Source organism: Sphingobium lignivorans (assembly GCF_014203955.1).
In the GTDB taxonomy this organism is placed as follows: Bacteria; Pseudomonadota; Alphaproteobacteria; order Sphingomonadales; family Sphingomonadaceae; genus Sphingobium; species Sphingobium lignivorans.
In genome coordinates, this window is sequence record NZ_JACHKA010000001.1 from 4,106,210 (window position 1) to 4,160,615 (window position 54,406).

Annotated in this window: 59 protein-coding genes and 1 pseudogene (1 of these 60 only partly in view); 26 read left to right on the forward strand and 34 right to left on the reverse strand. The window is 66.7% G+C overall.

Features of this window, described 5'->3' with window-relative positions; translation table 11 throughout:
* Positions 1–65: 65 nt before the first annotated feature.
* Genes ccoP through ccoN form a run of 4 tightly spaced genes read right to left on the reverse strand, consistent with a single transcriptional unit; the run spans position 66 to position 3,620 of the window.
* Entirely contained in the window at positions 66–1,013 is a 948-nt protein-coding gene (gene ccoP, locus HNP60_RS19180; protein WP_184052039.1) for a cytochrome-c oxidase, cbb3-type subunit III, read from the reverse strand.
* Positions 1,006–1,197: a cbb3-type cytochrome oxidase subunit 3 gene (locus tag HNP60_RS19185; protein WP_014078150.1), complete on the reverse strand. Its 192-nt coding sequence runs from the start codon at positions 1,195–1,197 to the stop codon at positions 1,006–1,008. The genes ccoP and HNP60_RS19185 overlap by 8 nt, the downstream gene beginning before the upstream one ends.
* Complete coding sequence (gene ccoO / locus HNP60_RS19190; RefSeq protein WP_184156617.1) at positions 1,194–1,928, reverse strand: cytochrome-c oxidase, cbb3-type subunit II; 735 nt, start codon at positions 1,926–1,928, stop codon at positions 1,194–1,196. The genes HNP60_RS19185 and ccoO overlap by 4 nt, the downstream gene beginning before the upstream one ends.
* 12 nt (positions 1,929–1,940) lie before the next feature.
* Positions 1,941–3,620 (reverse strand): cytochrome-c oxidase, cbb3-type subunit I, encoded by a 1,680-nt coding sequence (gene ccoN / locus HNP60_RS19195; RefSeq protein WP_184156619.1) that lies wholly within the window; start codon positions 3,618–3,620, stop codon positions 1,941–1,943.
* Positions 3,621–3,794: 174 nt separating this feature from the next.
* On the opposite strand from ccoN, the gene HNP60_RS19200 reads away from it, so the two are divergent.
* Positions 3,795–5,315, forward strand: coding sequence for a PAS domain-containing sensor histidine kinase (locus HNP60_RS19200; RefSeq protein WP_184156621.1), 1,521 nt, complete (start codon positions 3,795–3,797; stop codon positions 5,313–5,315).
* On the forward strand, positions 5,308–5,928 hold the full coding sequence (locus HNP60_RS19205) for a response regulator transcription factor (protein ID WP_184156623.1): 621 nt from the start codon (positions 5,308–5,310) through the stop codon (positions 5,926–5,928). Before HNP60_RS19200 ends, HNP60_RS19205 begins: the two co-directional genes overlap by 8 nt.
* Before the next feature lie 79 nt (positions 5,929–6,007).
* Here the strand turns inward: HNP60_RS19205 and HNP60_RS19210 are convergent, their stop codons facing one another.
* Positions 6,008–6,736 (reverse strand): PEPxxWA-CTERM sorting domain-containing protein, encoded by a 729-nt coding sequence (locus tag HNP60_RS19210; RefSeq protein ID WP_184156625.1) that lies wholly within the window; start codon positions 6,734–6,736, stop codon positions 6,008–6,010.
* A gap of 339 nt (positions 6,737–7,075) precedes the next feature.
* On the opposite strand from HNP60_RS19210, the gene HNP60_RS19215 reads away from it, so the two are divergent.
* Positions 7,076–7,450, forward strand: a complete 375-nt coding sequence (locus HNP60_RS19215; RefSeq protein WP_260394983.1) for a response regulator — start codon at positions 7,076–7,078, stop codon at positions 7,448–7,450.
* A 54-nt stretch (positions 7,451–7,504) separates the two neighbouring features.
* Here the strand turns inward: HNP60_RS19215 and HNP60_RS20255 are convergent, their stop codons facing one another.
* The 3 genes from HNP60_RS20255 to tldD form a co-directional block, all read right to left on the reverse strand.
* Positions 7,505–8,620 carry a DUF924 family protein gene (locus HNP60_RS20255; protein WP_338056746.1) on the reverse strand — a complete coding sequence of 372 codons (1,116 nt, stop codon included), beginning with the start codon at positions 8,618–8,620 and terminating at the stop codon, positions 7,505–7,507.
* Positions 8,621–8,774: 154 nt separating this feature from the next.
* Entirely contained in the window at positions 8,775–9,011 is a 237-nt protein-coding gene (locus HNP60_RS19230) for a putative signal transducing protein (protein WP_184156629.1), read from the reverse strand.
* 10 nt (positions 9,012–9,021) lie between these two features.
* Entirely contained in the window at positions 9,022–10,464 is a 1,443-nt protein-coding gene (gene tldD / locus HNP60_RS19235; protein ID WP_184052030.1) for a metalloprotease TldD, read from the reverse strand.
* 172 nt (positions 10,465–10,636) lie between these two features.
* Here tldD and HNP60_RS19240 point away from each other — a divergent pair, with 172 nt between their 5' ends.
* Positions 10,637–11,254, forward strand: a complete 618-nt coding sequence (locus HNP60_RS19240) for a murein L,D-transpeptidase catalytic domain family protein (protein WP_184156631.1) — start codon at positions 10,637–10,639, stop codon at positions 11,252–11,254.
* Positions 11,255–11,280: 26 nt separating this feature from the next.
* Here the strand turns inward: HNP60_RS19240 and HNP60_RS19245 are convergent, their stop codons facing one another.
* Both HNP60_RS19245 and HNP60_RS19250 read right to left on the reverse strand, forming a co-directional pair.
* Positions 11,281–12,480, reverse strand: coding sequence for a L,D-transpeptidase family protein (locus tag HNP60_RS19245; protein WP_184156633.1), 1,200 nt, complete (start codon positions 12,478–12,480; stop codon positions 11,281–11,283).
* 142 nt (positions 12,481–12,622) lie between these two features.
* Positions 12,623–12,853, reverse strand: a complete 231-nt coding sequence (locus HNP60_RS19250) for a zinc-finger domain-containing protein (RefSeq protein ID WP_184156635.1) — start codon at positions 12,851–12,853, stop codon at positions 12,623–12,625.
* A 142-nt stretch (positions 12,854–12,995) separates the two neighbouring features.
* Here HNP60_RS19250 and HNP60_RS19255 point away from each other — a divergent pair, with 142 nt between their 5' ends.
* Positions 12,996–13,655, forward strand: a complete 660-nt coding sequence (locus HNP60_RS19255; RefSeq protein ID WP_260394984.1) for a hypothetical protein — start codon at positions 12,996–12,998, stop codon at positions 13,653–13,655.
* A gap of 116 nt (positions 13,656–13,771) precedes the next feature.
* Complete coding sequence (locus tag HNP60_RS19260) at positions 13,772–15,376, forward strand: ABC-F family ATP-binding cassette domain-containing protein (RefSeq protein WP_184156639.1); 1,605 nt, start codon at positions 13,772–13,774, stop codon at positions 15,374–15,376.
* A gap of 85 nt (positions 15,377–15,461) precedes the next feature.
* On the opposite strand, the gene rpsI is transcribed toward HNP60_RS19260, so the two are convergent.
* From rpsI to HNP60_RS19280, 4 genes are all read right to left on the reverse strand, one after another.
* Positions 15,462–15,980, reverse strand: coding sequence for a 30S ribosomal protein S9 (gene rpsI / locus HNP60_RS19265; RefSeq protein ID WP_184156640.1), 519 nt, complete (start codon positions 15,978–15,980; stop codon positions 15,462–15,464).
* Positions 15,980–16,459 carry a 50S ribosomal protein L13 gene (rplM, locus tag HNP60_RS19270; RefSeq protein WP_014078166.1) on the reverse strand — a complete coding sequence of 160 codons (480 nt, stop codon included), beginning with the start codon at positions 16,457–16,459 and terminating at the stop codon, positions 15,980–15,982. The genes rpsI and rplM overlap by 1 nt, the downstream gene beginning before the upstream one ends.
* A 141-nt stretch (positions 16,460–16,600) precedes the next feature.
* On the reverse strand, positions 16,601–16,924 hold the full coding sequence (gene cutA / locus HNP60_RS19275) for a divalent-cation tolerance protein CutA (protein WP_184156642.1): 324 nt from the start codon (positions 16,922–16,924) through the stop codon (positions 16,601–16,603).
* A complete protein-coding gene (locus HNP60_RS19280; RefSeq protein ID WP_184156644.1) occupies positions 16,921–17,988 on the reverse strand; it encodes a COX15/CtaA family protein in 1,068 nt (355 codons plus the stop codon). Before HNP60_RS19280 ends, cutA begins: the two co-directional genes overlap by 4 nt.
* A gap of 166 nt (positions 17,989–18,154) precedes the next feature.
* On the opposite strand from HNP60_RS19280, the gene HNP60_RS19285 reads away from it, so the two are divergent.
* The 3 genes from HNP60_RS19285 to HNP60_RS19295 all read left to right on the forward strand — a co-directional run bounded on the left by HNP60_RS19285 (position 18,155) and on the right by HNP60_RS19295 (position 19,650).
* Positions 18,155–18,529: a MerC domain-containing protein gene (locus HNP60_RS19285; protein ID WP_014078169.1), complete on the forward strand. Its 375-nt coding sequence runs from the start codon at positions 18,155–18,157 to the stop codon at positions 18,527–18,529.
* Between the two features lie 157 nt (positions 18,530–18,686).
* The gene (locus tag HNP60_RS19290; protein WP_184052011.1) at positions 18,687–18,851 is read left to right on the forward strand and encodes a DUF1674 domain-containing protein; all 165 of its coding nucleotides are present in this window, start codon (positions 18,687–18,689) and stop codon (positions 18,849–18,851) included.
* 232 nt (positions 18,852–19,083) lie between these two features.
* On the forward strand, positions 19,084–19,650 hold the full coding sequence (locus tag HNP60_RS19295; RefSeq protein WP_184156646.1) for a hypothetical protein: 567 nt from the start codon (positions 19,084–19,086) through the stop codon (positions 19,648–19,650).
* 129 nt (positions 19,651–19,779) lie between these two features.
* Here the strand turns inward: HNP60_RS19295 and HNP60_RS19300 are convergent, their stop codons facing one another.
* From HNP60_RS19300 to HNP60_RS19350, 11 genes are all read right to left on the reverse strand, one after another.
* Positions 19,780–20,142, reverse strand: coding sequence for a HesB/IscA family protein (locus HNP60_RS19300; RefSeq protein WP_184052009.1), 363 nt, complete (start codon positions 20,140–20,142; stop codon positions 19,780–19,782).
* Between the two features lie 51 nt (positions 20,143–20,193).
* Entirely contained in the window at positions 20,194–20,679 is a 486-nt protein-coding gene (locus HNP60_RS19305; RefSeq protein ID WP_184156648.1) for an SUF system Fe-S cluster assembly protein, read from the reverse strand.
* Entirely contained in the window at positions 20,676–21,932 is a 1,257-nt protein-coding gene (locus HNP60_RS19310; RefSeq protein ID WP_184157198.1) for a cysteine desulfurase, read from the reverse strand. The genes HNP60_RS19305 and HNP60_RS19310 overlap by 4 nt, the downstream gene beginning before the upstream one ends.
* Positions 21,933–21,973: 41 nt before the next feature.
* A complete protein-coding gene (locus HNP60_RS19315) occupies positions 21,974–22,726 on the reverse strand; it encodes a SufD family Fe-S cluster assembly protein (protein WP_184156650.1) in 753 nt (250 codons plus the stop codon).
* On the reverse strand, positions 22,723–23,079 hold the full coding sequence (locus HNP60_RS19320; protein ID WP_184156652.1) for a hypothetical protein: 357 nt from the start codon (positions 23,077–23,079) through the stop codon (positions 22,723–22,725). The genes HNP60_RS19315 and HNP60_RS19320 overlap by 4 nt, the downstream gene beginning before the upstream one ends.
* A complete protein-coding gene (gene sufC, locus HNP60_RS19325; protein WP_184156654.1) occupies positions 23,076–23,822 on the reverse strand; it encodes a Fe-S cluster assembly ATPase SufC in 747 nt (248 codons plus the stop codon). Before sufC ends, HNP60_RS19320 begins: the two co-directional genes overlap by 4 nt.
* Positions 23,822–24,289, reverse strand: coding sequence for a hypothetical protein (locus tag HNP60_RS19330; protein WP_014078177.1), 468 nt, complete (start codon positions 24,287–24,289; stop codon positions 23,822–23,824). The genes sufC and HNP60_RS19330 overlap by 1 nt, the downstream gene beginning before the upstream one ends.
* Positions 24,290–24,470: 181 nt before the next feature.
* A complete protein-coding gene (gene sufB / locus HNP60_RS19335; protein ID WP_184051999.1) occupies positions 24,471–25,946 on the reverse strand; it encodes a Fe-S cluster assembly protein SufB in 1,476 nt (491 codons plus the stop codon).
* Complete coding sequence (locus tag HNP60_RS19340) at positions 25,943–26,398, reverse strand: RrF2 family transcriptional regulator (protein WP_184156656.1); 456 nt, start codon at positions 26,396–26,398, stop codon at positions 25,943–25,945. Before HNP60_RS19340 ends, sufB begins: the two co-directional genes overlap by 4 nt.
* Positions 26,399–26,619: 221 nt before the next feature.
* A complete protein-coding gene (locus HNP60_RS19345; RefSeq protein WP_184156658.1) occupies positions 26,620–27,150 on the reverse strand; it encodes a GNAT family N-acetyltransferase in 531 nt (176 codons plus the stop codon).
* Between the two features lie 24 nt (positions 27,151–27,174).
* Entirely contained in the window at positions 27,175–28,053 is an 879-nt protein-coding gene (locus HNP60_RS19350) for a helix-turn-helix domain-containing protein (protein ID WP_184156660.1), read from the reverse strand.
* A gap of 380 nt (positions 28,054–28,433) precedes the next feature.
* Between HNP60_RS19350 and HNP60_RS19355 the strand changes: the two genes are divergently transcribed.
* Both HNP60_RS19355 and HNP60_RS19360 read left to right on the forward strand, forming a co-directional pair.
* Positions 28,434–29,468, forward strand: a complete 1,035-nt coding sequence (locus HNP60_RS19355) for a quinone-dependent dihydroorotate dehydrogenase (RefSeq protein WP_184156662.1) — start codon at positions 28,434–28,436, stop codon at positions 29,466–29,468.
* Positions 29,469–29,579: 111 nt separating this feature from the next.
* A complete protein-coding gene (locus HNP60_RS19360; RefSeq protein WP_184156665.1) occupies positions 29,580–30,575 on the forward strand; it encodes an adenosine kinase in 996 nt (331 codons plus the stop codon).
* On the opposite strand, the gene HNP60_RS19365 is transcribed toward HNP60_RS19360, so the two are convergent.
* Genes HNP60_RS19365 through HNP60_RS19385 form a run of 5 tightly spaced genes read right to left on the reverse strand, consistent with a single transcriptional unit; the run spans position 30,544 to position 35,835 of the window.
* Positions 30,544–30,810, reverse strand: a complete 267-nt coding sequence (locus HNP60_RS19365) for a ribbon-helix-helix domain-containing protein (RefSeq protein WP_014078184.1) — start codon at positions 30,808–30,810, stop codon at positions 30,544–30,546. The genes HNP60_RS19360 and HNP60_RS19365 overlap by 32 nt on opposite strands.
* A gap of 17 nt (positions 30,811–30,827) precedes the next feature.
* Positions 30,828–31,550, reverse strand: coding sequence for an acetoacetyl-CoA reductase (gene phbB, locus HNP60_RS19370; RefSeq protein ID WP_014078185.1), 723 nt, complete (start codon positions 31,548–31,550; stop codon positions 30,828–30,830).
* A 31-nt stretch (positions 31,551–31,581) separates the two neighbouring features.
* A complete protein-coding gene (gene hemH / locus HNP60_RS19375; RefSeq protein ID WP_184156667.1) occupies positions 31,582–32,610 on the reverse strand; it encodes a ferrochelatase in 1,029 nt (342 codons plus the stop codon).
* On the reverse strand, positions 32,607–34,886 hold the full coding sequence (locus HNP60_RS19380) for a xanthine dehydrogenase family protein molybdopterin-binding subunit (RefSeq protein WP_184156669.1): 2,280 nt from the start codon (positions 34,884–34,886) through the stop codon (positions 32,607–32,609). Before HNP60_RS19380 ends, hemH begins: the two co-directional genes overlap by 4 nt.
* Complete coding sequence (locus HNP60_RS19385) at positions 34,879–35,835, reverse strand: Mrp/NBP35 family ATP-binding protein (RefSeq protein ID WP_184157200.1); 957 nt, start codon at positions 35,833–35,835, stop codon at positions 34,879–34,881. The genes HNP60_RS19380 and HNP60_RS19385 overlap by 8 nt, the downstream gene beginning before the upstream one ends.
* Before the next feature lie 182 nt (positions 35,836–36,017).
* Here HNP60_RS19385 and hflK point away from each other — a divergent pair, with 182 nt between their 5' ends.
* The 4 genes from hflK to HNP60_RS19405 all read left to right on the forward strand — a co-directional run bounded on the left by hflK (position 36,018) and on the right by HNP60_RS19405 (position 41,368).
* Positions 36,018–37,127, forward strand: a complete 1,110-nt coding sequence (hflK, locus tag HNP60_RS19390; protein ID WP_184156671.1) for an FtsH protease activity modulator HflK — start codon at positions 36,018–36,020, stop codon at positions 37,125–37,127.
* Complete coding sequence (gene hflC / locus HNP60_RS19395; RefSeq protein ID WP_184156673.1) at positions 37,124–37,969, forward strand: SPFH domain-containing protein; 846 nt, start codon at positions 37,124–37,126, stop codon at positions 37,967–37,969. Before hflK ends, hflC begins: the two co-directional genes overlap by 4 nt.
* A gap of 158 nt (positions 37,970–38,127) precedes the next feature.
* The gene (locus HNP60_RS19400) at positions 38,128–39,630 is read left to right on the forward strand and encodes a Do family serine endopeptidase (RefSeq protein WP_184156675.1); all 1,503 of its coding nucleotides are present in this window, start codon (positions 38,128–38,130) and stop codon (positions 39,628–39,630) included.
* A 139-nt stretch (positions 39,631–39,769) separates the two neighbouring features.
* Positions 39,770–41,368 (forward strand): helicase HerA-like domain-containing protein, encoded by a 1,599-nt coding sequence (locus tag HNP60_RS19405; protein ID WP_184156677.1) that lies wholly within the window; start codon positions 39,770–39,772, stop codon positions 41,366–41,368.
* A gap of 164 nt (positions 41,369–41,532) precedes the next feature.
* Here the strand turns inward: HNP60_RS19405 and queF are convergent, their stop codons facing one another.
* A complete protein-coding gene (gene queF / locus HNP60_RS19410; RefSeq protein ID WP_184156679.1) occupies positions 41,533–41,979 on the reverse strand; it encodes a preQ(1) synthase in 447 nt (148 codons plus the stop codon).
* 77 nt (positions 41,980–42,056) lie between these two features.
* Between queF and sseA the strand changes: the two genes are divergently transcribed.
* The 3 genes from sseA (at position 42,057) to HNP60_RS19425 (ending at position 45,172) form a co-directional block, all read left to right on the forward strand.
* Positions 42,057–42,902: a 3-mercaptopyruvate sulfurtransferase gene (gene sseA, locus HNP60_RS19415; protein WP_184156681.1), complete on the forward strand. Its 846-nt coding sequence runs from the start codon at positions 42,057–42,059 to the stop codon at positions 42,900–42,902.
* Positions 42,899–44,125 (forward strand): cystathionine beta-lyase, encoded by a 1,227-nt coding sequence (gene metC, locus HNP60_RS19420; protein ID WP_184156683.1) that lies wholly within the window; start codon positions 42,899–42,901, stop codon positions 44,123–44,125. Before sseA ends, metC begins: the two co-directional genes overlap by 4 nt.
* Before the next feature lie 282 nt (positions 44,126–44,407).
* Positions 44,408–45,172, forward strand: coding sequence for a TorF family putative porin (locus HNP60_RS19425; protein ID WP_184156686.1), 765 nt, complete (start codon positions 44,408–44,410; stop codon positions 45,170–45,172).
* A gap of 152 nt (positions 45,173–45,324) precedes the next feature.
* Here the strand turns inward: HNP60_RS19425 and HNP60_RS19430 are convergent.
* A pseudogene (locus HNP60_RS19430) lies at positions 45,325–45,963 on the reverse strand (peptidylprolyl isomerase); the annotation flags it as partial.
* Between the two features lie 116 nt (positions 45,964–46,079).
* On the opposite strand from HNP60_RS19430, the gene HNP60_RS19435 reads away from it, so the two are divergent.
* The 4 genes from HNP60_RS19435 (at position 46,080) to pgeF (ending at position 49,368) form a co-directional block, all read left to right on the forward strand.
* Complete coding sequence (locus HNP60_RS19435) at positions 46,080–46,604, forward strand: sterol desaturase family protein (RefSeq protein ID WP_184156688.1); 525 nt, start codon at positions 46,080–46,082, stop codon at positions 46,602–46,604.
* A gap of 124 nt (positions 46,605–46,728) precedes the next feature.
* Positions 46,729–47,601: a prolipoprotein diacylglyceryl transferase gene (gene lgt, locus HNP60_RS19440; protein WP_184051963.1), complete on the forward strand. Its 873-nt coding sequence runs from the start codon at positions 46,729–46,731 to the stop codon at positions 47,599–47,601.
* Positions 47,591–48,604: a class I SAM-dependent methyltransferase gene (locus HNP60_RS19445; protein WP_338056747.1), complete on the forward strand. Its 1,014-nt coding sequence runs from the start codon at positions 47,591–47,593 to the stop codon at positions 48,602–48,604. The genes lgt and HNP60_RS19445 overlap by 11 nt, the downstream gene beginning before the upstream one ends.
* On the forward strand, positions 48,601–49,368 hold the full coding sequence (gene pgeF / locus HNP60_RS19450; protein ID WP_184156690.1) for a peptidoglycan editing factor PgeF: 768 nt from the start codon (positions 48,601–48,603) through the stop codon (positions 49,366–49,368). The genes HNP60_RS19445 and pgeF overlap by 4 nt, the downstream gene beginning before the upstream one ends.
* Before the next feature lie 29 nt (positions 49,369–49,397).
* Here pgeF and HNP60_RS19455 read toward each other — a convergent pair whose 3' ends face one another.
* Entirely contained in the window at positions 49,398–50,078 is a 681-nt protein-coding gene (locus HNP60_RS19455) for an HAD family hydrolase (RefSeq protein ID WP_260394985.1), read from the reverse strand.
* Positions 50,079–50,154: 76 nt separating this feature from the next.
* Here HNP60_RS19455 and HNP60_RS19460 point away from each other — a divergent pair, with 76 nt between their 5' ends.
* From HNP60_RS19460 to HNP60_RS19475, 4 genes are all read left to right on the forward strand, one after another.
* Positions 50,155–51,264 carry an ABC transporter permease gene (locus HNP60_RS19460; RefSeq protein ID WP_184156692.1) on the forward strand — a complete coding sequence of 370 codons (1,110 nt, stop codon included), beginning with the start codon at positions 50,155–50,157 and terminating at the stop codon, positions 51,262–51,264.
* Complete coding sequence (locus HNP60_RS19465; RefSeq protein WP_184156694.1) at positions 51,261–52,085, forward strand: ABC transporter ATP-binding protein; 825 nt, start codon at positions 51,261–51,263, stop codon at positions 52,083–52,085. Before HNP60_RS19460 ends, HNP60_RS19465 begins: the two co-directional genes overlap by 4 nt.
* Positions 52,086–52,159: 74 nt before the next feature.
* Positions 52,160–53,122: an MlaD family protein gene (locus tag HNP60_RS19470; RefSeq protein ID WP_014078205.1), complete on the forward strand. Its 963-nt coding sequence runs from the start codon at positions 52,160–52,162 to the stop codon at positions 53,120–53,122.
* Positions 53,123–53,136: 14 nt separating this feature from the next.
* Entirely contained in the window at positions 53,137–53,760 is a 624-nt protein-coding gene (locus HNP60_RS19475) for an ABC-type transport auxiliary lipoprotein family protein (protein WP_184156696.1), read from the forward strand.
* A gap of 27 nt (positions 53,761–53,787) precedes the next feature.
* Here HNP60_RS19475 and pepN read toward each other — a convergent pair whose 3' ends face one another.
* On the reverse strand, positions 53,788–54,406 hold the 3' portion of the coding sequence (pepN, locus tag HNP60_RS19480) for an aminopeptidase N (RefSeq protein ID WP_184156698.1). 1,985 nt of this gene lie beyond the right edge of the window; only the last 619 of its 2,604 coding nucleotides appear in the window; the start codon falls outside the window, past its right edge; its stop codon occupies positions 53,788–53,790.

A 54,406-nucleotide genomic window follows, 5' to 3' on the forward strand; every position in this document is an offset into this window, starting at 1 on the left:
CCCGCGTGGGGACGGAGCGACACGACAGGCACCGGGCTCGGGGACGCGGGCCCGGTTGCCGGAGCCTAGTTGGCCGGGGCGGCCGCCGGAGCCGCGCCGCCTTCGGCCTGCGCCGTCTCGACCGGTGCGGGCGGCGGGGTCGCCTCGCCGCCGCCACGCGAGTGGACATAAGCCGCCAGCATCTTGATCGTGGTCGGGCTCAGATGGCCGCGCCACGCCGGCATGACACCACGGCGACTGTTGTTGATGGTCTGGGTCAGCGTCTCGCGATCGCCGCCATAGAGCCAGATGCCGTCCGTGAGGTTCGGCGCGCCGAACTCGCGCATGCCCTTGCCCTGCGGGCCGTGACACACGGCGCAGTTCGCCTCGAAAAGCGCGGCACCGCGCCGCGAGGATGCGCTCTGCTTCTCCTGCCCGCTGATGACGCGCACGAAGGAGACGGTGTCCTGAACCTGCGGCGCCGTGAGAATGCCGTCATGGCCAAAGGCCGGCATCAGGCTGTTGCGCGTCTCCGCTTCGTCCGGATTACGGATGCCGTGGGTGATGGTATATTCCAGCGTCTTGAGGTCGCCGCCCCACAGCCAGTCGTCATCGTTGAGATTGGGATAGCCCTTCGAGCCGCTGGCGCCCGAGCCATGGCACTGCACGCAGTGCGTGCGGAAAGCAGCGGCGCCGCCCTGCACGGCCGCGTTCATCAGCTCCGGCTTGGCAGGCAGCTGCTCGATGGGAGTCACGGCGATCGCGGAGAGGATCGGCGCCTTGCGAGCACCCTCGGCCTCCATCGTCTCGGCAAGCGCGCCGCGACTGGACCAGCCGAACACGCCTTTTGTTGCGCCGGTCAGGCCCGGCAATGCCGGGTAGACCACGACATAGCCGATGGCGAAGACGATCGTCGCGTAGAAGGTCCACAGCCACCAGCGCGGCAGCGGCGTGTTCAGCTCCTCGATGCCGTCCCATTCGTGGCCGACGGTCTCGGTGCCGGTCGGCTGATCGATGCGTTTTTGCTCAGCCATGGTTCTTTTCCCTGTTCCTGGCCGCGCGCTCTTCCTCGTCCTCGACGAAGATCATCGTGGCGGCGGCATCGTTTCTGCGGCGCGAGCCGGGCAGGAACACCCAAATCACGAGCAGGAGATAGGCTGCCAGCATGACCGCAAGGCCATAGCTGTCGGCGAAGTGGCGCAGATCGTTGTAGCTCACCGCTCCACCTCCTGCGGCGCGGCGCTCTCGAAATCGACGAGGGTGCCGAGCATCTGGAGATAGGCGACCAGCGCGTCCATCTCGGTGAGGCGCGTGGGGTTGCCATCGAAATCGCGGGCCTGCGCCTTGGGATAGCGCTGCATGAGATCGGTGGTATCCGCATCGGGATCGGCCTGCGCGACGAGGTCCGCATTGGCCTGCGCGATGTCGGTCTCCGTATACGGCACGCCCACCCGGCTCAGGGCCGTCAGGTGCCCGGTCATGTCACCGGCCTTCAGGTCCCGATCCGCCAGGAAGGCATAGCCCGGCATGATGGACTCCGGGACCACACTGCGCGGATCCTTGAGGTGCTGGACATGCCACTCGTCCGAATAGCGCTTGCCCACGCGGGCAAGATCCGGCCCGGTCCGCTTGGAACCCCATTGGAACGGGTGGTCGAACATGCTCTCGGCCGCCAGGCTGTAGTGACCGTAGCGCTCGACCTCGTCCCGAAAGGGGCGGATCATCTGGCTGTGGCAGTTGTAGCAGCCTTCGCGCATGTAGATGTTGCGGCCGGCCAGTTCGAGCGGCGTGTAGGGCCGCACGCCTTCCACCTTCTCCACGGTATTGTCGATCCAGAAGAGCGGTGCGATCTCCACGATGCCGCCGACAGTGACCACCGCGAAGGCGGCTATGGCGAGCAGCGTGACGTTGCGCTCCAGTTTCTTGTGCTTTTCAGCGAAGCTGGTCATGGCTTTGCGTCCTTATTCGGCGGGCTGGGCGTGAGGTGCGGAAGCTGGCGGGGCGATGGCCGGGCGATCCTTGGCGGGATCGAAGGCCGCGTCCGTCATCGGGGCTTCCTCGCGGAGATCGCCGCGGATCGTGCGCCACACGTTGATGGCCATCAGGATCGCGCCGGTCAGGTAGAGGGCGCCGCCGAAGGCCCGCATCAGATACATGGGCAGCATGGCGGCCACGGTGTCCGAGAAGGCATAGACGAGGTAGCCGTCCGCCCCATATTCCCGCCACATCAGGCCCTGCATGATGCCCGAGACCCACATCGCGGAGGCGTAGAAGACGATGCCCACGGTCGCGAGCCAGAAGTGCCAGTTGACCATGCGCAGCGAATAGAGCCGCTCGCGGCCCCACAGGCGCGGGGTCAGATAATAGATGGCGGCAAAGGTGATCATGCCGTTCCAGCCCAGCGCGCCCGAGTGAACATGGCCGATGGTCCAGTCCGTATAGTGCGACAGGCTGTTGACGCTCTTGATGGAGAGCATCGGCCCCTCGAAGGTGCTCATGCCGTAGAAGGCGAGCGCCATGACCATCATGCGGATGATCGGATCGGTACGGACCTTGTCCCAGGCCCCGTTGAGGGTCATGAGGCCGTTGATCATGCCGCCCCAGCTCGGCATCCACAGCATGACCGAGAAGACCATGCCCAGCGTCTGCGCCCAGTCGGGCAGCGCGGTGTAGTGGAGATGGTGCGGGCCGGCCCAGATGTAGAGGAAGATCAGCGACCAGAAGTGGATGATCGACAGGCGATAGCTGTAGATCGGCCGCTCGGCCTGCTTGGGCACGAAATAATACATCATGGCCAGGAAGCCGGCGGTGAGGAAGAAGCCGACCGCGTTATGGCCGTACCACCATTGCGTCAGGGCATCCTGCACGCCCGCAAAGGCACTGTAGCTCTTCGAGCCCAGCAGGCTGACGGGCATCGACAGGTTGTTGACGATGTGGAGCATCGCGATGGTGAGGATGAAGCTCAGGTAGAACCAGTTCGCCACATAGATGTGCGGTTCGCTGCGCTTGATGATCGTGCCGACGAAGACGGCGAGATAAGCGACCCAGACGATAGTGAGCCACAGGTCCACATACCATTCGGGTTCGGCATATTCGCGCGCCTCGGTGATGCCGAGGAGATAGCCGGTCGCCGCCAGGACGATGAAGAGCTGGTAGCCCCAGAAGACGAAGCGGGCGAGGCCGGGAAAGGCGAGCCGCGCCCGGCAGGTGCGCTGCACCACATAGAAGCTCGTCGCGATCAGCGCGTTGCCGCCGAAGGCGAAGATGACTGCGGAGGTGTGCAGCGGCCGCAGGCGCCCGAAGCTCGTATATTCAAGGCCCAGGTTCAGCGCCGGAAAGGCGAGCTGGAGGGCGATATAGAGTCCCGCGAGGAACCCGGCGAGCCCCCAGAAGACCGTCGCGATGACGCCCCAGCGAATGGGGTCATCGTCGTAGCGGCTTTCGTCGGGCACGCGCAGGATACCCCGCGCGATCGCCGTATAGTCGGCGCCGCTGATCGTGGCCCAGCACGCAATGAGCGCAGCGGCGCACACAATGGTCATGTGCACCGCGAAGCCGCCGTCCGCGGCCAGCGCCGCGGCCAGCATGGCGAACAAGGCGATGAAGAGGAATATCCCCGCGCGTATCGTCAATCCGGTCATGTGCAGTTCCCCAGTCGGCCCCTCCGGGCCTGATTCGAGGCGGCACGAATAAGCCCGCGGCCGCACGCCATCCTTGACCTCGGTCAAGACGCCCGGCAGTGAGGGGCTGTCGCGCCGGCCCGGGTGGGGGGTCCCGGTCGCGAGAACGCTGCGATCGCAGATTGGGCTGCCGGTATGAAGACGCAGGACACCACCTATTTCGCCGAGGAGCTCAATCTCCTCATCGATGCCGCGCAGGGTCTCGCCATCTACATGCTCGATCCGGCCGGGCGGGTGACGATCTGGAATCGCGGTGCCGAGCGGCTCAAGGGCTGGACCGAGGCGGAGATCATCGGCCAGCATGCCTCGATCTTCTATCCTCCCGATGCCCTTGCGGAAGGCCGGCCGGAAAGCGACCTCCTGCGCGCCCGGACGGAAGGGCGGCTGGAAATGGAAGACTGGCGGCTGCGCAAGGACGGCTCCGAATTTCTGGCGGCTATCTCGATCACTGCCTTGCACGAACCTGACGGCAGCCTGCGCGGTTTCGCCGAGATCGTCTCGGACGTGACCCAGCGGCGCGGCGCGGAGGACCTGCTGCGCTCGCAGGAAAGCCATTTGCGCTCCATTCTCTCCACCGTGCCGGACGCGATGGTGGTGATTGACGAGGAAGGGACTGTCCGGTCGTTCAGCACCGCCGCCGAAGCGCTGTTCGGCTATAGCGAGGCGGAGGTGCGCGGGCGCAATGTGAACATGCTGATGCCCTCCCCCGACCGCGAGCGGCATGACGGCTATCTCAAGCGCTATCTGGAGACCGGCGAGAAAAGGATCATCGGCATCGGCCGCGTGGTGTTCGCGCGACGGAAGGACGGCACTACCTTTCCGGTGGAGCTGGCGGTGGGCGAGGCCATGGGGAGCCACGAGCGGCTGTTCACCGGCTTCATCCGCGATCTTACCGAGCGCCGCCGTACGCAGGAACAACTCGAGACGTTGCAGTCCGAGCTGATCCACGTCGCGCGCGTCAGTGCCATGGGCACCATGGCCTCGACTCTGGCGCACGAGCTCAACCAGCCGATCACTGCCATCGCCAATTATGTCGAGGCCGTGCGCCAGCAGTTCGGCCGCAACGACCCCGACGACCGCGCGCTGATCGACGAAGTGCTGGAGGAGACGGCGAAGGAAGCCCTGCGAGCCGGCCATATCGTCCGCCGCCTGCGGGACTTCATCGCGCGCGGCGAGGTCGAGAAGACCATCGAGAAACTGCCTGCCCTCATCAACGAAGCCTCCGTGCTGGGCCTCATGGGCACGCGCGAGATGAGCATCGAGCCGGTGTTCGACCTCGATCCCTATGCATCGCCCGTGCTGGTAGACAAGGTGCAGATCCAGCAGGTGCTCATCAACCTCATCCGCAACGCCTGCGAAGCGATGCGCGAGAGCGAAGAACGCCAGCTGATCGTTACCAGTCGCGCCGACGAACAGCCCGGCTTCGTCCGCGTGATCGTGGCGGACAGCGGCCCCGGCGTGGCGCCGGACGTCGCGCGACAACTGTTCCGGGCGTTCGTGAGCACCAAGGAAGACGGCATGGGACTGGGGCTTTCCATCAGCCGGACGATCGTGGAGGCCAATGGCGGCCGCATCTGGATGCAACCGCGCGAGGGCGGCGGCACCGAGTTTCACTTCACGCTGATGCGTGCCGACGACGAGGAGGACCATGGCTGATCGCAAGCTCATCCATATAGTCGACGATGAAGAGTCCATCCGGAAGTCCACCGGCTTCCTGCTGCGAACCTCCGGCTATTCCGTGGAAACCTGGGCCTCCGGCACCGCTTTCATCAAGGAAGTGCGGCAAGCGGAGCATGGCTGCGTGCTGCTCGACATCCGCATGCCCGGGATGGATGGGCTGGAGGTGCAGCAGGCCCTCGCCGACATGGGCGTGACCATGCCTGTGGTCATCATGACCGGCCATGGCGATATCCCGATTGCCGTCCGCGCCATGAAGGCCGGCGCCGTCGATCTGCTGGAAAAGCCCTTCGAGAAATCAGCACTGCTTCGCGCCATCGAGGAAGGGTTCGCACGCATGGCGGCGGCAGACAGCGCCAGCAGCAGCGCGCGCGATGCCGAGGTGCGGCTCGCCGCCCTCACGCCCCGGGAACAGGACGTCCTGACCGGCCTTGCGAAGGGACTGCCCAACAAGACGATAGCCTATGACCTCGGCATTTCGCCCCGCACGGTCGAAGTGCATCGCGCCAACCTGATGGTGAAGCTCGAGGTGCGCAGTCTCTCGGACGCCTTGCGCATCGCCTTCGCCGCCGGCCTTGGCCTGGACAGCTAGACAGCGCGGAACGCCGGACGACGAGGACTGTGCGGAGAGGCAATGAGCCTCCCGTTTCAAAACGGAGCGGCGCGATGCTTTACGGAAAGCGGTGATCTAAAAAGACCCGCCGATAAGAATGTTGCCGCAGACTTCCTCCAAGCAGGCCGAAGCCGACAATCATCATTGTCCAGGTGGAAGATTCGGGAACAACACTTACCTTCACCAGTGAAGCTTGAATGTTCGTCAGGCCATAAGAGCCCTGCAAATAGGTGGTCGAGTTGATGAAACCGAATGATCCCCACTGCCCGTCGAACAGATCCAGTGGCGGCAGTTTATCAATCAGATCATTGTCACGAGCTGTCCCGGTAAAATCAAACTTCCCGAGAGAAAACGCAAGATTGATCGGGCCGAAACCTAGCTCGACAGGAATGGGCTCTCCGGTCACTCCATGGGTGCCTGAGATGCTGAAGCTGTCTACGTGCGGAAGAGAGGGCGACACATAGTGGTCGTTCCAAATCTGAATATTGCTGTAGTCACTGAACAGATTTTCCGCGCTGAACGAGAACGCACCAGCCTGATAATGAGCGCTAACGAGATAGCCGCCGTAGATGTTCACCGAAGGGTCTGCATCAAAGGTTGGTGACACAGAATAGCGATCAGTATCGAACTTGGCGATCATTGAGAAGGAATCGCCCACACCGATTGCCGAAGGTATATCCACCGGCTCGAAATAGCGATCCACACTCGAATAGGAACTGATCGTACCGGAAAATGTCAGCTTATAGATGTCAGCCGAGGCGGGCTTGGCGACGAGCAGTCCAACCAACAGAAGTCCTGACCCAATCCGCATCTCATCTCCCCCACGGCGTGTTGCAGAATCCTAACCGTAGGATAATTGGCGGTCAACCAAGCGGGATCGACCGCTTAATGCTTATAAGTGCTTCCGAAGTCCTAAAACAGGCCATGCGAGATCATCTTGGACAGACGGATCGTGTAAACCGGGCTGGGCCAGGAGCAACATGTACGCGCTGCCCGGCCGGCACTGCTGCCGCGCTAAGGAGCATTACGTAGCGACGGGAGGCATCCCGCCTGCCATGGAACGGGAAATGATAATTCTCGGGACATGATAATGGAGTCCGCTTCGGTCTCCGCCGCAAGACATCAGATGCTGCTTCTCGAAGACGATCCCGGCGTTCGCCGGTCGATGCAACTCGTCTTCCAGGGGCAGGGCTATGATGTACGTGCCTTTGCGAGTGGCGAGGCGCTGCTTGGCGACGCGAGAGCCGTGCAGGCCGCCTGCCTGATTGCGGATTATGCCCTTGCCGGCAAGGACGGCATCTCCGTGCTTTCCAGTCTGCGCAGCGCCGGCTGGCAAGGCCCTGCCCTGCTGGTGAGCGCCTTCGCCACGCCGGACCTCGAGCGGCGCGCGCGACAGGCCGGCTTCGCCGAAATATTCGAAAAGCCCGTGAAGCTGCACCTGCTGGTGGATGCGCTCGAACGGGCGAGAGTTGGCCAGCAGGCTCCGGACATCCCCTGCTAGCGGTTCGCGCGGGCTTGAACGGCGCCGTCCCTGCCCGGCTTGATCTTTCTCCCGCTACCAGTGGCTTCCGGCGGCCACCGCTTCCTCTTCCTGCGGCAGCGTCGGGCGCCCCAGAGCGGCATTGCGGTGAGGGAAGCGGCCAAAGCGCGCGATGATGTCCCGATGCGCCTTGGCGAACTCCAGATTGAGTTCGAAGCCGGGCCGGCTGAACAATTCGACCGACCGGTCCTGATCCGCCAGATCCTCGCTGTGCATGAACGGCATGTAGAAGAAGGGTCGCGCCGCCTCCACGAAGGCCTCGTCGAAACCGCGCTGCAGGGCCGCACGCGCGATCTCGCGCGCGAGCGGGTCGGTCGCGAAGGCCCGCGCCTCGCCGCGGAACATGTTGCGCGGGAACTGGTCGAAGAGCACCAGCGCGGCGAGTGCCGTATCCGCATCGGCGAGGAAGTCTGCCGCCGGCCTGTCCCGCTGGGCTTCCCAGAGCGCGCGGAAGAGATGCAGGCAGCGGGCATCCTCTTCCTCGGTCGCGTTGAACCAGCCGTCCGGGCCGATCTCGTTCAGCCAGTAATTGAGGACCGCCGCCACCCAGCCGGGATCGACCGGGACCCTCTCTGTCCCGCGCTCGGGGAACCGGTCCTGCACACGCAGCGGCAGTCCATCGATGCTGCGCGTGCGGGTGGAAATGCGTTCGAGCCGCTCCGGCGTCTCATTCTGCTCGTGATAGCGGGCAAGCGTGGTGCGCTCCTTCTCGAAGCGCATGAACGGCACGCCCCAGCCGCAACTCTCCTGCACGCTCTCGACGGAAATGAGGAAGATCTGCCGGGTGCCCGGCAGGATCGCGAACCTCCGCGAGACCATGTCCCACTCATCGTCCTGCGGCAAGATGGCGCGCCCGCGCCCGTAGAGCCGCAGGATGAGCGGCGGCTGGTCGAACGCGCAGAACATGACGGTGATGCGCCCGTCCGCCGCAAGATGCGCCTGCGTCTCGTTGCCCGATCCGCCCACGTCGAGATAGCCGACGAGGTTCGGCCCCAGCACGCGAAAGCTGTCCATCCCCTTGGGGCTGAGATTGATCCGCGCATCCGCCGCCGCAGTCGCCACAAAGAAGACCGGCTGCTTCTCGATGAAAGCGCGCTGTTCGTCGGTGATGGCGGTGAAGAAGTCGGACATAAGCTCTCGGTCTTTGCATCTCGGGCTGCGCACCCTGGCGCGCATGGAGCACACGCGCCGCTTGTGCACATCGCTTCAGATTCTATCGCGCCCGGCCGGCGCTAGCCAGTCAATCTCACGGACCACACAGCCTCTGGCGGCAATCATGCGTCCGTCATGTCGCCGCGTCCCGATCGCTCCCGGGCCCCTCATCCTCGGCCAGCAGAGCCCGGGCGTCCTCTAGATCCTCCGCCAGCACCATCAGCCGCGCCTGGACGGCAAGCGGCGCGCCTTCGGCAATGTTCATGCCGGTGTCGAAGCAGAAAGCCGGGATGCCCGCCGCTTCCAGCCGGCCACGCACGATCTGGGCAAGCATCGGATCGGCGTAGCGCTGCAATTCGACAAGGCTCACCGTCGGCGCCTCACGCGGCCGTGCCGCCCACCGTCAGCCCTTCGAGCAGCAGGGTCGGCTGGCCCACGCCGGCCGGCACGCCCTGCCCGTTCTTGCCGCACATGCCGATGCCTTCGTCGAGGGCCAGATCGTTGCCGATGCCGATGATGCGATTGAGCGCGGTCGGGCCGTCGCCGATCAGCGTCGCGCCCTTGATGGGATCACCGAGCTTGCCGTTCTCGACCTTGTAGGCCTCCGTGCAGGAGAAGACGAACTTGCCCGAGACGATGTCCACCTGCCCGCCACCGAAGCTCTTGGCGAAGATGCCGCTCTTCACACGCGAGAGCAGCTCTTCGGGATCGTCGTTTCCGGCCCGGGCGAAGGTGTTGGTCATGCGGGGCATGGGTGCATGGGCATAGCTTTCGCGCCGGCCATTGCCGGTGGGCGCGACGCCCATCAGCCGCGCGTTGAGCCTGTCCTGCATATAGCCGCGCAGGATGCCGTCCTCGATGAGCACGGTTTCCTGTGTCGGCGTTCCCTCGTCATCGATGCTGAGCGAGCCGCGACGGGCCTGGATGGAACCATCGTCCACCACTGTCACGCCCGGCGCGGCGACGCGCTGGCCGATCCGGCCGGAGAAGGCCGACGTGCCCTTGCGATTGAAATCGCCCTCAAGGCCATGGCCCACCGCCTCATGCAGCATGACACCGGGCCAGCCGGGCCCGAGCAGCACGGTCATCTCGCCCACCGGCGCATTCACCGAGCGCAGATTAACCTGCGCCTGGGCCAGCGCCTCGTCGATCGCGCGCTGCCAGGTCGCTTCCTCGAACAGGTCGTCATAGAGATAGCGCCCGCCAAGGCCGAAATAGCCGGTTTCCCGCCGGCCATTCTCTTCCATGATGATCGAGACGTTGAGACGCACCAGCGGGCGCACATCGGTCGCGACGAAGCCGTCAGCCCGGACGATCTCGACGACGGACCAGCTGCCCGCGAGCGCGGCGGAAACCTGCACGACGCGCGGATCGCGCGCGCGCGCCGCCGCGTCGATCTTCGCCATGAGGTCCACCTTCTTCGCGAAAGGCACGAGGTCGAGCGGATTGGCGTCCGTGTAGAGATGGCGGTTGGTCCGCTGGGGCGGCGGCGCCATGCCCTGCCGCGCGGGATCGAGCAGCTTCAGCGTCTCGGCCGCGCGACGAATGGCGGGCTCACTGATGTCGTTGGCATGGGCAAAGCCGGTCATCTCGCCGGTCACGCCGCGCAGGCCGAAGCCCGCGTCCGTGGAATAATCCGCCGTCTTCAGCCGCCCATCGTCGAAGCCGAAGCTCTCGCTGGCCATATATTGGAGGTAGAGCTCGCCATCCTCGCAGCCCTTGAGTGCCTCGGCGGTGAGGCGGCGGGCGCCTTCCGGGTCCAGCGCGCCATCGCGATAGAGGAAGGCGCGCACATCGGTGATCTGGGAAGCAGAGTCTGTCATGCGCCTGATATAGGCGCGCGAACCATGATGGCCAATGACAAAGCCGGCAAAAGGAACCGGGGAGAGGCCGCATCTTGGAGAATGGCTCCGCATCCCTTATGTTGAAGGCGGGGGAATTGTTCGTGCTGCCATAGTCGCAACGTCCGAAGGGACATGGATCAAGACCGCTCCCATGAGCTCATATTCTCGTTTTCACAGACGTCATTTCCTGAAATTCGCCGGCGGGGCTGCCGCCTCGTCCCTGCTGATGCCTTCCGCGGCGCTCGCCGCCGGGGCGGGCGACGGCTGGACGAAGCTGCTCGACCGTGCCCGGCAGGCCCTCGATCAACATGGGGACGTCATCAAGCACCGCGACCGGCTCGTCCTGGTCGATTTCTCGCTGCCCTCGGCAACCCCGCGCATGATGCTGGTCGACCTGGCGCGCGGACGCAGGCAGTTGTTGCGGGTGTCGCACGGGCGGGGATCGGATCCCGCGCATAGCGGCTGGCTGCGCAGCTTCAGCAACGTCTCCGGATCGAACGCCAGTTCCCGGGGTGCCTACATCACGGCGGCGACCTATCAGGGCAAGCATGGGCGCTCGCAGCGCCTCGTCGGACTGGAAGAGAGCAACAACAATGCCGAGGCGCGCGCGATCGTGATCCACGGCGCCTGGTACAGCAATGACGACGTCGCGGCGCGCCTGGGCAAGCTCGGCCGCAGCGAAGGCTGCTTCGCCGTCAGCGAGGCGCAGATCGACCCTCTGCTCGACTGGCTGGGACCGGAACGGCTGCTCTACGCTGACCGGGTATAGGGCCGACCGGGAATCGCGGCGCGGCTTCAGCCGGCCGCGCAGGTGCGATCGGAGAGCTGGCGCACTGCCGCCAGGCCGGCCGCGCCCAGATCGCGGCTGATGCCGGCATCGAGACCATAGATGTCGTCGAAGCTGTGCAGGCGCCCGTCGGCGTCGGCACGCGCGGTCATATAGACGACATAGACGGGAACCGGCCGGGGCAGTTTCGCCGTGATTGTCTCACGCGCCGCCACGGCTTCCTCGATGCGGGCCGGCGTCCACTCCGTGCCGGCCAGCATTCTGGCTGCGAGGTCGAACGGCCGGTCGGTGCGCACGCAGCCATGACTGAACATGCGCGTCTCCTGCCCGAACAACGTCTTGCTCGGCGTGTCGTGCAGGAAGATGGACAGCGGGTTGGGCATGTCGATCTTCATCTGACCGAGCGAATTGGTGGGCCCGGGCTGCTGGACGACATGGAGGTTCGCCCCGCTCCCCGTCCAGGTGTAGCCCCGCGCGCGCGCTGTGTCGGGCCGGTTGCGCACCAGGGCACCGACGCTTTCCCGGATGATCGATTGGGGCACTGTCCAGGTCGGATTGAAGATGATGCCCGTGGCGGTGGTGGCGAACTGCGGCGTCGGCGTCGCGCGCTTGCCGACGATGACGCGATGCTCCGCCCCGGACTTCCCCCCGTCCATGAGGCGAACGACATATTCCGGCACATTGACGAGGAGATAGCGCTCACCCAGATCGCGCGGCAGCCAGCGCCAGCGCTCCAGATTGGCGCGGACGCGGGCACGGTCGGACCGCGCGTCAGCCGGCAGGCTCGCCAATGCCGCGCGCAGCATGCGATAATCGGCATTGGCCGGGGCCAGCCGGTCCAGCGTGCCCGGCACGTCGCCCGCGGCCAGCGCACGGTCGAGCAGTTCCAGCACGGCGTCAGGCGTCAGATTGGCGGTTCGAAAATAAGAGAGGCGGCGCTGGGCCGCCGGCACGCGACCATTGGCGAGATCGCGGGCCAGCAGCGCGAAGCTGCGCGTCGCGGCGGTATCGAGCCCCGCCTGATCGCGCCCGGCGAGCGCGGTCCGCAATCGATCCAGCTCATAGTCGGACGGGTCAAGACCGTGCGTGCCGATCTTCTCGCCATAATCCAGCAGCCGGGCGGCTGCCTGCGCGCTCCAAGGCATGGCGGCATGGGCCGGCGGCGCAACGCACAGGAGGAAGGAAAGGGCCAGGATGAGGATGCGCACGGAGAATCTCCAGTCGTCGGGCAGCGGTTGCGCGCTGCCCTGCAGCAAGACGGACAGCGCGCGTGAACCCTGTTTCAGCCCGGACGCGCCGCGCCTGCCATGACCTGCATCAATTGGCCGCCTTTGAGACGACCCGCATTTCTCAGAGGCTGGCGCCCGAGGAAATGTCCGGCTTGTTCACGATGTCCGGCGTATCGGCCGGCCCGCCCTCGAGCACGAAGCGGCGATCGCAATAGCCGCAATCGACATAGCCATGCTCGTCGATTTCCAGAAAGATGCGCGGATGCCCAAGCGCGGCCGGAATGCCATCGCCGGACCCATCGCAGGCGACTCGGCGGGAATGGATGCGGATGATCTCGGGCGGGGCGTGCATGCCCTTGCGGTTAGCATCGGCATGCGCAGGGAGCAATATGGACCGAACCAAAATGACCGCCTCGGTCCGATGCCCTTGATCGAGCACAAGGCGCAGGGCCCGCATGCCGTGCCATCTGGCGGCAAGGCCGGGAGTGGAACAGATGAACGGGACGTCTCATTCGGGCGCAGCAACGCGAATCGCCATGATCTCGGCCATCGCCAGCGCGGCGCTGGCCATCGCTTATGCCGTGGGCCAGATTCTTGAATGGACCGGCGCGCTGGGCTCGGCGGGAGGGCCGAACAGCAGCAGCACGCCGCTTGGCCTCGCCCTGCTGCTCACGCCGTCGCTGCTGCTCGGCTCGGCCTTCCTCATCCTCACGGCAGCCCTCCACGAGCTGGCGCCGCCCGGTCGGCGGGTCTGGAGCCGGATCGCGCTGGCCTTCGCCACCGTTTACGCGACGCTCATCAGCCTCGTCTATTTCGTCCAGCTCACCTGGGTCGCACCACGAATCGCGGCGGGCGATCTTGCGGGCATGGAGCCGTTCCTGTTTGTGCCCTATCGCAGCTTTCTCTTCGCGGTCGATCTGCTGGGCTACAGCATGATGAGCCTCGCCACGCTGTTCGGTGCCTTCGCGCTGCCGGGCGGTCGCGCCAATGGCCCGGCCAGGAGCGCGATGATCGCGAACGGCCTTCTGGTCCCTGCCCTCGCGCTCCAGATGTTCTGGCCCTGGCTGATATGGGTCGGCGCGCTCTGGGGCTTCACCTTTCCCGCCGCGATGATCCTCATCGCATGCCTGCTGCGCAGGCCTTCCCCCTCCTGATCCTTTGATTCACGACGCCCCTGCGTCTATATGGTCACTTCACCCCGCTCAGGAGCGCATCATCATGGACAAGGCACTGGACCGTCATTCGTTCGTCCTCTTGCCGCAGGTTCTCCATGTCCGCTTCCGCTTTTCTCACCCTCGATCGCATTGCCGCCGCCCGGCCTGACGGCACACTGCTCTTCCAGGATCTGACGCTCGCCATAGGGCGCGAGCGAGTCGGCCTTGTCGGTCGCAACGGCGCGGGCAAGTCGACGCTGCTCGCCATCATCGCGGGGGAAGTGCAGCCGCAGGCGGGCAGTCTGCATCGCGCCGGGCGCATCGGCATGCTTGCGCAGACGCTTCCGGGGCATGGCAGCGTGGCGCAGGCGCTGGGCATCGCGCCGGCACTGGCGCGGCTGGACCGGCTCGATGCCGGCCAGGGCTCGCCGGAAGACGCCGCGGAAGCCGACTGGACGCTGCGCGAGCGCCTCGACATTGCGCTGGCGGACGCCGGTCTTGCCGGCCTCCCGCCCCACCGGGACGTCGCTTCCCTGAGCGGGGGCGAGCGCACACGCCTCGCACTGGCCGCCATGCTCCTCCCCGGCCCCGATCTGCTGCTGCTCGATGAACCGACGAACAATCTCGACGAGGAAGGGCGGCAGGCCGTCGCGACGCTGCTCGCCCGCTGGCCGGGCGGCGCGCTGGTGGCGAGCCATGATCGCGACCTGCTCGAAGGGATGGACCGGATCGTGCAACTCGCCCCCTCCGGCATCGTCACCGTAACCGGCGGCTGGAGCGATTTCGTCGCTGCGCGCGACGCCCTGAAGGAACAGGCGGACAGCGATCTGACGCGCGCCCGCCAGACGCTGGATCGACAGGCGCGCGTGGCGCAACAGCAGGCCGAGAGGCAGGCGCGCCGTGACAAGGCCGGCCGGGCAGTGAAGGCCCGTGGCGACTTGCCCCGCATCCTGCTCGGCAAGCGGGCGGAGCAGGCCGAGCAAAGCGGCGGACGCGGGCGGCGCGCGGCGCAGGCGCGGATCGACGAAGCCCGACAGGCACTGCAGAGCGCCCGGCAGCAGGTTGACGTGCTGACGCCCTTGCAGATCGACCTGCCATCCAGTGGCTTGCCGGCCAACCGGACGCTGTTGCGCATGGAGGACGTGGTCCTTTCGCGCGGGGACCGGCGCCTGTTCGGCCCGCTGTCCCTCACCATCACCGGCCCGTGCTGCATCGCCGTGGAAGGGCGCAACGGCAGCGGCAAGAGCAGCCTGCTGGCGCTGGCGACCGGCGCGCTGGAACCGGATGCCGGGCGCATCCACCGGCTCGCCCCTGCCATGGCGATGCTCGATCAACATGCCGCGCTCCTGGCGCCGCAGCTCGATCTTCTCGACAATCTGCGCGCGCATCACCCCGGTCTCACCGTGGGGGAAGCCCATGCCGTGCTGGCCCGGTTCGCCTTCCGCAATCGCGATGCGCGAAAGCCGGCGGGCGTGCTGAGCGGCGGCGAGCGGCTCCGCGCCGCGCTTGCCATCGTCATGGCTGGCCCGACGCCCCCGCAGCTCCTCATCCTGGACGAGCCGACCAATCATCTCGACGTCGAGAGCATCGAGGTCCTCGAGGATGCGCTGCGGCGCTGGGACGGCGCGCTCATGCTCGTCAGCCATGATGCAGCCTTTCTCGACCGGATCGGCATCGACGAGCGGGTGCGCCTCGGCGGCATGGAGACGCAGCGGGATTGAAGCGCGCGGTCCCAAAAAGAAAAGGGCCGCCCCGAAAGGCGGCCCCATCCCTTGCTTGACGGGATATGGAACCCCGGCGTGCCGGTCAGCGCTTCGAGAACTGGAAGCTGCGGCGTGCCTTGGCACGGCCGTACTTCTTGCGCTCCACGGTGCGGCTGTCGCGGGTCAGGAAGCCCTCGGCCTTCACGGCGGACCGCAGGGTCGGCTCGTATTTGGTGAGCGCCTGCGCGATGCCATGCTTCACAGCGCCGGCCTGGCCGGAGAGGCCGCCGCCCTTGACCGTGCAGATCACGTCATACTGGCCCGTGCGGTCCGTAACCGTGAAGGGCTGGTTGATGACGAGACGCAGCGTCGGACGCGCGAAATAGGTTTCCTGATCGCGGCCGTTGACCGTGATCTTGCCGGTGCCGGGCTTCACCCACACGCGGGCCACGGCGTCCTTGCGGCGACCGGTGGCATAAGCGCGGCCATACTGGTCCAGCTCCTGCTGGCGCAGCGGCGCATTCGACACCTTCACGGGTGCCACCGCTTCCGCGGCCGGCGCGTCGACGTTGCCCTGGGTGAGGTCCTGCAGATCGGACAGCGAGTTGACGGTATCAGACATCAGGCACCAACCTTGTTCTTGCGGTTCATCGCCGCAACATCGAGCACTTCGGGGTTCTGGGCTTCATGCGGATGTTCGCTGCCCGCGAAGACGCGCAGGTTGCGCATCTGCTGGCGGCCGAGCGGACCGCGCGGGATCATGCGCTCCACGGCCTTCTCCAGAACGCGCTCGGGGAAGCGACCCTCGAGCACCTTCTGCGGCGAGGTTTCCTTGATGCCGCCGGCATAGCCGGTGTGCTTGTAATAGCGCTTGTCGGTCAGCTTGTTGCCGGTGAACCGCACCTTGTCCGCATTGATGACGATGACATTGTCACCGCAATCGACATGCGGGGTGAAGCTCGGCTTGTGCTTGCCGCGCAGGTGATTGGCGATGATCGTGGCAACGCGGCCGACGACGAGACCGTCCGCGTCGATCAGCAGCCACTTCTTCTCGACGGTCGCCGGCGTGGCCGACTTCGTCGTCTTCATGAGCGCCTTCATGGCCTCTTGCCTCCAGATGGATGAACCGGAAAAACAGCAAGGCGGCACCACGCAGGGCACCGCCAACGGCAGGGCTAATGGCGGTGAGGGCGGAAGAAGTCAAGCAAAACCGCCGTCCTGCTGACGGGTATCATGATACCGTCAGACTTTCGAGCTGGTTTCGCGCGTCACCCAGTCGGCATAAGCGGTGGTGGTGACGGCCGGCCAGTTCAGGATCGCGGGCAAGTCATAATCGTGCAGATCCCCCAGCGCTGCCATGAGTGCCTCGAGGCGCCCCGGCGCTGTCTTGAACAGCACCGGGATCTCGTCCGCCTCGGCGACTTTCCCCTCCCAGGGATAGATGGACGTGCAGGGTGCCAGCAGATTGGCGCACGCGGCCAGCCGCTGCTCGATCATCGCGCGGGCGGCCGACTGTGCCGACTCGCGGTCGCCGAACAGGGCATAGACCAGAGCGATTTCGCTCATGCCGCGCGCGGCGTGCCCAGCCGATGCGCGCCCATGACCGCCACCCCCAGCAGCAGCGCGCCGACAAGCTGGTGCGCCACTGCCAGCACCAAGGCGACACCGGTGATCACGGTGGCGATGCCGAGCATGATCTGCGCCAATGTGATGGCGAGTAGCGCATAAGCGAGGCCTGTCGAGCCAGTGCGATGCAGCCAGCCCGCCATCCAGATGATGGCGCCGGCCGCGACCCAGGCCCACCAGCGATGCAGGAAGTGGACGAGGAAGGGATCGCTCGTGAGCGTCATCCAGAAGGAGCCCCACCATGTGATGCCCTCGGGCACCAGATGATCGTTCATCAGCGGCCAGGTATTGGCGACATAGCCCGCGCGCAGCCCGGCGGTGAGCGCGCCCAGCAGGATCTGGAGAAACAGCAGCAATGCCGGGATGGCGCCCGCCAGCTTCAGCCGCGCGCTGCCGCCATGCGGCGTGCGGGCCAACCGGGCGAAATCGCAGGCGGTCCACACCACGGCCGCGAGCAGGATGAGCGCCATGCCGAGATGCGCCGCCAGCATGGCGGGCTCGACATTGACCCGGTCGGTGAGGCCACTACGCACCATGAACCAGCCGACAGCGCCCTGCGCCCCGCCGAGCAGGAGCAGCACGATGAGCCGCGGCCCATAGCCGCGCGGCACGGCCCTGCGCGCGGCGAACCAGACCAACGGCACTGCATAAGCGAGGCCGATCAGGCGGCCGAGCAGCCGGTGAAAATATTCCCAGAAGTAGATCTGCTTGAAGGCGGCGAGCGTCATGCCCTGATTCATCAACGCATATTGCGAGCTTTGCTTGTAGGCCGCGAACTCGGCCTGCCAGTCCGCCTCGGTCAACGGGGGAATGGCGCCGGTCACCGGTTTCCACTCGGTGATCGAAAGCCCCGACTCGGTCAGGCGGGTCACGCCGCCGACGGCGACCATGAAGAGGATCAGCCCCGCGATCACGAACAGCCAGCGCGCGAGCAGCGCGGGACGCGCCGGCCCACCGGGGGCGATGCTGGCGCGGGAGGGGGTCATCTGTGCGAACTCAGCCATGGCCGTTTCCCCATGCGCCGATGCGCCGGGGGAAGCAAGCCGGAGCCCCCTTTCCGCCCCGGGCGATCAGGGACCGCTGTCCGCCGGGACAGCACGGCGCAGCCCCACAAGTATACGAAATGTTATGTTGTATCTTAGCCTTGGCGGGAGTAGGGACCATTCTTCCATGACGAGCTTCGCAGCCTCTCGCTTCCCCCGCCTCGACGGCTGGGCCATTGGCCTTTCCGGCCTTTGCGCGATTCATTGCATTGCGACCGCGGTGGCCTTTGGCCTTCTCTCATCCGTCGCCGGCCTGCTCGAGGCACCGATCATCCATGAGGCCGGCCTGGCCATGGCCATGGTGCTCGGCGCCATCGCGCTCGGCAAAGGCGCTCGCGAACATGGCATGCTGCTGCCGGTAGCGGTCGGTGCGCTCGGCCTCGGCGTGATGGCCGGTGCGCTCAGCCTGCCCCACGGCTTCGCTGGCGAGATCGTCTATACGCTGGTGGGCGTGCTGCTCCTCGCTTTCGGCCACGAACTGAACCGCCGCGCCTTCTGGTGACGAGGTAAGCCGAGCGCGACTCGGATGGGCGTGCGGACACGCTGCTGGCTCTTCGTCCGATAGGGCGTCATAAAAAAGCTTCAGCGCTCTTTTCTCAAGAACAAGTCACCCGATATCGGCCGTTTCGACGCACAGCGCGCAAGCGAGGGAAATCATCATGGGACGACGCCCCGATCACGTGAAGCCACCGGCCTATCTCTCCAAGAGTCCGCCCTGTCCCCAGCCTGCCGAATCAGAGGCGCAGCCGCGTCCCGATGAAGAACGGCCCGAGCCGACGCGTTATGGCGACTGGGAGATCAAGGGAATCGCTGTGGATTTCTGATCCACAGAGCGCGTCTCATCCGGTTTTTTGCACCTATCTTGCGGAATGTCCCTTTTTGGATCAGTTTTCGCATGCATTACCGTCACTATTGCGTCATATACTGTCGTCACTGCCCCGTCAGAGGGCAGAGAACGAGAATCGGGACGCTGGTCTTAGGACTTGATGCGGGTTTGAACGGCTTGGTGTTCCCACCATTGAGCCATCATGCCCTCATGTTTTCCGGACTGTTCAAGTGACCGATTCAAATCGAACTTCTGCTTCGACTGGCTTTCCCACACCGGTCGACGACGGAACGCCGGTCGGTCATCCCACGCCGGCCGGCGGACCGGCATCTTCCGATCAGCTCGAATTCTTCCCCGATGCCTCCCCCTGCCTGGCGCCGAGCGCTGCGGGGGCCGCGGTCACCGGAGCGATCGGCGATTTCGTGCTGGCCTGGGGGCGGCTTGAGCAAACCACCGCCGCCAAGCTCACGGAGATGCGCCAGTCCTTCGGCGATGTTCGCGCGATCGGCGGGCGCATCCGTCCGAACATGCAGAAGCTGCTGGCCGAATTGCGCGCCCTGGTCGCGATGCGCGACCGGCTCGACACGCAGGCGCTCGATCTGATCACGGACATCGACGGCAGCCTGCAGCGCGCCGCCCAGTTCCGGCTGATCGCCATCGATGGTGCTCAGGATGCGGAGGAGGACCGGCTGATCTGCCGGGACATCAAGAACGGCGCGGTGGAGATTCCCTGCGAGGAGATCGCGCGCGAGACCCGCCAGCTCGAACGCATTCGGGAGCAGATTGCCGCACTTTGAATGTGTCGGGGGTGGAAGAGGCCAGCCCGCACGAACCATTCGTCGCCCGCTCCTGTTGAGCCGGCTCAGGACCACGCTCCTGCCCACAGCCTGCCATTCCGGCGCGTGTGAGCGCCTTTCCCAAGTCGCTCAGACCGTGAAGCTCTCGCCGCAGCCGCAGCTTCCCTTCGCGTTCGGATTGTTGAACACGAAGCCGGCGGTGAAATCGTCCTCCACCCAGTCCATGGTCGAGCCGATCAGGTAGAGCACCGAGGCGGCATCGATGAAGAAGACGCCGCCGGGCGTCTCGATGCGCTCGTCGAACTGGCCGGCCTGCGTCACATAATCGACCGAATAAGCGAGGCCCGAGCAGCCCCGGCGCGGAGTCGAGAGCTTGACGCCGATCGCGCCTTCCGGTGCTTTCGCCATGAGATCGGCAACGCGCTGCTGCGCGGCAGGCGTCAGCATGACGGCGGCCGGGCGCGCGCGGGTGGTGGTCGTGGTTGCGTTCATCGTCTCGTCACTCCGTCGGCGGCCCTGTCCTGCGACACGGGCCAACCTTGCTCACAGCATGCCCAGTTCCAGCTTTGCCTCGTCGCTCATTTTCTGCGGGTCCCATGGCGGGTCCCACACCAGATTGACGTCCACCGTGCCCACACCGGGCACCGAGCCAACGCGCAGTTCGACTTCGCCCGGCATGGATTCGGCCACCGGGCAATGCGGCGTCGTCAGCGTCATGGTAACCGCGACATGGCTGCCCTCGCTGACTTCCACGCCATAGATAAGGCCCAGATCGTAGATATTCACGGGTATCTCGGGATCGTAGATTTCCTTGAGCGCCTCGATCACCGCGTCATACGTCGCGCCGCCTGGCTCGCTGGCCGGAGTCTCCGCCGGTTTCTGCTGGAGGAAGCCCTCGAGATAGTCCCGCTGACGAGCGCCGCCCGGTGCCGGACCCTGCGCGCCGCCGTCCGCGTCGCTCACCCGGGCCCGCGGCGGCGTCTCGGCCGCGTCCACTTCCTCGATCCTGATCCTGCTTTCCTCGTTCATCCGAATATCGCCCTTACGCGGTCGAGGCCTTTGAGCAGTGCCTCGATGTCGCTTTCGTCGCTGTAGAGTCCGAAACTGGCGCGCGCTGTCGCCTCGACGCCCAGATGCGCCATGAGCGGCTGTGCGCAATGATGGCCCGCGCGAATGGCCACGCCGCTCTCGTCCAATATGGTGCCGATGTCGTGCGGATGAACCCCCTCCATCACGAAGGAGACGATCCCCGCCGCGTCATCCGGCCCGAGCAGGCGGATCGCGTTGATCTCGCGCAGCGCCGCACGCGTCCGCGCCACCAGGGCATCTTCATGCGCGGCGATGACGTCGAGCCCGATCGCCTCGACATAATCGATCGCGGCCGCCAGCCCGATCGTCTCGATGATCGCTGGCGTGCCCGCCTCGAACCGCGCCGGGGGCGGCGCGTAAGTCGTGCCGGCGAACGTCACCTTGTCGATCATCGCGCCACCGCCATGATAAGGCGGCATGGCGGCCAGGATGTCGCCACGCGCCCAGAGCACGCCGATGCCGGTCGGGCCATAAAGCTTGTGGCCGGAGAAGAGATAGAAATCGCAGCCCAGCGCCTGCACGTCGATGGCCAGCCGCGGCGCGGCCTGGCATCCGTCGACCAGCAGCAGCGCGCCGGCACCATGAGCGATGTCTGCCGCGCGGCGCACGTCCAGCACGCTGCCCAGCACATTGGACACATGGGCCAGCGCGACGATCCTGTGCTCGGGTCGGATCATCGCTGCCATGGCGTCGAGATCGATCCGGCCATCCTGCGTGAGCGGCACGACATCGATCCGCGCGCCGGTCCGCTCGGCAATGAGCTGCCAGGGCACGATGTTGCTGTGATGCTCCAGCGTCGAGAGCAGGATGCGATCGCCCGCCTTGAGATTGGCCCCGCCCCAGCTCTGCGCGACGAGGTTGATCCCCTCGGTCGCGCCGCGCACGAAGACGATCTCGTTCTCCGAAGGCGCGTTGATGAACTGCGCCACGCGGCGGCGCGCCGCCTCGAAGGCCAGCGTCATGTCCGCCGAGCGCGCATAGACACCGCGATGCACCGTCGCATAGTCCGTGCCCATCGCGCGCACGGTCGCGTCGATCACGGCCTGCGGCTTCTGCGCCGTCGCGGCCGTGTCCAGATAATGCCAGGGAGCCCCGTCCGCGGTGACGAGACCGGGGAAATCGGTCCGCAGGGCAGCGCCGTCTCTCGTCTGGAGAGTCGCGCCGGAGAAACCGCGCCGCGATGCCCCAGCCATTTGCTGGACATTTCCGGACAGGAGATTCGCGCTCGCGCCGCTCATGTCAGCGCCTCCAGCCGGGCCCGCGCCACGGCCGCGAAGCGCGCCTGCTCGGCCTCGTCCGCGATGTCGTCGAACAGGCCCGCGATGAACGCTTCCAACAGCAGGGCCTTCGCTCCCGCCGGATCGAGCCCGCGCGACGCCATGTAGAACAGCGCGGCCTCATCGAGCTGGCCGATGCTCGCGCCATGCGCGCATTTCACATCGTCGGCGAAGATTTCGAGTTCCGGCCGGGCATGGGCACTGGCGCCACGATCCAGCAGCATCGCCTTGAAGCTCTGCGACGCATCCGTCTTCTGCGCGTCGCGCGCGACGCGGATCTGCCCGAGATAATTGGTCGTCGCCCGGCCGGCCGCGATGGCGCGCACGGTCTGCGCGCTGGTCGCCTCCGGCTCGGCATGGTTGAGCGTCGTCACCAGCTCGATGGTCTGCGTGCCGCCGCCGATGAGCGCGGCCTTGAGTTCGAAATGGGCATGGCGGGCGAGCGTCACGTCGAATGTGACGCGGCCCAGCGCGCCGCCGCTGTTCAGCAAGTGCACGGCCAGCGTGCCGCCCGCGCCGATCTCGACGACATGGTCAAGGATCACGCTCTCGCCCTCGGCGGCGTCCTGCAGCAGCGCGAGCGTGCGCATTTCCCCTGGGGCGACGACGATCCGCTCCGGCGCGGCGCCCGGCCAAGCCCGCGCGGCCGCATCGATGTCGCTGTAGCGCCAGGCTTCGTCGCGGCGGGTGGGGAGGGACAGGGCGGTCATGCGACGCCTTTCCGCTTCTGCTTGCGAACGGCGGCCTGATAGCGCTTCAGCAGCTTGGGCCGTTCCGCCGCCACGCAGTCGGCCAACGCGGCCTGATTGGTCGCGCCCTTGCGCACGCATGTTCTCGTCACCTTGCACACCGCCGCATCGACGTTCGGAAAGCCGGTCGTATCGCTCAGCACGCAATGATCGCGTCCCTTCGCATCCCGCGTGACAGCAACCGTGATGCTGTTGAGCCTGCGCCCCAGCACGAGGATGTCCTCCCCGGTCTGCGGCTCGGCGGTAGCGGCCGGCTGGGCCGTTGCCGCCCAGGGCAGGGCCAGGCCGACAAGGAAGACGAGTGCCCGGCTCACGCTGCGATCACCTCCGCATAGCCTTCCTTCTCCAGCGCCAGCGCCAGTTCCGGCCCGCCGGACTTCACGATCCGGCCGGCAGCGAGGACATGCACGAAGTCCGGCTTCACATAATCGAGCAGCCGCTGATAATGGGTGATGAGCAGCACGGCCTTGCCCGGCGCGCGCATGATCGCGTTGATGCCCGCGCCGACGGTCTTGAGCGCATCGATGTCGAGGCCGCTGTCCGTCTCGTCGAGGATCGCGAGCTTCGGGTCGAGAATGCCCATCTGCACCATTTCCGCGCGCTTCTTCTCACCGCCGGAAAAACCGACATTCACGGGCCGCTTGAGCATCTCCATGTCCATGCCGAGGAGCGCCGCCTTCTCGCGCGCCAGCCGCAGGAAGTCGGCGGCGGAGAGCGGTGCCTCGCCCCGTGCCGTGCGCTGGCTGTTCAGCGCCTCGCGCAGGAACTGGACATTGGAAACGCCGGGAATTTCGACCGGATACTGGAAGCCGAGGAACAGCCCCGCAGCGGCGCGCTCGTGCGGCGCCATCTCCAGCAGGTCCGCACCCTCGAAGTGCACTGCGCCTTGCGTCGCCTCATAGCCGGGGCGGCCGCCGAGCGTGTAGGCCAGCGTGGACTTGCCAGCCCCGTTGGGACCCATGATGGCATGGATCTCCCCGGCATTGATAGCGAGCGACAGGCCCTTGAGGATCGGCTTGCCGTCGATTTCGGTGTGGAGATCGTCGATCCGGAGCATCAGGCCGCCCCTTCCTTCTCATGCGCGCGAATGAGCGTGCGCGCGGTCCAGAAAGCCATGTCGCGCACGTCGCCCGGCGCGGGGAACAGCGTGTCGATATGCCGCTTGATCGGCATATAGGGCCACCAGTCGGCGTCCGGCTCCGGCGCGCCCTTCTCCAGAAGGCTCACGACAAATTCGCTCACCGGCCCCATCCGGGCGAGGTTGGGCGCCTTCGCCTTATGAAAGGCCTTGTCGGTGCGAAGCCGCTCGGTGAAAGCCGCGTCACCCTTGGCCAGCGCGTCCCGGCACTCGGCCTGATAGGCATCGAGGTCGCCGAAGTCCTTGACGGCGCGCGGCTGAAGCTCGCCCTCCTCCAGCTCATAATCCTCGGTCAGGATGCGGATCGCGGCCGTCCATGACTGGCCATTGCCGACATCCTCCGCGAAATCGGCGAGGGCATCCTGGATATCGTCTTCGTCGCTCAATTTTCAGTCCTTCAAACGTCTTTGCCCGGGCACGCCTTCGCTGGCGTGAGGCCCTCTTCTCGATTGAAACATCCTGCGTCACCCCGGACTTGATCCGGGGTCCAGCTGCCCGCGCCGCCGCGCCAGAACAAGCGGGATGCCGGATCCAGTCCGGCATGACGTTGGGAGAAACCGCAGGAAATCACCCCACCGATCCTTCGAGGCTGATCCCCAAAAGCTTCTGCGCTTCCACCGCGAACTCCATCGGCAGCTGCTGGAGCACTTCCTTGGCGAAGCCGTTGACGATGAGGCTCACCGCCGCTTCCTGGTCGAGCCCGCGCTGCATGGCGTAGAAAAGCTGGTCGTCGCTGATCTTGCTCGTCGTCGCTTCATGCTCGACCACGGCGCTGGGGTTCTTCACCTCGATATAGGGCACGGTGTGGGCGCCGCACCGGTCGCCCAGCAGCAGCGAATCGCACTGGGTGAAGTTGCGCGCGCCATCGGCATTGGCGGCCATGCGGACGAGACCACGATAGGTGCCGTTGGAGCGGCCGGCGCTGATCCCCTTCGACACAATCGTCGAGCGGGTATTTTTACCGTTATGGATCATTTTCGTGCCCGTATCCGCCTGCTGGCGATTGTTGGTCACGGCCACGGAATAGAACTCGCCGACGCTGTTCTCGCCGTTCAGCACGCAGCTGGGATATTTCCAGGTGATGGCGCTGCCGGTTTCCACCTGCGTCCAGCTCACCTTGCTGTTGCGCCCCTGGCAAAGCGCGCGCTTGGTGACGAAATTGTAGATGCCGCCGCGCCCTTCCGCATCGCCCGGATACCAGTTCTGCACGGTGCTGTACTTGATCTCGGCATCGTCCAGCGCGACCAGCTCGACCACAGCGGCATGGAGCTGGTTCTCGTCGCGCTGGGGCGCGGTGCAGCCTTCCAGATAGGAGACGTAGCTGCCCTTGTCCGCGACGATCAGCGTGCGCTCGAACTGGCCGGTATTCTCCGCATTGATGCGGAAATAGGTGGAGAGCTCCATCGGGCAGCGCACGCCCTCGGGAATGTAGACGAACGTCCCGTCCGAGAAGACGGCGCAGTTCAGCGCGGCGAAGTAATTGTCCTGCATGGGCACGACCTTGCCGAGCCACTTGCGAACCAGATCGGGAAATTCGCGGATCGCCTCGCTGATCGAGCGGAAGATCACGCCCGCCTCTTCCAGCTCCTTGCGGAAAGTGGTGGCGACGGAGACGCTGTCGAACACCGCATCGACCGCGACCCTGCGCGAGCCCGCCACATTGGCGAGCACTTTCTGCTCCTCAAGAGGAATGCCGAGCTTCTCGTAGGTACGACGAATCTCGGGATCCAGCTCATCCAGGCTCGCCAGCTCCGCCTTCTTGCGGGGCGCGGCATAATAATAGGCGTCCTGATAGTCGATCGGCGGGACATTGAGCTTGGCCCAGTCCGGCGGAACCATCGTCAGCCAATGGCGATAGGCCTTGAGCCGCCAGTCCAGCATCCATTCCGGTTCATTCTTCTTGTCCGAAATGAACCGGACCGTATCTTCAGACAGCCCCTTTGGCGCGAAGTCCTGTTCGATGTCGGATACGAAGCCCCACTCATAGTCGCTCACCTTGCGGGCGGCGGCGAGAGCCTCGGCATTCTTGACCTGCGCACTCATTGAACCGTCTCCATCGCGGGATCTTCGGCGATCGGCTGCTGCGCGGGAATCGCGATCAGCTGAGCCAGAGTCACCTGGGTGAGCGCCCCGCGCACCAGCGCGTTGACGCCTTGCCAATGCGGGCGAATCGCGCAGGGGCGATCCAGCGCGCAGCAGTCCGAGCCCTCGGCATCCAGGCAGGCGGTGAGCGCGATCGGGCCGTCCACCGCCTCTATGATGTCCGCCAGCGTGATCGCCGCGGCCGGCCGGGCGAGCTTGATGCCGCCACCGCTGCCGCGCGTTGCACGGATCAGCCCAGCGCGGCCGAGCAGGCTCGCAAGCTTCTGCCCCGTCGGCACGGGAATGCCCGCCTCCTGCGCAAGGCTCGCGGCATTGGCCCGCGCGCCACCGCAATGGGTGGCGGCCGCGCGCATCATCAACACGGCATAATCGGCGAGGCTGGACAGGCGCATTTGCGAACGTTTCTCAAATCGGACTAATTCACTCTGATTGGCACATGGGACTGTCGCGGCGCTAAATCAACCCGAAATTGCGCGCCCCGCCTCGCCTTCGCCCCGGCGTGACCGCAGGGACACGGCGAGCGAGGCGCGGAAGGGCCTGCCCCGTTGTTTGCTCCTGCCGGCCCCGTCAGCTTTTCGATTTGCCGGCGCCTGGCGATCAGTCCCGCAGCGAACTATCCGGGGATTGCCCGCGTCATCCAGCGAGCACGATCGCCATAGGTCGCAACCTTGGCCGCGAGGCCGGGTGAAACCGCGTCTTCGACGAAGCCAAGCGCGCGCCAGTAATCCGCTGCCCCTTCAACCGCGATCAGTTCCGCGCTGCGGATGCCGTCCCGCGCGGCCAGTTCGAATACCCGCATGACGAGGCTCCGGCCCACGCCGAGGCCGCGCCCCGATGACGACACTGCAAGATCGTGAATGAACAGCACCTCGCGCGGCCCACCATCGGCAAGAACCGCGCCCACTGGCGGCGGCGACTCGCCGCGCCAGCCATGCGCAAGGAGATAGCCGAGGATAGCCTGTTCGCGCGGGCCTTCGCGCAGGGCAGCGAGGCAATATGAATCTGCGAGGGTGAGCCGGCTGAGGAAAGGCGCCGCCTCCTCGATCAGGAAAGCGGGATAAGATTCGGACTGGATCGCGAGCGCGGAAGGCAGGTCCCGAGGCCTGAGCGTTTCGATCGAGAAGGCGGGTGTCTCACGGGACATGACGACTTATCGCAGGGGCCTGCCCTAGCTGATCCGACTCAACCGGGCGATCTCGCCCTTGATATCCGCGCGGTTCATCGAGAGGCGGATGACGATGCTGGCGCGCTCCCGCAGCTCGGTCGGCGTCAGGCCAGTGAAATGCTTGATCTCGCGGATGAAATGAGACTGGTCGTAAAAGACATCGCCACCCACTTCGCTCCAGTCCAGCTCTTCGCGCGCCAACGCCTGAGCGCAGCGCAGCGCGCGATATTTGCGCGCCAGATATTTGGGCGGCGCGCCGTAAAGCCGGTTGCACCAGCGCGCGATCTGCCGCGCGGAGAGGCCCGTGGCATCCTGCAGGGCGTCCACCCGTGGGGACTGCTCCGCGGCGAGCCAGCGATCGGTCTCCTCGATGAACCGCCGCTCGCCACTTGAAACCGGATGGAGCTGGCCGCGGATGAAGGTCCAGAAGGCCTCCGCCGCCTTGTTCGGATCCTCGATGGACCGCAGGACCAGCAGCATGTCGCGCCAGACCGGGCCGAATCGCACCGTGAGATCGGAGGCATCGTCGGCCGCCCCGTCCGCATCGCCGGCGCGCAGGGCCGCCCAGCCGAGCGGCAGGACCGTGACGCCGACGACCTGCATGGGCCCCATCACATCGAAATGCGTTGCCATGCTGGTCGGCCCGAGCAGGCAGCATTCCGGCGTCTCCACCGTGCGGCCATCACTGAACAGATAATTGCCGGTTCCGGCGAGCATGAAGCGAATCTGCGCGAAGTCCGCCCGCGTATGGTCGGCCACGCGCGGCTGGTCCGCCGTGAACAGATACATGGCACCGAAATGGCTCGCCAGATCGGCCGGAGGAACGAAGTAGCTGAGCGCGACCATGTTGGCCGCATCCGCGACGGAGAATCTGTGACGCATGCGCGACCCTGACCACTCCTAGAGAAAGATGACGGTCGAACCCTCAGCGCGGCAGGTTCGGAACTCCGGAAAGGCGGCAGGAGTATGGCTAACGCATGCCCCCCAATCAGGAAATGCGACTTTCGCATGAATCCGAGGTCAAGAAAACGAAAAAAGCGGTTCAGCCGGCAAAAGCCGGCCGAACCGCCGAAGTGCAAGGTCTCTAAGCCGGACGACTGAGAGCCCTTCGGGTCGCAAGATTTGCTTAACCTGATTCGCGGACGCAGGATTGGACGGAATCGTCATGCGCACGCTCGGTGCGACGACCGGCGGAAAAACCCCCTCCTGGACGACATCCGCACGCCTTTGACGACGGCAGCAGCCACTGGCATAGCCACGCGATGTATCGACTGCTCCGCCCCCTGCTTTTCTCCTTCGAAGCGGAAAAGGCGCATCGCCTCGCGATCGCCGCGCTCAAACTGCCGCTGCCGGCCGCACCGCCGCCCGATCCGATCCTGCGCCAGCGGCTGTTCGGTCTCGATTTCGCGAGCCCCGTGGGCCTCGCCGCCGGCTTCGACAAGGATGGCGAGATCGCGCATCGCATGGATCGGCTGGGCTTCGGCTTTGCGGAGCTGGGAACGCTCACGCCGCTGCCGCAGCCCGGCAATCCGCGCCCGCGCCTGTTCCGGCTGGAAGCGGACCGGGCCGTCATCAATCGCATGGGCTTCAACAATGGCGGTCAGGCCGCCGCCTGCGCGCGCCTCGCAGGGCACCGGGTACCCGCCGGCTTCGTGCTTGGCGTCAACATCGGCGCCAACAAGGATTCGGCGGACCGGATCGCCGACTATGAAGCCGGCGTGCGCGCCATGGCGCCGCATGCCGCCTATCTGACGGTCAACATCTCCTCGCCGAACACGCCGGGCCTGCGCGCGCTGCAGGACCGCGGTGCGCTGGACGCGCTGCTTGGCCGCGTGATGGCCGCGCGCGCCGGCGATGGGCCACCCATCCTCCTCAAGGTCGCGCCCGATCTCGAGCCGGCGGATATCGACGACATTGCCGAACTGAGCCTTCATCACCGGATCGACGGGCTCATCATCAGCAACACGACCATCAGCCGGCCGCCGCTGCGCTCCCGTCATGCCGGCGAAGCGGGCGGCCTCTCGGGGGCGCCGCTGCACGATCTCGCGCTCCAGCGGCTGCGCGATTTCCGCCGGCGGCTGGGCGACCGCCTGCCGCTGGTCGGCGCGGGCGGCATCGGCGACGCGGATCAGGCCTATGCCCGCATCCGCGCCGGGGCGAGCCTCGTCCAGCTCTACTCGGCGCTGCTCTATGAGGGCCCCTGGCTTCCCGCACGCATCGGCCGCGGGCTCGCTGCGCGTCTCCGGCGGGACGGCTTTGCGTCCGTCGCGGACGCGGTAGGCGTCGACGCCGACTGACGGCGGCACGGTACGGAGCCCCCATCGCCCGGTTGATCCCGCTCGGCCCCGCCGATAAGGAGAGGCGCGCGTCCCCGCGCTCCAGCTCCCCTGCCAGGAAGGGATTCCCGTTTGTCCGAACCCATTCTCGATGTCGTCGCGATCGGCAATGCCATCGTCGACGTGATTGCCGCCGCCGATGACGCCTTCATTGCCGAACATGCGCTCACCAAGGGCGGCATGCAGCTCATCGACGCGGAAACCGCCGACAGCCTTTACAGCGACATGGGCGCGGGACGGGAGATTTCGGGCGGTTCGGCAGCGAACACGCTGGCCGGTCTGGCAGCGCTTGGCGCCAAGTGCGGCTTCATCGGCCAGGTGTTCGACGACCAGCTCGGCACGATCTTCGCGCATGACATCCGTACGCTCGGCATCCGGTTCGAGACGGCCATGGCCAAGGACGGCCCGCCCACGGCGCGCTGCCTCATCCTGGTGACGCCGGACGCGCAGCGCACCATGAACACCTTCCTTGGCGCTTCCCAGTTCCTGCCCGCCGCGGCACTGGACCTCGACATGATCCGTTCCGCGCGGATCCTCTATCTCGAGGGCTATCTCTGGGACCCCGAGCAGCCTCGCGCCGCGATGCGCAGCGCCATCGCCGCGGCCCGCGAGGCGAGGCGGGAAGTCGCCTTCACCCTGTCGGATGCCTTCGTGATCGAGCGCCATCGCGACGACTTCCTTGCCCTCATCGATGAAGGGATGATCGACATTCTCTTCGCCAACGAGACGGAGATCCGCTCGCTCGCGCAGACCGAGGATTTCGAGGCGGCGGTCGCGCGCTTTGCCGACAAGCTGCCCACGCTGGTGGTTACCCGCAGCGAGAAGGGCGCCATCGCGATCCGCGACGGCGTGCGCCATCAGGTCGCGGCGTCACCCGTCGAGCGGGTGATCGACACCACCGGCGCGGGCGATCTCTTCGCTGCCGGTTTCCTCGCCGGCCATGTGCACGGGAAGGCGCCGGCGGACTGCCTCGCGCTCGGCGCCCTCGCCGCGGCCGAGGTCATCTCGCATTACGGCGCCCGGCCGGAAGCGAACCTTAAGGAACTGGCGGGCAGTCTGCTCGCCTGAACGCCTGCGCGAGCAGCCAGCAACGGATCGCGCTCGCCAGATTGGGGGGCTCGGTCCGCGCGATGCGCTCGGCATCGATCCGTGCGACGAGCGCGCTCAGCGGCAGGGCTTCCGCCCGGGCGCGCTCTTCCAGTGCATGCCAGAAGAGCGGCTCCAGGCTGATCGACGTGGTATGGCCGGCGATGGTCATGCTGCGCTTGACCGGGCCTGCGAAGACCGGCGGCGCCTCATCCATCGTCGCCTCCGCGCCCGTCAATACATGTGCTGGCCGCCGTTGATCGACATGGTCGATCCGGTGACGAAGCCCGCATCCTCGCTGCACAGGAACGCGACGCCCCGCGCGATCTCCTCGGCATGGCCGAGACGGCCGACCGGGATGCGCGCGACGATCTTCTCCAGCACCGCCTGCGGCACGGCCGCCACCATGTCGGTATCGATATAGCCGGGCGCGATCGCGTTCACGGTCACGCCGGCGCGCGCGCCTTCCTGCGCCAGTGCCTTGGTGAAGCCGTGGATGCCCGACTTCGCCGCGGCATAGTTCACCTGGCCATATTGGCCGGCCTGGCCATTGATGGAGCCGATGTTGACGATCCGGCCCCAGCCGCGCTCGCGCATGCCGGGGAAGACCGCCTTGGCCATGTTGAAGCAGCCGCCCAGATTGATGCGGATGACTTCGTTCCACTCCTCGAAGCTCATCTTGAGCATCACATTGTCGCGCGTGATGCCGGCATTGTTGACCAGCACGTCGATGGGGCCGAGATCCTCCGCCACCTGCGCGCAACCCTCGAGACAGGCCTCATGATCGCCGACGTCCCATTTGTAGGATGCGATTCCCGTGGCGTCGGTGAAGGCCTTCGCCCGCTCCTCATTGCCGGCATAGTTGGCCGCCACCTTGTAGCCCATGTCCCGCAGGGCGAGGCTGATCGCCTCCCCGATGCCGCGCGTGCCGCCGGTCACGATTGCCACTCTGCTCATACGCATCCTCTCCTGATCTCAATCCGACATGTCAGCCATCCTGGCGCGGCAACCCCTCCGTCCAGCCCGCCAGTTCACGACCCAGCAGCGCCTGGTAGAATCGAATAGCGTCCGCGTCCGCGTTTAGACAGGGCAAAAAGGCGAAATTCCGGCCGCCCGAACCCAGAAAGCTCTCCTTTCCGCGCAGCGCGACTTCTTCCAGCGTCTCCACGCAGTCTGCCGAGAAGCCCGGCGTGAGCACCGCGAGCGACGTCACGCCTTTTCCCGGTAGTGCTTCCAGCACTTTGTCGGTGGCGGGCTCCAGCCATTTCGCGCGCCCGAACCGCGATTGAAACGACACCAGCACTTCCCGGCCCAGCGCCTCGCCCAGCAGCCTCGCGGTCTTCAGGCACTGGCAATGATAGGGATCGCCCAGCTCCAGCGTGCGCTGCGGCATGCCGTGGAAGCTTGCGAGGATGCGATCGGGCACGAAGGGCAGCGCGGCGATCTGCCGCTCCGTGCGCGCCCGCAGGACCTCGATATAGCCGGGATCGTCATGATAGGCGGGGAGCATGCGGATCGCGGGCTGCCAGCGCATGCCGGCCAGCGCGCGGCCGACCTCGTCCATCACCGTCGCCGTCGTCGCCGCGCAATATTGCGGATAGAGCGGCGCGACGAGGATGCGATCGTGGCCGCTGTCCTTGAGCGCCGCGAGCCGTGCCGCGATGCCGGGGGAGCCATAGCGCATCGCCCAGTCGACGGTCACGGCATCGCCCCAGGCCGCCTGCAGCCGGTGCGCGGCATCCCGGCTATGGACGGCGAGCGGGGACCCATCCGCCATCCAGACCTGGCGATAGGCGTGGGATGATTTTTTCGGCCGGGTGTTGAGGATGATGCCGCGCAGGATCGGCTGCCACAGCAATTGCGGGATCTCGACCACCCGGGGATCGGACAGGAATTCGCGCAGATAGCGCTTCACCGCGCCCGGCCCCGGATCGTCCGGCGTGCCGAGATTGACGAGCAGCACGGCGATCTTGCCGAACGCGACCGGCGCATGGCCGGCGGGCATCGCGCCGCTCATGCCGCCCGCTCCACAAGCGGCAGCCGGCGGTAGCGCTTGCCGGTGAGCGTCGAGAGCGCGCTCGCGAGCGCAGGCGCGAGCGCCGGCACGCCGATTTCGCCGACGCCGGTCGGTGCGGCGGCACTGTCCAGAAATTCCACGGTGATTTCCCCCACATCCGTCAGGCGCGGCAAGCCATAGTCGCCGAGCCGCATGCCCTCCGGGAGCGAGCGGCGATAGCGCGGCGCGGCGCCGAGCGCCATGGCCAGGCCGAAGATCAGCCCGCCTTCGATCTGCTGCCGCGCGATGTCCGGATTGACCAGCCGGCCGCAGTCCGCGACGGCCACGATGCGCTTCATCGCCACCCTGCCTTGCTCCAGCGCGGTCTCGACGAGCACGGCGATGGCGCCCCCGCGCATCATGTGGCAGGCGATGCCCTGTCCGCTGCCGGCGACCCCGCCCTGCCAGCCGCCCAGCGTTGCCACCGTGGTGAGGCATTGCGCGAGGCGGGGCTGCCCGCCCAGCATCTGGATCCGGAAGGACAGGGGTTCGACTCCCGCAATGACCGCGAGTTCGTCGATGAAGCTCTCGGTGAAGAAGGCACCATAGCTGTCCGCATTGCCCCGCCAGCGCCCGGTCGGCAGGCCGATGTCGGCGGGATAATGGTCCACGGCGAAATGGGGGATGCCATAAGGCACGTCCATGCCCGAGACAGCCAGCGCGTCCGCCTCGCCGGCCGTCGCGGCCAGCGCTTGCCCGCGCGCCTCGCCATGGCCGATGCGGCGCCAGAGCTGGGCCAGCGTGGCGGGCGCGGCGACCTTGGCCGACCAGCCTTCCACCAGCCCGCCAGGGCCGAGCTTCGCGGCCATGCGCGCCCGCGCCGGCGGCCGGGGGCAATCGCGGATGATGTCCTCCGAGCGGGACCACATGAGCTGCACCGGCACTTTCGCCGCGCGCGCGATCAGCGCGGCCTGCACGCCCGCCTCCACTTCCATCTTGATGCCGAACGAGCCACCCGCGAACAGGGGATAGACCGTGACGGTGCTTTCCTTCACGTCCAGCGCGCGCGCCACGGCCCGCCGCGCGGGGACAGGCGCCTGCGTCGGCATCCAGATCTCGACATCGTCCGGCCGCACGCGCGCCGTCGCGGCCATCGGTTCCAGCGCGAGGTGGAGGGCGGGCGCGACGTCATAATCAGCGCGCACGATGCGCGCGCCCTCGAACACGGGGCCAAGCTCGCCCCGGCGGAAATAACGGGCGCCGTCGCTGCCGTCGAAGGCCGCGTCCAGCGCCGCGCTGATCGACGCCTCGTCCACCTCCGGCCCATCGAGCACGAAGACGGGGTCCAGCCGGTCCAGCGCCTGGTTGGCCGCCCACCAGTTACGCGCCGTCACCGCGACCCAGCCCTGCTCGCGCACGATGCCGATCATGCCCGGCACCTTACGCGCGGCCGCTTCATTGATCGAGTCGAGCCGCGCGGCATTGACCGGCCCCTGGCGGATCGCGGCATAGATCATGTCCGGCAACCGGATGTCGGCCGCATAGTTGGCCGAGCCGTCGATCTTGGACGGCACGTCGAGCCTTGGCAGCGGCGCGCCGAGCAGCGCTTCGTCGCGTCGCTCGGGGCGATAGGGCAGCACGGCCGGCAGATCGAAGGCGGCGGCTTCCCTCGCCAGCTCGCCGATGCGGGCTCGGCGCGTGCCGTCCGTCACGATCCCGCCCTGGATGTCACAGCTTTCCCAGCCGACGGCCCAGCGCTCGGCGGCGGCCATGCAGAGCAGCACGCGCGCCGCTGCGCCAGCCTGCCGCAGATCGTCCGCGAAAGCGGGGACCGAGGTCGATCCGCCTGTCAGCATCAGCGTCGACCGCAGGGCATATTCGTCGATGGCCTTTTCGCCCCATTGCCCGAAGGCCTGCCGCACGGGCCCGTCGAACCATTCGCGCGCGAGCAGCCGGTTGGCATAAAGCGGCCCGGGCGGCGCCGGCTGGACGGCAACCGTGCGCCAGTCCGCTCCCAGCTCGTCGGCGACCATTTGTGCGAAGAGCGTGAACACGCCCTGCCCCAGCTCGGCCTGGGGGACCATCACGATGACTTGCCCGTTGCCGTCGATCTTGAGGAACGCGCCGAAGGCGGTCTCGCCCTCCACGACATCGGCCTGCTGCTCGTAACGGCGCGGCCAGATTGCCCATGCCAGCGCCAGGCCGCCGCCGGCCGCGGCCCCGGTCAGCAAGGCGCGGCGGCTGAGGCGCGGGAGCCTCGCCGCCTTGCCCGCCCGCCGATCGCCGGTCTCAGCCAATCGGTGCCCCCGTGCGCTGCGCGTCCAGCCAGTGCGCCACGCGCTCGGCAATGGCGCGGAACGGCGCGCCGACCGGATCGTCGCCGGCCGCTGGCGGTTGACCCTCATCGGAGGCACGGCGCAGTGCGATGTCCAGCGGAACCCGGCCAAGGAAAGCCAGGCCCATCGCCGCCGCTTCCGCCTCGGCCCCGCCGGAGCCGAAGGGATCGGACACTTCCCCGCAATGCGGACAGACATAGCCCGCCATGTTCTCGACCATGCCGATGACCGGCACCTTGGCCTGATCGAAGAAACTGATCGCGCGCGCGGCATCGATGAGCGCGAGGTCCTGCGGCGTCGAGACGATGACGGCGCCTGCCGGCTTGTAGCGCTGGATCATGGTGAGCTGCACGTCGCCGGTGCCGGGCGGCAGATCGACGATCAGCAGTTCGGTGCCACGCCAGTCGGCATCGATGAGCTGGCCCAGCGCATTGCCGGCCATCGGGCCGCGCCACGCGATCGCCTGGCCGGGCTTGGCGAGATGGCCCATGGAAAGCATCGGAATGCCCTGCGCGTTCGGCACGGGGATAAGCCGCTTACCTTCCGCTTCCGGCCTTTGTCCCTCGCTTGCAAGCAGTCGCGGCAGCGACGGGCCGTAAATGTCCGCGTCGACCATGCCGACCCGCTTGCCCAGCCGCTTGAGCGCCACGGCGAGATTGACCGCCAGCGTCGACTTGCCCACGCCGCCCTTGCCGGAGCCAACCGCGACGATCACCGGCGCGGCCGATCGCTCCGCCGTCATGGCGATCCGCACGTCCGTGATGCCCGGATGGTCCCGGCCGGCCTGCGTGACCTTTTCCGCCAGCGCGTCACGCCCGGCCGGATCGAGACCGCCGACATCCAGAACGAGGCTCAGCACGCCGTCGCGCAGGCGCAGCCCGCTGGCGCGCCCCTGCGCGGTCATGTCCATCCGCTCGGCCAGCGCCGCGTCGATCGCCTGTCCGGCGTCCCTCGATCCATCACTCATGCGGGCGCTCTTAAGCGCAAGTGGCGCCGGCGCAAAGCTTCGGGAGGCCGGAATTTATGCGTCGGGGGCGGAATATTGGCGCCCGCACCCTGTATTTCCCCGGATAGCCTCCCTATAGAAGTCTGATGGACACAGACATGACGCAGCGCCCCGGCCAGCCCTCGGCGATGAGCGAAGGCGGTCCCTGGGGTAGCAGGGATGAGGAACCATCGACCGGAAGAGGCGGCGACGGGCCGCGCAACCCGTGGACGCCGCCGCCGCGCGGCGAGCCGGGTGGCCGTGGCACGCGCGGGCCGAGCGCGATCGACGAACTGCTGCGCCGCGCGCGTGACAGCTTCGGCGGCGGCCTGCCGCCGCGCGCGGGCGGGCGCGCCATCTGGCCCTATCTGCTCGGCGGCGTCGCGCTCATCTGGATTGCGACGACCAGCGTACACCGGATCGGACCGCAGGAACGCGGCATCGTCTCGATGCTCGGCAGCTACAGCCGCACGCTGGGCCCCGGCATCAACTGGACGCTCCCCGCACCTCTCGAAAGCGTCGCCGTGATCGACGTCGAGGAGATCCGCACCATCGATCTCGGTTCGGCCGGCGAGGAATCCGAGAAGCTGGTGCTCACCGGCGACCAGAACATCATCAATCTGGGCTATTCGGTGCGCTGGAACATCCGCGATCCGCAGCAATATGCCTTCCAGATCGCCGATCCGGACGCGACCATCGCGGCGGTGGCCGAATCGGCCATGCGCGCCGTGGTGGCGAACGTCTCGCTGACCGACGCGCTCGGCGCGGGCCGCAATGCCATCGAGAGCCAGGTGCAGGAGCGCATGCAGGGCATCCTGGACACTTATGGCGCGGGCGTGCGCATCCAGGGCGTTGCCATCAAGCAGGCCGATCCGCCGGACGCGGTCAATGACGCCTTCAAGGAAGTGAGCGCCGCCCAGCAGGCCGCCGAAACCTATCTCAACCAGGCCCGCGCCTATTCGCAGCAGCTTGCCGCCCAGTCGCAGGGCGAGGCCGCCGCGTTCGACAAGGTCTATGAGGAATACCGGCTCGCGCCGGACGTCACGCGCCGCCGCATGTATTACGAGACGATGGAAAAGGTGCTTTCGGGCGTGAACAAGACGATCATCGAGGCCAATGGCGTGACGCCTTATCTGCCGCTGCCGGCGATCCGTCCGCGCACGCCTACCGCGAGCGTCGAGGCCAGTCCGCAGCCCCAGCAGGGAGGCGGCCAGTGAGTTCCGTGACCCGCAACCCCGTCATTCTCGCCGTCCTGGCGACGATCGCGCTGTTCGTCATCGGCAGCACCTTCGCCATCGTGCCCGAGACGCGCCAGGCCGTCGTGCTGCGCTTCGGCGAGCCGGTGCGCATCTACAACAGCTACAAGCCCAACGAGACGTTCGGCCATACCGGCGCCGGCCTGAAGGTCCGTGCACCGTTCATCGACCAGATCGTCTGGATCGACAAGCGCGTCCAGTCGGTCGCGATGGAGCGCCAGCAGGTGCTGTCCACGGACCAGCTCCGGCTGCAGGTGGACGCGTTCGCCCGCTATCGCATCGTCGATCCGCGCCGCATGTACATTTCGGCGGGGAGTGAGGAGCGCGTCGTGGACGCGCTGCGGCCGATCCTCGGTTCCGCGCTGCGTAACGAGCTGGGCAAGCGGCGGTTCGACATGCTGCTGAGCCCCGAGCGCAGCGAAGTGATGCAGAACATCAACCGCAGCCTCAACCGGGTCGCCGCCCAATATGGCGCGGAGATCATCGACGTGCGGATCATGCGTGCCGATCTGCCGGACGGCACGCCACTGCAGAGCGCGTTCCAGCGTATGCGCACCGCGCGCGAGCAGGAAGCGCTGACCATCCGGGCCGAGGGTGCCCGCCGTGCCCAGATCATTCGCGCCGAGGCCGACGCCGCCGCCGCGAAGGTCTACGCGGCAAGCTTCGGCAAGGATCCGCAGTTCTACGACTTCTACCGTGCCATGCAGTCCTACCGCACGACCTTCGCGCAGGACAGCCAGGGAGAGACCAGCGCGATCCTGGGCGCGGACAATGATTATCTCCGGCAGTTCCGGGGACGGTGAATGGGGCCGGCGCGGCGCCCCGGGGCGCCGTGCGGTCCATTCAATGCCGGTTAATCCGGCGCTCGTCATGGCCCCTCATGGGGAGCCCATCGGGTCCTTTCTCGGGTTGAACCGGGGCAGGACGCCATGAAGACAGTTTGATTGAGAGGAAGGTTTTCGTGCGCTACGCTTACGCAATTACCGCAGCTTTGCTCCTCGGCGGAACCACGCTTGCTCTGACGTCCCATTCGACGAGCGTGATCGCCCAGACCGCCCAGAACGAAGGTACCGCGGCCGCCGCGCCGCAGGGTGCCCCGGCCAGCCTCGCCGACATGGTCGAGAAGCTCCAGCCGGCCGTCGTCAACATCTCCACGCGCCAGCGGGTGCAGGTGCAGAATCCCTTTGCCGGTACGCCCTTCGGCGGCCTCTTCGGCTTCGGCGAGGGCGGCCCGCAGACGCGCCAGGCCCAGTCGCTCGGCTCCGGGTTCATCATTTCGGCCGACGGCTATGTCGTCACCAACAACCATGTGGTCGCGCCCGGCGCGCGCGGCGCGACGGTGGACGAGATCACCGTCACGCTGCCCGATCGCACGGAATACAAGGCCAAGCTGGTCGGCACCGATCCGCGCTCGGACCTCGCGGTGCTCAAGATCAATGCCGACAAACCGCTGCCGTTCGTCAAGTTCGGCGATTCCAGCCGCGCGCGCGTGGGTGACTGGGTGGTGGCCATCGGCAATCCGTTCGGCATCGGCAGCACCGTGACGGCAGGCATTATTTCCGCGCTTCACCGCAACACCGGCGGTGCCGAGCGCTTCATCCAGACCGACGCTTCGATCAACCAGGGCAATTCCGGCGGCCCGATGTTCGACATGCACGGCAACGTCATCGGCATCAACAGCCAGATCCTCTCGCCCACCGGCGGCAATGTCGGCATCGGCTTCGCCATTCCCGCAGAGCAGGCCGTCCCGGTGATCGAAACGCTGCGCAAGGGCCAGAATGTCCAGCGCGGCTATCTCGGCATCCAGATCAGCCAGCTTTCGGACGACATGGCCGAATCGCTCGGCCTGCCCAAGAATCGCGGCGAGTTCGTGCAGGCGGTGGAGAGCGGCAAGGCCGCCGAGAAGGCCGGCATCCGCGCCGGCGACGTCATCACCAAGATCAACGGACGCACCGTGACCCCGGACGAGACCCTGTCCTACATCGTCTCGAGCCTCCCGGTCGGCACGACCGTGCCGATCGAGCTGGTGCGCGGCGGCAAGACGGTGACGGTGCGCGCCACGATCGGCGAGCGCCCGCCCGAGGAGGAGCTGGCCAACTTCTCGCAGCAGAACCCGGACGATTTCTCCGATCAGGACGAGCAGAGCACCCGGCAGGCCTCCCAGCAGCTGCTCGGCCTTGCCGTCCAGCCGCTCACGCCGAACATCGCTCGCCAGCTCGGCATCGCGACGGAGACGCGCGGCGTCGTCATCTCCGCGGTCGATCCTTCGACGGATGCCGGCTCCAAGGGCCTGCGCCGCGGCGACGTGGTGATGATGGCCAATGGCCAGCCCGTCACGACCGAGGCCGAGCTGGGCAAGGCGGCGCAGGCCGCGAAGGACAGCGGCCGCAATGCGGTCCTGCTCCAGATCCTGCGGCGCGGCAGCCCGCCCATCTTCCTGGCGGTTCGCCTGCGCAGCCAGTAAGGATCGCGATCAGGGCATTTACGGAAAGGGCGCGTGGGAACGCGCCCTTTTTCGTTGCCGCGCGGCGCGTTGAGCGCAAAAGCTATAGCGACGGGTTCTGCCCGGGCCGCGCGCGGCCCGACATGGGAGGGTAAGGGCAATGACGGACGAGACATCCATCTTCATCGGCCTTGGCGGCGGGGAGCCGCAGAAGCTCGTCCTGCGCCGCGCCAATCGCCACGGCCTGATCGCCGGCGCCACCGGCACGGGCAAGACGGTCACGCTGCAGGGCCTTGCCGAGAGCTTCTCCGCCCGGGGCGTGCCGGTGTTCGTCGCGGATGTGAAGGGCGATCTCTCGGGCATTGCCATGGCCGGCTCGCCGACCGCGAAGAATGCCGACAAGCTGATCGCCCGCGCGCAGGAAATCGGCCTCACCGATTATGCCTTTTCTGACAATCCCGCCATGTTCTGGGATCTCTATGGCGAGCAGGGTCATCCGATCCGCACCACCGTCTCGGAAATGGGCCCCTTGCTGCTGGCCCGCATCATGGGTCTCAACGAGACGCAGGAGGGTGTGCTGACCATCGCCTTCCGCCTCGCCGACGAGGAAGGGCTGTTGCTCCTCAATCTGGAGGATCTGCAATCCATGCTCGCTTATTGCAGCGAGAAGGCGGACGAGCTCACGGCCCGCTACGGCAATGTCAGCAAGGCCAGCGTCGGCGCAATCCAGCGCCAGCTTCTCCAGCTCGAATCGCAGGGCGGCGGGCATTTCTTCGGTGAGCCGGCGCTCGACATCCAGGATTTCATCCGGATCGACGAGAAGGGGCGCGGCTACATCAACATCCTTGCGGCGGACAAGCTCATGCAGAGCCCCCGGCTCTATGGCACGTTCCTGCTCTGGCTGATGTCCGAACTGTTCCAGACGCTTCCCGAGGTCGGCGATCCGGACAAGCCGGTGCTCGTCTTCTTCTTCGACGAAGCGCATCTGCTGTTCGACGACGCGCCAAAGGCCCTGGTCGACAAGATCGAGCAGGTGGTGCGGCTCATCCGCTCGAAGGGCGTGGGCATCTATTTCGTGACGCAGAACCCGATCGACATTCCCGAGGATATTGCCGGGCAGTTCGGTAATCGCGTTCAGCATGCGCTGCGTGCCTTCACGCCGCGCGAGCAGAAGGCGATCAAGGCAGCCGCCGAGACCTTCCGGCCCAATCCCGCGCTGGATGTCGCCGAGGCCATCACGCAGCTACGGGTCGGCGAGGCACTGGTGTCGCTGCTTCAGGAGGATGGATCGCCGTCCATCGTCCAGCGTACGCTCATCGCGCCGCCGCGCTCCCGGCTGGGGCCGCTGGACGCCAAGGAGCGGGCGATCATCCAGTCCATCTCGCCCTGCGAGGGCCAGTATGAGGAGGAAGTCGACCGCGAATCGGCCGAGGAGATTCTCGCGGCGCGTGCCGATGCCGCCATCGCCGCGGCCGCTGCCGAGAAAGCGCAGGCCGAGGCGGACAAGGCCGCCGCCGCGCAGGCGAAGGTCGAGGCGAGACAGCGCGAGGTCGAGGCCCGGGCCCGGGCGCGCGAGGCGGCCAAGCCCTCCAATCTCGACCGGGCGATCCAGTCGGCCACGCGATCTGCCGGCTCGTCGATCGGCCGGCAGGTCGCGAACGAACTCGGCAAGCAGATCCTCGGCGGATCGTCCCGCAGCCGAAGTGGCGGTCTGGTCGGCAAGCTGGTGCGCGGCGTGCTCGGCGGCCTGTTCAAATAGCTGTCCTACAGGGCGCCGCCGATGGCATGACGACCGCATGCGATCACCATGCAAGCCAGGTTTAATCGATGCAGTCGATCAGTGTCCCGCGCGGGAGACCAGAACCTCACGACCCATGGCGTGAACTTTGTAAACTTTCGCGGAAACCTGATCGACCGAAGCGATCAACCGCGTCCGCGATAGCCCGGCACGCCCTGATCGGGCAGCCACACGCCCTCCGGCGGCGGGCCGGACTGCCAGAAGACATCGATGGGAATGCCGCCGCGCGGATACCAGTAGCCACCGATGCGCAGCCATAGCGGCCGCATCTCCGTGAACAGGCGCTCGCCGATGCCGACCGTGCAGTCCTCGTGAAAGGCAGCATGGTTGCGGAAGCTGCCGAGGAACAGCTTGAGCGACTTGGATTCGACGATCGTCTCGCCTGGCACATAATCGATGACCAGATGCGCGAAATCGGGCTGGCCGGTCACCGGGCAGAGCGAGGTGAATTCGGGCGCCGAGAAGCGCACAAGATAGGGGCGCCCCTGCCGGGGGTTCGGCACATAGTCCAGAACCGCGTCCTCGGGGCTTGCGGGAAGGGCGCTCGACTGGCCCAGATGCTTGAGTGTCATGGCCGGGCCTTTAATATGATTCCCGCCCGGCGCGAACCCCCTTGCGCATGACGGCAAACGGGAGAAGGGGAAAGGCCATGGATCTGCTTGTTTCAACCCAGTGGCTGGCCGATGCCCTCGGTGCCGCCGATCTGCGCATCGTGGATGCGACATCCTTCCTGCCCGGCACGCCGCGCGATGCCCATGCCGAGTATCTGGAGAAGCACATAGCCGGTGCCCTGTTCCTGGATCTGTCGTCGCTGAACGATCCCGGCGATCCCCGTCCCGCGACCGTGCCGACGAACGCGCAATTCGCCGCCCGCATGGCGGAGCTGGGCATCGGGCAGGATGATCGCATCGTCGTCTACGACAATAGCCCGCTGGTGAGCGCCGGCCGTGCTTGGTGGCTCTTCCGCATTTTCGGGGCCCGGCAGGTGGCGATCCTGGATGGCGGGCTTGCCCGCTGGATGGCGGAAGGGCGGCCGGTCGAGCAGGGCCCGGGCGCGCCCCCCGCGTCGGAGGGCTTTGATGCGCAGCGGGACGACAGCGCCATCGCATCCAAGGCGGATGTTCTCGCCAATCTGGAAAGTTGCGCTGCGCAAGTGGTCGATGCGCGCGGGGCCGACCGCTTCAGCGGCGCCGATCCCGAACCGCGCCCGGGCATGGCGTCCGGCCATATTCCCGGCTCGGCCAACATGCCCACCGGCATGATGCTCGAACCCGATGGCCGGTGGAAGCGCGGCGAAGCGCTGCAGCGCAGCTTCGCCGATGCCGGGGTCGATCTCGGCAAGCCGCTCATCATGAGTTGCGGCAGCGGGGTCACGGCCTGCAACCTCCTGTTCGGCGCGGCGCTTCTCGGCAAGGACGACGTGCGCATCTATGACGGAAGCTGGTCGGAATGGGGGGCCGATCCCGCCACGCCCAAGGCGACCGGGCCGGCATGAGCGACAGCGGGAAGGACAAGGGCGGCAAGCCGCTGAGCGCCGCCACGCGGCTTGTCCAGGCCGGGCGGCGCGCGGAGTGGACGGGCATGCCGGGGCAACCGGGCGGCATCGTCAATCCGCCGGTATGGCGGGCATCGACCATCCTCTACGAGGACGTCGCGCATCTGCGCAGCGCGGACGTCAACGATCCGCATCGCCTCTATTATGGCCGGCGCGGCGCGCCGACGAGCTGGGCGCTGGCCGAAGCCATCACGCAGATGGAGCCGGAAGCGGCGGGCACGATGCTCTACCCCTCCGGTGTCGCGGCCATATCGGGCGCCTTGCTGGCTCTACTGCGCCCGGGCGACGAACTGCTCATGGTCGACAGCGTCTATGGGCCCACGCGCGCCCTGTGCGAGGGGTTGCTGCGCGAGATGGGCATCACGACGCGCTATTATGATCCGCTGATCGGCAGCGGGATCGCGGACCTGTTCCATGCGAACACGCGGGCAATCTTCATGGAAAGTCCCGGCAGCCTCACTTTCGAGGTGCAGGACATTCCGGCCATCGTCGCGGCGGCGCGGGAGCGCGGCATCATCACGCTGCTCGACAACACCTGGGCGACGCCGCTGCTGCTGCCGGGGCTGGGCATGGGTGTGGACGTCTCCATCCTCGCCTGCACGAAGTATATCGTCGGCCATAGCGATGTCATGATGGGTTCGGTCAGCGCCAATGCCGCGCTCTGGCCCCGCATCCGCCAGGGCGCGCACACGCTCGGCCAGATGGCCAGTCCGGACGATGCATGGCTCGCCCTGCGCGGCTTGCGCACGCTGGCGGTGCGGCTCAAGCATCAGGGCGAAAGCGCGCTCGCCATCGCGCGCTGGCTCTCCGGGCGGCCGGAAGTGGCGCGCGTGCTGCATCCGGCACTCCCCGACTGCGCCGGGCATGACATCTTCCTGCGCGACTTCGCCAGCGGCACCGGCCTCTTCGCGTTCGAGCTCGCGGGCGGCGGCGAGCGGGAACGCGCCGCCTTCATCGACAGCCTTGGCCTGTTCGGCATCGGCTATAGCTGGGGCGGATATGAGAGCCTCGCCATTCCCGTCGACCTCAAAGGTCTGCGGAGCGCGACTGCCCCGGCGCGGGGTCCGCTCGTGCGCGTCAATATCGGCCTTGAGGACGTCGCCGACCTGATCGCCGATATCGAGCAGGCGCTCGCCGTCTGGAAAGAGGCCATCGGCCCCTGACCACGCACGGGTCTCCGGCTTCCCTCTCACAAGAATCTGTTTTCGTTTCTTTTTCTCTGCACTTTCTGTTCCGGGAATGGCCTTCCCACGCGTTGCAAAGCTGCAACAGCGCCGGATTCAGCAACATTAAGTTACAAATTTTGCTTGTGCGATGCACAACGCGATGCAACCTGCGCGTGGATACAGGACAGGTTCCTCGGCTGCCTCCAGGGGCGGGATAATGAAGGGATCGCCGTAACCGCAGGTAGGGACGATCGCATTTATCTCGACAAGGGGAATACCATGCGCAAGTCCATCATCGGCCTTTCGGCCTTCGCTATCCTTGCTTCCGCGACGCCAGCACTGGCCCAGGAGGAGGCCAGCAGCCCAGTAACCATTTCCGGCTCCGCCACCCTCGTTTCCGACTATCGCTTCCGTGGCTTCAGCCAGAGCAACGAGAACATCGCGGTGCAGGCGGGCATCGATATCAGCCACGAGAGCGGCTTCTATGTCGGCACCTGGGGCTCGAGCATCGGCTTTGCCGGCAATGCCGAGATCGACGTCTTCGGCGGCTACACCACGGATGTGGCGGAGGGCCTCAATGTGGATGTCGGCATCCTGGCCTATATCTATCCCAAGGCCGGCTACAGCGATTCGACCATCGTCGAGCCCTATGTCACGCTGACCGGCACTTATGGCCCCGCCTCGCTCGCCGTCGGCATCAATTATGCCTGGGATCAGGCCTCGCTGGCCAGCCTAGATACGGGCGAGAAGTCGTCCGCCATCTATGTGCACGCCGAGCCTTCGATCACCGTGCCCAACACCCCGCTGACCGTGGATGGCCATATCGGCTATGCCAAGAGCAATTCCTTCCTGGGCGGCTATGGCCCTGACCATCATGTCTGGGATTATTCGGTCGGCGTCTCCGGCGGCTATGGGCCGCTCACCTTCGGCGTCCATTATGTGAACACGGATGAAGCCCGGCAGCGGTCTTATGCGCCGGGCACGGGCGCCGAGGACCTCGGCGCGGATGGCGCGGTGATCTTCTCGGTCGGCGCATCCTTCTGAACCCATGAAAACAGGCCGCCGTCCGTGGGAACGGCGGCTTGCAAGGAGGCTGCGGGCCGGGCCGCAGCCTCATTTCGTTCAGCCCTATTATTCGGAAGCGCCGGCCCATCCGTGCCGGACATGCGAGTCGCTACTGACCCGCCTTCGCGGGCCGGCGCACGCCGCGCGGTGACGATGCGGATCTGCGGTTCGAGCATCTCTCCTTTCATCACGCCTTCGCCCGCCGTGGGGCTACGGGGTGAATCGGCAATCGCGCGGACCACGTCCATGCCTTCGACGATCCGCCCGAACACGGCGAATCCCGGCTGCTTCTCGTCCGCATCGAAGCCGGTCATGTCTCCCAGGATGATGAAGAAGTCGCCGGTGCCCGTGCCTGGCTCGCCCTGTGCCAGCGAGATTGCGCCGTCGACATGGGAAAGCCCCGTCTGGCTCGTCGGCTCGTGTGGGACGGGCTTGAGGATGCGCTTGGGGTCGTTCTGGGTGCCGCCCTGGATGAAGCCGCCGGGTGTGCCGTCGCTCCATTTGAACGAACGATAGAAGACGGTGCCGTCGAGCCGCTTCTGGTCGACATAGCGCAGGAAATTGGCGGCGGTGAGCGGGGCACGCTCCACCTCCAGCGCAATGGTGATGGGCCCGCGCCCGGTGGTCAGGACCACGGGGACGGTCCGCGCCGGGACCGCGGGTGCGGCCGCTTCCGCGTCAGGTGCCGGCGGAACCTCCTGCGCTGCGAGAGGAGAAATAGGCCCGCCGGCCACGGCCAGGGCTGCAAGAGCAAGGACGATCGTCTTCATGGCCGTGATGGTAGCGCAACCGCGTCCCGAGGCAAGGCGGGACGGGACGAGGCGCCGCCCGTCCAAAAGCATCGTGGGCAATTCACATCGCGGCGCCGCGCGCCTATAGCGGCGCCATGAGCTGGCCCCTGCTCCTCCTCCTGTTCCTGGTGACCGTCGCGCTGATGGAAGGCTTCGCCTATGTCATGCATCGCTGGGTGATGCATGGGCCCGGCTGGTTCCTTCACGCGAGCCATCACCGGCCGCGAACGGGCCGGTGGGAACTCAACGATCTCTATTTCGTGATCTTCGCCCTCCCCTCCATCCTGCTTCTCCTTGGGGGCGTGCAATGGGGCTGGGGGAACTGGGCCACGGCCGTCGGCGCCGGCATCGCCGCTTACGGCGCCATCTATCTCGGCTTTCATGACATCATCGTCCACCGCCGCGTGGCGCATCATTATGTGCCGCGCTCGCTCTATATGAAGCGGATCGTCCAGGCGCACAGGCTCCATCATGTGGTGGAGACCCGCGAAGGCAATGTGAGCTTCGGCTTCCTCGTCGCGCCCTCGCCCGAGTCACTCAAGAAGCAGCTCGCGGGCATGGGGCAAGGCAGGCTCCGCCAGCCCGGCAGCGCTGCCGAAACGACCGTCGGGAAATCATAGCCGGGAACGGCGCAGGGCCGGAGGACAGGCCCAGCCTCCTGATGCCCATTCTCTCCGGCCTTGGTCTCCTTCCCGTCTTGCACTATGCAGCGCGCATGCAGCCCAGAACCGCCGGGGAAAAGAATTGACGATTGCGTTGCTCGCGGCCGCTGCCGCCCAGTCCATCCACTTCGACAGCCTGGGTTTGAACCCGGTTGCGCTCGACCTCGGCTTCTTCACGATCAAATGGTACAGCCTGGCCTATCTGGCCGGCATCCTGATCGGCTACTGGTATCTGACCGTGCTGATCCGCCAACCCGGCGCGCCGATGGCCCGCCGCCACGCGGACGATTTCATCTTCTACGCCACGCTCGGCATCATCCTGGGCGGCCGGCTGGGCTATGTGCTGTTCTACCAGCCCGACATCTTCCTGCGCCCGCTCGACATCTTCAAGCTGTGGGAGGGCGGCATGTCCCTGCACGGCGGCACCATCGGCGTGATCGTCGCGATCTGGTGGATGGCACGGCGCGAGGGCCTGAGCTTCCTGCGCGTGTGCGATTATATCGCCTGCGTGGTGCCGTTCGGGCTGTTCTTCGGCCGCCTCGCCAATTTCGTGAATGGCGAGCTGTGGGGCAAGGTGACGAGCGTGCCCTGGGCCATCGTCTTCCCCGATGCGCCGGGCGACCTGCCGCGCCACCCCAGCCAGCTTTATGAAGCGATGCTGGAAGGGCCGGTGCTGTTCGCCATCCTCGCCTTCTTCTTCTGGAAGACCAATGCCCGCTACGAGCCGGGCAAGCTCTTCGGCATCGCCGCACTCGGCTATGGCGCGGCGCGGTTCTTCGTCGAATTCTACCGCGAGGCCGATGCGCAGCTGATGGAGTTCGCCGAGCGCACCGGCCTTCACATGGGCCAGTGGCTCACCATCCCGCTGCTGGTGCTTGGCCTCTATCTCGTCGTCACGGCGAAGGGCCGGCGCACCCGCGTGGAACCGACGGCCGGGACGAACAGTGTCGCCTGAGGGCGCCGACGGGGCTTCGCTTCTCTCGGTGCTTGACTTCATGGCCGCCGCCAACGCGGCTTATTACGGCAGCCGCGATCCGCTCGGCCGCGCCGGCGATTTCACGACCGCACCGGAGATCAGCCAGATGTTCGGAGAGCTGATCGGCCTGTGCTGGGCCGATCTCGTTCTGCGGGCAGGCGCTGGCGAGCATGCGGCCTATGTGGAACTGGGCCCGGGCCGGGGCACGCTGGCCGCCGACGCCTTGCGCGCGATGAAAGGCGCTGGCCTCGCACCGCCTGTCCATTTCGTGGAAACGAGCCCGGTGCTGCGCCGCAGGCAGGCCGAGGCGGTGCCCGGCGCCCTCTCGCACGAGACCATCGACAGCCTGCCCGCCGACCGGCCGATCGTCGTCGTCGCCAATGAATTCTTCGATGCTCTGCCGATCAGGCAGTTCGAGCGCACGCCCCGCGGCTGGCGCGAGCGGATGGTCGCGGGCACGCGCTTCACGACCGGCGATGAGGACCGGGCGGACGACATCCCCGCCCCGCTGGCCGATGCCCCCATCGGCGCGATCGTCGAGCAATGCCCTGCCGGAGAGGCGATCATGGCGTCACTCGCGGGCAGGATCGCTCGCCAGGGAGGCGCCCTGCTCGCGATCGATTACGGCTATGAGGGGCCGGCAACCGGCGATACGCTGCAGGCCATGAGCGCTCATCGCTATGCCGACCCACTGGAGGCGCCCGGTTCGCGCGATCTCACCGCGCATGTCGATTTCGCGATGCTGGCTGCCGTCGGCCGCGCGCAGGGATTGCGGCCTTCGCCCTGCATCGGTCAGGGCGCCTTCCTCACGCACCTCGGCATTCAGGCGCGGGCCGATGCTCTGAAGCGCGCCAATCCGGGACGCGGACAGGAGCTGGACGAAGCCATGCAAAGGCTGGTCGCTCCCGATCAGATGGGCCGGCTTTTCCGCGTTCTCGCTCTTCGCCACCCCGAATGGCCCCAACCGGCAGGATTTGCATGACCATCGAAGTTATCCGCGCGGCGTCACTCGGCATGGTGCCCCATGGCTTTCTCGGCCGACAGGGCGGCGTGTCGACGGGCATCCATGCCGGCCTCAATGTGGGCCTGGGATCTGACGACGAGCGGGAGGCGATCCTGCGCAACCGGGATCTCGCACGCGATGCCGTCCTTCCCGGCTCGGCTCTGGTCACTCTGCATCAGGTCCATTCCGCCGACGTCGTCACGGTCACGGAGGCAATCCCGCTTGACGCGCGCCCGCGCGCCGACGCGCTGGTGACGGATCGGCCCGGCTTGCTGCTGGGCATCCTCACCGCCGATTGCGTGCCGATCCTCTTCGCCGACGAGACCGGCCGGGTCGTGGGCGCAGCCCATGCCGGCTGGAAAGGCGCACTGACCGGTGTCGCGGAAGCGACGCTTGACGCCATGGTCGCGCTCGGCGCCGCACGAGAAGGCATCGCCTGCGCGATCGGCCCGTGCATCGGCCGGGCGAGCTATGAAGTCAGCGCCGGCTTCGAAGCACCGTTCCTCGCGCGCGATGGAGAGGATGCTCGCTTCTTCTCGGCCGGGCGGCCCGGCCATCTCCAGTTCGACATTGCCGGCTATGTCGCCGCGCGTCTGGCCGCCGCCGGCGTCGGTGCCGTCACCATGCTGGATGAGGACACGTACAGCCAGCCAGAGCGCTTCTTCTCCTATCGCCGTGCCTGCCATGCAGGAGAACCGGGCTATGGGCGGCAGATATCATTGATCGGGATCGCGCAGGCCTGACCAGCCGGCAAGCGCGCCGCACCGCTGCCTCACCAGTGGACGATCGGCCAGCCCCTCAGCGTGGCCAGCCGCTCGAGCTTGGCGTGCGGATTGGCCGCGACGCCCTCGTCGGCAAAGTCGAGCAGCGGCGCATCGGTCACATGGTCGCTATAGGCCCGCACATGCGCCTGATCGCGCTCGATGCCCTGCCCCTTCATCCAGCGCTCGATCATCCGCAGCTTGGCGACGTCGTAGCAGTTCTCACCCGCGATCCGGGCGCGCAGATAATCGAAGTCCTGGCTGAAATGATCGGTCGCGATCACGTCGTCGAAGCCGAGGCGCCGGGCGATCGGCTCGACATAGAGGCGGAAGGATGCGGAGGCGATCAGCAGGCGATAGCCGTCCGCCCGGTCATCCGCGATGCGACGCAGCGCACCGGCCCGCACATTGCCGGCGACGACCTTGTCGGCATAGGATTCGACGGCGGGCTGGATGCGCGCACGATTGACGCGCCAGCCAATGAGCAGACCCTGATTGATTTCCTTCGCGCGCGCACGGCTGACCAGCCGCAGGAGATAACCGATCATCACCAGCCCGGCGACGGGGAGGAAAATGAGCCGCCAGGGCGCCACGCAGCGCGCCATGTGGACCAGAAACGCAGCATAAGTGCCGGTCACCGTGATGGTGCGATCCATGTCGTAAATTGCGATCTTCTGCACGCCTGCATCCATTCCGGCTCTTCCGCGTTGAGGGCGCATGAGCCAAATCGGCTTGCCGCGCAATGCAAACTGGCACAGTGTGCAGTCGATGATCAAACCTGCCGACTTCAGCGAACGCGATGACGCGCAGGGCCGGACCATCGCTCTGACGGGAACGCTTTCACTTTCATGCCTCGACCATCTGCCGCAGCGGATGGATGCGATCGAGGGCGATGTCGCCCGCATCGACCTCAGCGAGGTCGATCATATCGACACCATCGGCGCCTGGATCGTCCATCGGCTGGCCGTCCGCACGCAGGCCAGTATCGTCGGCGCCAATGATGACGCCTCGCGGCTGCTCGACGTGGTGGCGCGCAACGATCAGCCGCTGGAAGAGCCGCCCACGCCGCCCAATCCATTGATCCGCATTGCGGACCAGATCGGCGAGGCAACCAAGCTCACCGGCACCACCATGGTCGGCCTTCTGGGCTTCCTCGGCGCCACCGTGATAAGCTTCGGCCATCTGATCCGGCATCCGCGCTCGATCCGGGTCAATGCGGTGGTGCAACGCCTTGAGGTGGTCGGCGTGTCGGCATTGGGCATCATCGGCGTGATGAGCTTCCTCGTCGGCATCGTCATTGCCCAGCAGGGCTCCGTCCAGCTCGAGCAGTTCGGCATGGAGGTGCTGACCGTCAATCTCGTGGGCCGGCTCACCTTCCGCGAACTCGGCGTGCTGATGACGGCGATCATGGTGGCCGGCCGATCCGGCTCGGCCTTCGCCGCGCAGATCGGCACGATGATGCTGAACGAGGAAGTGGACGCCATGCGCACCATTGGCGTGCGGCCGATGGAAGCGCTCGTCATGCCGCGCATCATGGCCGTGGTCATCATGATGCCGCTGCTCGGCTTCTATGCCTCGGTCGTCGCGGTCATCGGCGGCGGCTTCCTGTGCGCGATCGCGCTGGATATCCCGCCCATTACGTTCGTGCAGAGGCTGCGGGAAGTCGTCCCGATCACCGATCTCTATGTCGGGCTGGTCAAGGCGCCCGTCTTCGGGCTCATCATCGGCATCGCCGGCTGTTTCCAGGGATTGCAGGTGCGCTCGAACGCGGAGGAAGTGGGCCTGCGCACGACAGCGGCAGTGGTGCAGGCGATCTTCCTGGTGATCGTGCTCGACGCGATCTTCGCGGTCTTCTTTACATGGATTGGCTGGACATGACGGACGCTGTCACGTCCCCCAACCCCGCGCCGGGCGAGCCGATCATTTCCATTCGGGGGCTCGTCAACCGCTTCGGAGAGCAGGTCATCCACGATCAGCTCGATCTCGACGTGAAGCGCGGCGAGATCCTCGGCGTCGTCGGCGGCTCGGGCACCGGAAAGTCCGTCCTCATGCGCTCGATCATCGGGCTGCAGCGACCCGCCGCCGGCTCGATCAACGTGCTGGGCGAGCCGATGCTCGATCGCGACCCCAATGATCCCGCCTTGCTGGCCGTGCAGAAGCGCTGGGGCATCCTTTTCCAGAACGGCGCATTGTTCTCGACATTGACCGTCTCAGAAAATGTGCAGGTGCCCTTGCGCGAATATTATCCCGACATGTCGTCCCGGCTTCGCGAGGAGATCGCGGCCTACAAGATTCTCATGTCCGGGCTCTCGGCCGATGCGGGTCCCAAATATCCGTCCGAGCTTTCCGGCGGCATGCGCAAGCGCGCTGGTCTCGCGCGGGCGCTGGCGCTCGATCCGGACCTGCTGTTTCTCGACGAACCGACCGCCGGGCTCGATCCCATCGGTGCTGCCGCCTTCGACGAACAGACGCGCGAGCTGCAGCGCACGCTTGGCCTCACTCTGTTCCTGATCACGCATGATCTCGACACGCTGCATGCTATCTGCGACCGGGTGGCGGTGCTGGCGGATCGCCGCGTCATCGCGGTCGGCACGATCGACGAGCTGCTGACGCTCGACCATCCCTGGATACAGGAATATTTCAACGGACCGCGCGGCCGGGTGGCGCACGGCATCACGGCACTGGCGGACGCGCGATGACACGGCGCGCTGGCCCGGCATGGACAGGCGCGCACGGGCTCGCCATAACCCGCTCTGGAAGGCACAGGGGATAGATGGAAACACGATCCAACAATGTGTTCGTGGGCGTGATCGTCCTGTTGCTCGCGGCCCTCGCGATCGGCGGGGCGTTCTGGTTCGCGCGGATCAGCGAGGCGGACCAGCGGGAATATGACATATTCTTCCGTCAGTCGGTCAGCGGCCTCGCCAAGGGTTCGTCGGTGACCTACTCCGGCGTGCCTTCCGGGCAGGTCAAGAATATCGAGCTCTGGCACAAGGATCCGCGTTTCGTGCGCGTCCGCGTCGTCGTCGATCGCAAGACACCCATCCTGCAGGGCACGACCGCGACGATCAACGGCGTGGGCTTCACCGGCGTGTCGGAGATCCAGCTGGCCGGCGCCGTGCGGGGCGCGCCGCCGCTCGGATGTCCCGAGCGCGACAGGGATTCCGTTTGCCCTGAAGGCGTACCCGTCATCCCGACGAAACCCGGGGCGCTGGGCGAGTTGCTGAACAGCGCGCCGATGCTGCTGGAGCGGATCACGACGCTGACCGAGCGACTGACCGAACTGCTCGACGATCGCAACCAGCGGAATATTGCGGGCATTCTCGCCAATATCGACAAGCTGACCGGCGATCTGGCCGCAAGCGGCCCCGAACTCGCCCAGACGATCGTGCAGACGCGCGCGACGCTCGAGAGCGCCGCCAGGGCCGCCGATGCGCTCGCGCAGGCCGCGAACAATACCAATGAGTTGGTGACGAGCGAGGGCAAGCCGCTGATCGCGGATCTTCGCGCCACCGTTCAGTCCGCCCGCTCCACGCTGGATGGGCTGGACGCGACCATCAAGGATGCGAAGCCGGGCGTCGACGTGTTCACGCGCGACACCATGCCGCAGATCGGGCTTCTGGTCCGGGATCTGCGGCAGATGTCGCGCGCGATCCTCGCGGTGACCGAGAGGATCGATCAGCAGGGCGCCGGCGGCCTTATCGGTTCGCCTGCCCTGCCGGATTACAAGCCATGACAGGAAGGGCCGCCATGACACCGTTCCCCGCGCGCACGCGGATCATCGCGCTCGCCATGCTCGCCCTTGCCAGCCTGTCGGTGACGGGTTGCGTGCGGATCGGCACCAAGCCGCCCGAGCGCCTCCTGTCGATCGCGGCCGCGACCTCCGCCCCGGCCGGCCAGACCCTGTCGGCCTCGCGGGATTCGGTCCTCTTCGTCGATCTGCCGACCGTACCGCGCGCCATCGCCACGGTGCGGGTGGCCGTGCGCACTGGCGACACCAGCTTTGCCTATGTGAAGGATGCGCTCTGGGTGGACGTCCCGGCACGGCAGTTCCAGGGCCTGCTGGCGGAGACCATCCGCACGCGCACCGGCCGGCTCGTCCTTGACCCCACGCAGTTCCTGGCCCGTCGCGGCCAGCTCCTGGAAGGCAGTCTGCTCGAATTCGGGATTGACTCAGGACGGCGCCTCGCGATCGTCACATATGACGCCAGCCTGCTGGCGCCCGACGGGCAAAGCCTGACGCGCCAGCGTTTCACGGCCTCGGTGCCTGTCACCGCCATCGACAGCCAGACCGTGGCGCCGGCCATCAGCGAGGCGGCCAATCAGGTCGCGACCGCTGTTGCCGACTGGCTGAAGGAGCGACCGGCCGGCTGACCGCGCCGCTCCGGCGCCTTGCCGCTCTCAGGCCAGGCTTTTGGTGGCCTGCTCCAGCACATCCCGGGACAGCCCCGGGGTCGCCGCGATCCGCTCCAGTTCGGCACGCATCATTGCCCCGCGCGCGCCATCGAAGCGGCGCCAGCGGCCAAGCGGCGGAACCAGCCGTGCCGCCGTCTGGGGATTGAGCTTGTCGAGCGCGATGATCGCATCCGCGACCATGCGATAGCCCTTGCCGTCCGCCCGGTTGAATGCCCACTGATTGGCCGCGAAGGCCGAATAGAGCGCGCGCGCCCGGTTCGGATTGGCCAGCGTGAAATCGGCATGGCCGGCGAGCGCCTGCACGATCTCGACCGTGTCGGGGTGGAAAGCCAGCGCCTGCGTCTGGAACCATTTGTCCACGACCAGCGCATTCCCGGCATAGCGGCGGTAGAAGGCTGCCAGCGCCTGATCGCGCTCGGGCGTTTCCCGATTGACGAGGATGGCGAGCGCCGCCTGCCGCTCGGTCATGTTGTCCGCCCGGTCGAACTGGCCGAAGGCAAGCGCCGCACCGTCTGGCGCGCCGGATGCCACGAGATAGGAGAGCGCCACGCCGCGCAACTTGCGGGCCGCCCGGGCATCGGCCGAAAGGGAGAAGCCGTTGCGA

What these genes read in the sequence shown, in the direction of transcription:
- ccoP (WP_184052039.1), bottom strand. Translation starts at nt 1,013, where the DNA reads ATGGCTGAGCAAAAACGCATCGATCAGCCGACCGGCACCGAGACCGTC.
- ccoO (WP_184156617.1), bottom strand. Translation starts at nt 1,928, where the DNA reads ATGACCAGCTTCGCTGAAAAGCACAAGAAACTGGAGCGCAACGTCACG.
- ccoN (WP_184156619.1), bottom strand. Translation starts at nt 3,620, where the DNA reads ATGACCGGATTGACGATACGCGCGGGGATATTCCTCTTCATCGCCTTG.
- HNP60_RS19200 (WP_184156621.1), top strand. Translation starts at nt 3,795, where the DNA reads ATGAAGACGCAGGACACCACCTATTTCGCCGAGGAGCTCAATCTCCTC.
- HNP60_RS19205 (WP_184156623.1), top strand. Translation starts at nt 5,308, where the DNA reads ATGGCTGATCGCAAGCTCATCCATATAGTCGACGATGAAGAGTCCATC.
- HNP60_RS19215 (WP_260394983.1), top strand. Translation starts at nt 7,076, where the DNA reads ATGCTGCTTCTCGAAGACGATCCCGGCGTTCGCCGGTCGATGCAACTC.
- HNP60_RS20255 (WP_338056746.1), bottom strand. Translation starts at nt 8,620, where the DNA reads ATGTCCGACTTCTTCACCGCCATCACCGACGAACAGCGCGCTTTCATC.
- tldD (WP_184052030.1), bottom strand. Translation starts at nt 10,464, where the DNA reads ATGACAGACTCTGCTTCCCAGATCACCGATGTGCGCGCCTTCCTCTAT.
- HNP60_RS19240 (WP_184156631.1), top strand. Translation starts at nt 10,637, where the DNA reads ATGAGCTCATATTCTCGTTTTCACAGACGTCATTTCCTGAAATTCGCC.
- HNP60_RS19250 (WP_184156635.1), bottom strand. Translation starts at nt 12,853, where the DNA reads ATGCACGCCCCGCCCGAGATCATCCGCATCCATTCCCGCCGAGTCGCC.
- HNP60_RS19255 (WP_260394984.1), top strand. Translation starts at nt 12,996, where the DNA reads ATGAACGGGACGTCTCATTCGGGCGCAGCAACGCGAATCGCCATGATC.
- HNP60_RS19260 (WP_184156639.1), top strand. Translation starts at nt 13,772, where the DNA reads ATGTCCGCTTCCGCTTTTCTCACCCTCGATCGCATTGCCGCCGCCCGG.
- rpsI (WP_184156640.1), bottom strand. Translation starts at nt 15,980, where the DNA reads ATGTCTGATACCGTCAACTCGCTGTCCGATCTGCAGGACCTCACCCAG.
- rplM (WP_014078166.1), bottom strand. Translation starts at nt 16,459, where the DNA reads ATGAAGGCGCTCATGAAGACGACGAAGTCGGCCACGCCGGCGACCGTC.
- cutA (WP_184156642.1), bottom strand. Translation starts at nt 16,924, where the DNA reads ATGAGCGAAATCGCTCTGGTCTATGCCCTGTTCGGCGACCGCGAGTCG.
- HNP60_RS19280 (WP_184156644.1), bottom strand. Translation starts at nt 17,988, where the DNA reads ATGGCTGAGTTCGCACAGATGACCCCCTCCCGCGCCAGCATCGCCCCC.
- HNP60_RS19285 (WP_014078169.1), top strand. Translation starts at nt 18,155, where the DNA reads ATGACGAGCTTCGCAGCCTCTCGCTTCCCCCGCCTCGACGGCTGGGCC.
- HNP60_RS19290 (WP_184052011.1), top strand. Translation starts at nt 18,687, where the DNA reads ATGGGACGACGCCCCGATCACGTGAAGCCACCGGCCTATCTCTCCAAG.
- HNP60_RS19300 (WP_184052009.1), bottom strand. Translation starts at nt 20,142, where the DNA reads ATGAACGCAACCACGACCACCACCCGCGCGCGCCCGGCCGCCGTCATG.
- HNP60_RS19305 (WP_184156648.1), bottom strand. Translation starts at nt 20,679, where the DNA reads ATGAACGAGGAAAGCAGGATCAGGATCGAGGAAGTGGACGCGGCCGAG.
- HNP60_RS19310 (WP_184157198.1), bottom strand. Translation starts at nt 21,932, where the DNA reads ATGGCTGGGGCATCGCGGCGCGGTTTCTCCGGCGCGACTCTCCAGACG.
- HNP60_RS19315 (WP_184156650.1), bottom strand. Translation starts at nt 22,726, where the DNA reads ATGACCGCCCTGTCCCTCCCCACCCGCCGCGACGAAGCCTGGCGCTAC.
- sufC (WP_184156654.1), bottom strand. Translation starts at nt 23,822, where the DNA reads ATGCTCCGGATCGACGATCTCCACACCGAAATCGACGGCAAGCCGATC.
- sufB (WP_184051999.1), bottom strand. Translation starts at nt 25,946, where the DNA reads ATGAGTGCGCAGGTCAAGAATGCCGAGGCTCTCGCCGCCGCCCGCAAG.
- HNP60_RS19340 (WP_184156656.1), bottom strand. Translation starts at nt 26,398, where the DNA reads ATGCGCCTGTCCAGCCTCGCCGATTATGCCGTGTTGATGATGCGCGCG.
- HNP60_RS19345 (WP_184156658.1), bottom strand. Translation starts at nt 27,150, where the DNA reads ATGTCCCGTGAGACACCCGCCTTCTCGATCGAAACGCTCAGGCCTCGG.
- HNP60_RS19350 (WP_184156660.1), bottom strand. Translation starts at nt 28,053, where the DNA reads ATGCGTCACAGATTCTCCGTCGCGGATGCGGCCAACATGGTCGCGCTC.
- HNP60_RS19355 (WP_184156662.1), top strand. Translation starts at nt 28,434, where the DNA reads ATGTATCGACTGCTCCGCCCCCTGCTTTTCTCCTTCGAAGCGGAAAAG.
- HNP60_RS19365 (WP_014078184.1), bottom strand. Translation starts at nt 30,810, where the DNA reads ATGGATGAGGCGCCGCCGGTCTTCGCAGGCCCGGTCAAGCGCAGCATG.
- phbB (WP_014078185.1), bottom strand. Translation starts at nt 31,550, where the DNA reads ATGAGCAGAGTGGCAATCGTGACCGGCGGCACGCGCGGCATCGGGGAG.
- hemH (WP_184156667.1), bottom strand. Translation starts at nt 32,610, where the DNA reads ATGAGCGGCGCGATGCCCGCCGGCCATGCGCCGGTCGCGTTCGGCAAG.
- HNP60_RS19385 (WP_184157200.1), bottom strand. Translation starts at nt 35,835, where the DNA reads ATGGACATGACCGCGCAGGGGCGCGCCAGCGGGCTGCGCCTGCGCGAC.
- hflK (WP_184156671.1), top strand. Translation starts at nt 36,018, where the DNA reads ATGGACACAGACATGACGCAGCGCCCCGGCCAGCCCTCGGCGATGAGC.
- HNP60_RS19405 (WP_184156677.1), top strand. Translation starts at nt 39,770, where the DNA reads ATGACGGACGAGACATCCATCTTCATCGGCCTTGGCGGCGGGGAGCCG.
- queF (WP_184156679.1), bottom strand. Translation starts at nt 41,979, where the DNA reads ATGACACTCAAGCATCTGGGCCAGTCGAGCGCCCTTCCCGCAAGCCCC.
- sseA (WP_184156681.1), top strand. Translation starts at nt 42,057, where the DNA reads ATGGATCTGCTTGTTTCAACCCAGTGGCTGGCCGATGCCCTCGGTGCC.
- metC (WP_184156683.1), top strand. Translation starts at nt 42,899, where the DNA reads ATGAGCGACAGCGGGAAGGACAAGGGCGGCAAGCCGCTGAGCGCCGCC.
- HNP60_RS19425 (WP_184156686.1), top strand. Translation starts at nt 44,408, where the DNA reads ATGCGCAAGTCCATCATCGGCCTTTCGGCCTTCGCTATCCTTGCTTCC.
- HNP60_RS19435 (WP_184156688.1), top strand. Translation starts at nt 46,080, where the DNA reads ATGAGCTGGCCCCTGCTCCTCCTCCTGTTCCTGGTGACCGTCGCGCTG.
- pgeF (WP_184156690.1), top strand. Translation starts at nt 48,601, where the DNA reads ATGACCATCGAAGTTATCCGCGCGGCGTCACTCGGCATGGTGCCCCAT.
- HNP60_RS19455 (WP_260394985.1), bottom strand. Translation starts at nt 50,078, where the DNA reads ATGGATGCAGGCGTGCAGAAGATCGCAATTTACGACATGGATCGCACC.
- HNP60_RS19460 (WP_184156692.1), top strand. Translation starts at nt 50,155, where the DNA reads ATGATCAAACCTGCCGACTTCAGCGAACGCGATGACGCGCAGGGCCGG.
- HNP60_RS19465 (WP_184156694.1), top strand. Translation starts at nt 51,261, where the DNA reads ATGACGGACGCTGTCACGTCCCCCAACCCCGCGCCGGGCGAGCCGATC.
- HNP60_RS19470 (WP_014078205.1), top strand. Translation starts at nt 52,160, where the DNA reads ATGGAAACACGATCCAACAATGTGTTCGTGGGCGTGATCGTCCTGTTG.
- HNP60_RS19475 (WP_184156696.1), top strand. Translation starts at nt 53,137, where the DNA reads ATGACACCGTTCCCCGCGCGCACGCGGATCATCGCGCTCGCCATGCTC.